This is a genomic window from Arsenophonus endosymbiont of Apis mellifera (assembly GCF_903968575.1).
Classification (GTDB): domain Bacteria; phylum Pseudomonadota; class Gammaproteobacteria; order Enterobacterales; family Enterobacteriaceae; genus Arsenophonus; species Arsenophonus apicola.
Map to the genome: position 1 here is coordinate 57,672 of NZ_CAJCFU010000032.1, position 57,671 is coordinate 115,342.

The 57,671-nt window shown below is 39.7% G+C and carries 57 protein-coding genes (1 of these 57 only partly in view); 54 read left to right on the top strand and 3 right to left on the bottom strand.

The features are described 5' to 3' along the window. Window positions 1–365 precede the first annotated feature (365 nt). The 21 genes from tssB (at window position 366) to H1X92_RS03995 (ending at window position 24,647) form a co-directional block, all read left to right on the top strand. Complete coding sequence (gene tssB / locus H1X92_RS03910) at window positions 366–905, top strand: type VI secretion system contractile sheath small subunit (protein WP_180558947.1); 540 nt, start codon at window positions 366–368, stop codon at window positions 903–905. A gap of 5 nt (window positions 906–910) precedes the next feature. After that, entirely contained in the window at window positions 911–2,392 is a 1,482-nt protein-coding gene (gene tssC / locus H1X92_RS03915) for a type VI secretion system contractile sheath large subunit (protein ID WP_180558948.1), read from the top strand. Between the two features lie 37 nt (window positions 2,393–2,429). Then, the gene (locus H1X92_RS03920; protein WP_180558949.1) at window positions 2,430–2,924 is read left to right on the top strand and encodes an Hcp family type VI secretion system effector; all 495 of its coding nucleotides are present in this window, start codon (window positions 2,430–2,432) and stop codon (window positions 2,922–2,924) included. Window positions 2,925–3,024: 100 nt separating this feature from the next. Continuing rightward, on the top strand, window positions 3,025–5,283 hold the full coding sequence (tssF, locus tag H1X92_RS03925; protein WP_180558950.1) for a type VI secretion system baseplate subunit TssF: 2,259 nt from the start codon (window positions 3,025–3,027) through the stop codon (window positions 5,281–5,283). Then, a complete protein-coding gene (tssG, locus tag H1X92_RS03930; protein WP_180558951.1) occupies window positions 5,274–6,215 on the top strand; it encodes a type VI secretion system baseplate subunit TssG in 942 nt (313 codons plus the stop codon). The genes tssF and tssG overlap by 10 nt, the downstream gene beginning before the upstream one ends. An 11-nt stretch (window positions 6,216–6,226) precedes the next feature. Next, window positions 6,227–8,206, top strand: coding sequence for a type VI secretion system Vgr family protein (locus H1X92_RS03935; RefSeq protein WP_180558952.1), 1,980 nt, complete (start codon window positions 6,227–6,229; stop codon window positions 8,204–8,206). A 31-nt stretch (window positions 8,207–8,237) separates the two neighbouring features. Next, complete coding sequence (locus tag H1X92_RS03940; protein WP_180558953.1) at window positions 8,238–8,822, top strand: DUF6931 family protein; 585 nt, start codon at window positions 8,238–8,240, stop codon at window positions 8,820–8,822. A 12-nt stretch (window positions 8,823–8,834) separates the two neighbouring features. Further along, the gene (locus H1X92_RS03945) at window positions 8,835–9,137 is read left to right on the top strand and encodes a PAAR domain-containing protein (protein ID WP_180558954.1); all 303 of its coding nucleotides are present in this window, start codon (window positions 8,835–8,837) and stop codon (window positions 9,135–9,137) included. Window positions 9,138–9,148: 11 nt separating this feature from the next. After that, entirely contained in the window at window positions 9,149–9,934 is a 786-nt protein-coding gene (gene tssA, locus H1X92_RS03950; RefSeq protein ID WP_180558955.1) for a type VI secretion system protein TssA, read from the top strand. A gap of 309 nt (window positions 9,935–10,243) precedes the next feature. Next, entirely contained in the window at window positions 10,244–10,891 is a 648-nt protein-coding gene (locus tag H1X92_RS03955; RefSeq protein WP_180558956.1) for a type VI secretion lipoprotein TssJ, read from the top strand. Between the two features lie 32 nt (window positions 10,892–10,923). Next, window positions 10,924–11,706, top strand: a complete 783-nt coding sequence (gene tssK, locus H1X92_RS16055) for a type VI secretion system baseplate subunit TssK (RefSeq protein WP_255498976.1) — start codon at window positions 10,924–10,926, stop codon at window positions 11,704–11,706. Between the two features lie 5 nt (window positions 11,707–11,711). Further along, entirely contained in the window at window positions 11,712–12,170 is a 459-nt protein-coding gene (gene tssK / locus H1X92_RS16060) for a type VI secretion system baseplate subunit TssK (RefSeq protein WP_255498977.1), read from the top strand. 26 nt (window positions 12,171–12,196) lie between these two features. Continuing rightward, complete coding sequence (gene tssK, locus H1X92_RS16065) at window positions 12,197–12,361, top strand: type VI secretion system baseplate subunit TssK (protein ID WP_255498979.1); 165 nt, start codon at window positions 12,197–12,199, stop codon at window positions 12,359–12,361. Continuing rightward, entirely contained in the window at window positions 12,362–12,985 is a 624-nt protein-coding gene (locus H1X92_RS03965; protein WP_180558957.1) for a DotU family type IV/VI secretion system protein, read from the top strand. Window positions 12,986–13,002: 17 nt separating this feature from the next. Beyond that, window positions 13,003–16,470 (top strand): type VI secretion protein IcmF/TssM N-terminal domain-containing protein, encoded by a 3,468-nt coding sequence (locus H1X92_RS03970; RefSeq protein ID WP_180558958.1) that lies wholly within the window; start codon window positions 13,003–13,005, stop codon window positions 16,468–16,470. After that, window positions 16,467–18,548, top strand: coding sequence for a type VI secretion system ATPase TssH (tssH, locus tag H1X92_RS03975; protein ID WP_225506894.1), 2,082 nt, complete (start codon window positions 16,467–16,469; stop codon window positions 18,546–18,548). The genes H1X92_RS03970 and tssH overlap by 4 nt, the downstream gene beginning before the upstream one ends. Before the next feature lie 21 nt (window positions 18,549–18,569). Then, window positions 18,570–19,013, top strand: coding sequence for a hypothetical protein (locus H1X92_RS15775; RefSeq protein WP_225506895.1), 444 nt, complete (start codon window positions 18,570–18,572; stop codon window positions 19,011–19,013). Between the two features lie 104 nt (window positions 19,014–19,117). Then, window positions 19,118–20,356 (top strand): hypothetical protein, encoded by a 1,239-nt coding sequence (locus H1X92_RS03980; protein ID WP_180558959.1) that lies wholly within the window; start codon window positions 19,118–19,120, stop codon window positions 20,354–20,356. Window positions 20,357–20,374: 18 nt separating this feature from the next. Further along, window positions 20,375–21,001 (top strand): response regulator, encoded by a 627-nt coding sequence (locus H1X92_RS03985; RefSeq protein ID WP_180558960.1) that lies wholly within the window; start codon window positions 20,375–20,377, stop codon window positions 20,999–21,001. Beyond that, window positions 20,998–24,210, top strand: a complete 3,213-nt coding sequence (locus tag H1X92_RS03990) for a transporter substrate-binding domain-containing protein (RefSeq protein ID WP_180558961.1) — start codon at window positions 20,998–21,000, stop codon at window positions 24,208–24,210. The genes H1X92_RS03985 and H1X92_RS03990 overlap by 4 nt, the downstream gene beginning before the upstream one ends. Then, complete coding sequence (locus H1X92_RS03995) at window positions 24,183–24,647, top strand: Hpt domain-containing protein (protein WP_180558962.1); 465 nt, start codon at window positions 24,183–24,185, stop codon at window positions 24,645–24,647. The genes H1X92_RS03990 and H1X92_RS03995 overlap by 28 nt, the downstream gene beginning before the upstream one ends. A 345-nt stretch (window positions 24,648–24,992) precedes the next feature. Here the strand turns inward: H1X92_RS03995 and H1X92_RS04000 are convergent, their stop codons facing one another. Next, window positions 24,993–25,958, bottom strand: coding sequence for a hypothetical protein (locus H1X92_RS04000; RefSeq protein ID WP_180558963.1), 966 nt, complete (start codon window positions 25,956–25,958; stop codon window positions 24,993–24,995). A 692-nt stretch (window positions 25,959–26,650) separates the two neighbouring features. On the opposite strand from H1X92_RS04000, the gene sctR reads away from it, so the two are divergent. The 5 genes from sctR (at window position 26,651) to H1X92_RS04025 (ending at window position 30,220) form a co-directional block, all read left to right on the top strand. After that, window positions 26,651–27,301: a type III secretion system export apparatus subunit SctR gene (gene sctR, locus H1X92_RS04005; protein ID WP_180558964.1), complete on the top strand. Its 651-nt coding sequence runs from the start codon at window positions 26,651–26,653 to the stop codon at window positions 27,299–27,301. Then, window positions 27,298–27,558, top strand: coding sequence for an EscS/YscS/HrcS family type III secretion system export apparatus protein (locus tag H1X92_RS04010; protein ID WP_026823355.1), 261 nt, complete (start codon window positions 27,298–27,300; stop codon window positions 27,556–27,558). Before sctR ends, H1X92_RS04010 begins: the two co-directional genes overlap by 4 nt. A gap of 9 nt (window positions 27,559–27,567) precedes the next feature. Then, window positions 27,568–28,350, top strand: a complete 783-nt coding sequence (sctT, locus tag H1X92_RS04015) for a type III secretion system export apparatus subunit SctT (RefSeq protein ID WP_180558965.1) — start codon at window positions 27,568–27,570, stop codon at window positions 28,348–28,350. Between the two features lie 5 nt (window positions 28,351–28,355). Beyond that, window positions 28,356–29,405, top strand: coding sequence for an EscU/YscU/HrcU family type III secretion system export apparatus switch protein (locus H1X92_RS04020; protein ID WP_180558966.1), 1,050 nt, complete (start codon window positions 28,356–28,358; stop codon window positions 29,403–29,405). Between the two features lie 170 nt (window positions 29,406–29,575). Next, the gene (locus tag H1X92_RS04025) at window positions 29,576–30,220 is read left to right on the top strand and encodes a two component system response regulator (protein WP_026823358.1); all 645 of its coding nucleotides are present in this window, start codon (window positions 29,576–29,578) and stop codon (window positions 30,218–30,220) included. Window positions 30,221–30,233: 13 nt separating this feature from the next. On the opposite strand, the gene H1X92_RS04030 is transcribed toward H1X92_RS04025, so the two are convergent. Continuing rightward, the gene (locus H1X92_RS04030) at window positions 30,234–33,032 is read right to left on the bottom strand and encodes a two component system sensor kinase (protein WP_180558967.1); all 2,799 of its coding nucleotides are present in this window, start codon (window positions 33,030–33,032) and stop codon (window positions 30,234–30,236) included. Window positions 33,033–33,236: 204 nt separating this feature from the next. Between H1X92_RS04030 and H1X92_RS04035 the strand changes: the two genes are divergently transcribed. The 28 genes from H1X92_RS04035 to H1X92_RS04165 all read left to right on the top strand — a co-directional run bounded on the left by H1X92_RS04035 (window position 33,237) and on the right by H1X92_RS04165 (window position 56,932). Continuing rightward, complete coding sequence (locus H1X92_RS04035; protein WP_180558968.1) at window positions 33,237–33,623, top strand: hypothetical protein; 387 nt, start codon at window positions 33,237–33,239, stop codon at window positions 33,621–33,623. Next, window positions 33,620–35,086 carry an EscC/YscC/HrcC family type III secretion system outer membrane ring protein gene (locus tag H1X92_RS04040; RefSeq protein ID WP_180558969.1) on the top strand — a complete coding sequence of 489 codons (1,467 nt, stop codon included), beginning with the start codon at window positions 33,620–33,622 and terminating at the stop codon, window positions 35,084–35,086. The genes H1X92_RS04035 and H1X92_RS04040 overlap by 4 nt, the downstream gene beginning before the upstream one ends. A gap of 2 nt (window positions 35,087–35,088) precedes the next feature. Then, a complete protein-coding gene (sctD, locus tag H1X92_RS04045) occupies window positions 35,089–36,294 on the top strand; it encodes a type III secretion system inner membrane ring subunit SctD (protein ID WP_180558970.1) in 1,206 nt (401 codons plus the stop codon). 8 nt (window positions 36,295–36,302) lie between these two features. Beyond that, entirely contained in the window at window positions 36,303–36,500 is a 198-nt protein-coding gene (locus H1X92_RS04050; protein ID WP_180558971.1) for a hypothetical protein, read from the top strand. 101 nt (window positions 36,501–36,601) lie between these two features. Further along, on the top strand, window positions 36,602–36,958 hold the full coding sequence (locus H1X92_RS04055; RefSeq protein ID WP_180558972.1) for a hypothetical protein: 357 nt from the start codon (window positions 36,602–36,604) through the stop codon (window positions 36,956–36,958). Window positions 36,959–36,974: 16 nt separating this feature from the next. Then, window positions 36,975–37,541: a secretion protein EspA gene (locus H1X92_RS04060; protein ID WP_180558973.1), complete on the top strand. Its 567-nt coding sequence runs from the start codon at window positions 36,975–36,977 to the stop codon at window positions 37,539–37,541. A 58-nt stretch (window positions 37,542–37,599) separates the two neighbouring features. After that, complete coding sequence (locus H1X92_RS04065) at window positions 37,600–38,139, top strand: hypothetical protein (RefSeq protein ID WP_202881799.1); 540 nt, start codon at window positions 37,600–37,602, stop codon at window positions 38,137–38,139. An 18-nt stretch (window positions 38,140–38,157) separates the two neighbouring features. Continuing rightward, on the top strand, window positions 38,158–38,391 hold the full coding sequence (locus tag H1X92_RS15610; RefSeq protein WP_202881800.1) for a hypothetical protein: 234 nt from the start codon (window positions 38,158–38,160) through the stop codon (window positions 38,389–38,391). Between the two features lie 10 nt (window positions 38,392–38,401). Continuing rightward, window positions 38,402–38,875 (top strand): SycD/LcrH family type III secretion system chaperone, encoded by a 474-nt coding sequence (locus H1X92_RS04070; RefSeq protein ID WP_180558974.1) that lies wholly within the window; start codon window positions 38,402–38,404, stop codon window positions 38,873–38,875. Beyond that, a complete protein-coding gene (sctE, locus tag H1X92_RS04075; RefSeq protein ID WP_180558975.1) occupies window positions 38,868–40,307 on the top strand; it encodes a type III secretion system translocon subunit SctE in 1,440 nt (479 codons plus the stop codon). The genes H1X92_RS04070 and sctE overlap by 8 nt, the downstream gene beginning before the upstream one ends. 356 nt (window positions 40,308–40,663) lie before the next feature. Beyond that, entirely contained in the window at window positions 40,664–41,260 is a 597-nt protein-coding gene (locus H1X92_RS04080) for a pathogenicity island effector protein (protein WP_180558976.1), read from the top strand. 105 nt (window positions 41,261–41,365) lie between these two features. Then, complete coding sequence (locus tag H1X92_RS04085; RefSeq protein WP_180558977.1) at window positions 41,366–41,842, top strand: type III secretion protein; 477 nt, start codon at window positions 41,366–41,368, stop codon at window positions 41,840–41,842. A gap of 30 nt (window positions 41,843–41,872) precedes the next feature. After that, complete coding sequence (locus tag H1X92_RS04090) at window positions 41,873–42,826, top strand: hypothetical protein (protein ID WP_180558978.1); 954 nt, start codon at window positions 41,873–41,875, stop codon at window positions 42,824–42,826. A 665-nt stretch (window positions 42,827–43,491) separates the two neighbouring features. Then, the gene (sctF, locus tag H1X92_RS04095; protein WP_032114489.1) at window positions 43,492–43,707 is read left to right on the top strand and encodes a type III secretion system needle filament subunit SctF; all 216 of its coding nucleotides are present in this window, start codon (window positions 43,492–43,494) and stop codon (window positions 43,705–43,707) included. Then, entirely contained in the window at window positions 43,704–44,009 is a 306-nt protein-coding gene (locus tag H1X92_RS04100; RefSeq protein WP_180558979.1) for an EscG/YscG/SsaH family type III secretion system needle protein co-chaperone, read from the top strand. The genes sctF and H1X92_RS04100 overlap by 4 nt, the downstream gene beginning before the upstream one ends. Further along, on the top strand, window positions 43,999–44,298 hold the full coding sequence (gene sctI, locus H1X92_RS04105) for a type III secretion system inner rod subunit SctI (RefSeq protein WP_180558980.1): 300 nt from the start codon (window positions 43,999–44,001) through the stop codon (window positions 44,296–44,298). Before H1X92_RS04100 ends, sctI begins: the two co-directional genes overlap by 11 nt. Beyond that, complete coding sequence (gene sctJ, locus H1X92_RS04110; RefSeq protein WP_180558981.1) at window positions 44,295–45,029, top strand: type III secretion system inner membrane ring lipoprotein SctJ; 735 nt, start codon at window positions 44,295–44,297, stop codon at window positions 45,027–45,029. Before sctI ends, sctJ begins: the two co-directional genes overlap by 4 nt. Beyond that, window positions 45,029–45,613 carry a type III secretion system domain-containing protein gene (locus H1X92_RS04115; protein WP_180558982.1) on the top strand — a complete coding sequence of 195 codons (585 nt, stop codon included), beginning with the start codon at window positions 45,029–45,031 and terminating at the stop codon, window positions 45,611–45,613. The genes sctJ and H1X92_RS04115 overlap by 1 nt, the downstream gene beginning before the upstream one ends. Further along, window positions 45,610–46,281, top strand: coding sequence for a hypothetical protein (locus tag H1X92_RS04120; protein ID WP_180558983.1), 672 nt, complete (start codon window positions 45,610–45,612; stop codon window positions 46,279–46,281). Before H1X92_RS04115 ends, H1X92_RS04120 begins: the two co-directional genes overlap by 4 nt. Further along, the gene (locus H1X92_RS04125) at window positions 46,271–47,296 is read left to right on the top strand and encodes an HrpJ domain-containing protein (protein ID WP_180558984.1); all 1,026 of its coding nucleotides are present in this window, start codon (window positions 46,271–46,273) and stop codon (window positions 47,294–47,296) included. The genes H1X92_RS04120 and H1X92_RS04125 overlap by 11 nt, the downstream gene beginning before the upstream one ends. A gap of 12 nt (window positions 47,297–47,308) precedes the next feature. Further along, complete coding sequence (locus H1X92_RS04130; protein ID WP_180558985.1) at window positions 47,309–47,707, top strand: CesT family type III secretion system chaperone; 399 nt, start codon at window positions 47,309–47,311, stop codon at window positions 47,705–47,707. Between the two features lie 8 nt (window positions 47,708–47,715). After that, on the top strand, window positions 47,716–51,333 hold the full coding sequence (locus H1X92_RS04135) for a type III secretion system effector BopA family protein (RefSeq protein ID WP_180558986.1): 3,618 nt from the start codon (window positions 47,716–47,718) through the stop codon (window positions 51,331–51,333). A gap of 255 nt (window positions 51,334–51,588) precedes the next feature. Continuing rightward, complete coding sequence (locus tag H1X92_RS04140; protein WP_202881801.1) at window positions 51,589–51,951, top strand: hypothetical protein; 363 nt, start codon at window positions 51,589–51,591, stop codon at window positions 51,949–51,951. Window positions 51,952–51,953: 2 nt separating this feature from the next. Then, window positions 51,954–53,987 carry an EscV/YscV/HrcV family type III secretion system export apparatus protein gene (locus H1X92_RS04145; protein WP_180558987.1) on the top strand — a complete coding sequence of 678 codons (2,034 nt, stop codon included), beginning with the start codon at window positions 51,954–51,956 and terminating at the stop codon, window positions 53,985–53,987. Beyond that, window positions 53,971–55,284, top strand: a complete 1,314-nt coding sequence (locus H1X92_RS04150; protein ID WP_180558988.1) for a FliI/YscN family ATPase — start codon at window positions 53,971–53,973, stop codon at window positions 55,282–55,284. Before H1X92_RS04145 ends, H1X92_RS04150 begins: the two co-directional genes overlap by 17 nt. 5 nt (window positions 55,285–55,289) lie before the next feature. Then, window positions 55,290–55,688 (top strand): hypothetical protein, encoded by a 399-nt coding sequence (locus tag H1X92_RS04155; RefSeq protein ID WP_180558989.1) that lies wholly within the window; start codon window positions 55,290–55,292, stop codon window positions 55,686–55,688. Next, window positions 55,681–56,115, top strand: a complete 435-nt coding sequence (locus H1X92_RS04160; RefSeq protein WP_180558990.1) for a hypothetical protein — start codon at window positions 55,681–55,683, stop codon at window positions 56,113–56,115. The genes H1X92_RS04155 and H1X92_RS04160 overlap by 8 nt, the downstream gene beginning before the upstream one ends. Next, window positions 56,102–56,932 carry a hypothetical protein gene (locus H1X92_RS04165; RefSeq protein WP_180558991.1) on the top strand — a complete coding sequence of 277 codons (831 nt, stop codon included), beginning with the start codon at window positions 56,102–56,104 and terminating at the stop codon, window positions 56,930–56,932. The genes H1X92_RS04160 and H1X92_RS04165 overlap by 14 nt, the downstream gene beginning before the upstream one ends. Window positions 56,933–57,434: 502 nt before the next feature. Here H1X92_RS04165 and H1X92_RS04170 read toward each other — a convergent pair. Beyond that, window positions 57,435–57,671 carry the 3' end of a pentapeptide repeat-containing protein gene (locus H1X92_RS04170; protein ID WP_180558992.1) on the bottom strand. It continues 2,865 nt past the right edge of the window, so the window shows 237 of its 3,102 coding nt (coding positions 2,866–3,102); its start codon lies off the right edge, out of view; it ends in the stop codon at window positions 57,435–57,437.

Consider the following 57,671-nt stretch of genomic DNA (forward strand, 5'->3'; position numbering starts at 1 on the left):
TACTGTCTTTTTAATGCCTAAGATAATTATATTTAATTATTTTTGACTAGTCAGAAATGACTTTTTTTTGTTCATGTGACTAGTACGAAAATAGAAGTGCTATTATTTTAATTTTTATTTAAAAAACAATTTGTTATTTGTTTTTTGCTTTTTTTGTGGTGATCAAAATTATTGTTTGTAATTACAGAATATGCGATCTTCTGAACTAAAGAGTTAATTGATAAATAAAATTAAATGAGAAAGTTTTTGCTAAGAATTATATCTATGAAATAAGAAATAATTAATTTATCACTTTTTTGCTTTTATCTGGTGGTGTATCCATATCCTATCCACCTCCCAATATTTATATTTATGGTAATAGCACAATGAATACACAACATAAACTTAATAGAGTCAGGCCACCTCGCGTTCAGATTACTTATGATGTTGAACTGGGTGGTGATGTGGAAGAAAAAGAATTGCCTTTGGTCATTGGTGTGATTGGTCAATTTTCCGAACAAGCATTACCAATGCGTGAACGAAGTTTTATGCATATTGATAAAGATAATTTTAATGCCGTTATGGAAGGTTTGACACCATCACTTTCCCTGCAAGTAGAAAGTGTTTTACCGGAAACTGAAGGTTATCTGAATGTCGATTTGCAATTTAAATCGATAGCAGACTTTTCGCCAGAAAGTCTAGCGCAGCAAATAGAGCCCTTACGCCAATTATTAGAAATTCGCAGTAAATTAAGTGATTTAAAAGGGCGGGCGCTGAGTAATGAAAAACTGCGCGATCGCTTAGCCGAAATTATGACTGAGCATCAACAAAAGGCTTCTTCAACCGGTCAACCTGAAGTCGAGCAGAAGGCAGATGGTGCAGCGCCAAAGACAGATGCACCGCAAACTGATCAAGGGGAGAAATAAACGCAATGGAACAGCAACCACAAGAACAAGGTACACAACCGCAAACGGCAGTTAGTGGCGATTTACTGGAACAAATTATTGATGCGACGCAAGCAGTAAGGCGAGATGCAGATCGTTCACGAGTAAAGGAGCAGTTAGGCCACTTTCTGTCTGAAGTCACTGCCGGTTCTTTAGTTGTTTCCGGTGATTTGATTGACAGTATCGAAGTTCGTATTGCCGCGATTGATGAAATTTTATCTGCTCAATTGAGTAAGGTTTTACACCATGCTGAATTTCAACGATTAGAGTCTTCTTGGACTGGGCTAAAAGGACTATTGGATAAGAGTGAAACGGATAATACGCGTATTCTGATGCTTAATGCCACCAAGGCTGAGCTAGTCAAAGATTTTAAATCGGCCGCGGATTTTGATCAATCGATGCTGTTTAAGAGTGTGTATGAAAATGTATATGGTACTTTTGGTGGTGAACCTTTCTCAGCCTTTGTCGGTGATTTCGAATTTGATAACACGCCGGAAGATTTGTATCTATTAGAACAGATATCTCATGTTGCCGCTGCCGCGCATGCGCCATTTCTCAGTGCGGCCAATGCTGGCATGATTGGTTTGAATGATTTCAGTGAATTACCCCGTCCCCGTGATCTGTCAAAACTGCTGGAGACATCGGACTATTTGCGATGGAAACGTTTTCGCGATTCTGATGATTCCCGCTATGTGGGATTAACTATACCTCATGTAATTGGTCGATTGCCTTATGGGGCAAAGACCGTTCCAGTTGAGCAATTCTGTTTTGAAGAACAAATTGAAGAAGATAATAACAATAGTTATTTATGGGTCAATGCTGCCTATTCACTAGCTGGATGTATGGTAAAAGCATTTGAGCAATATGGTTGGTGTGCAGCTATTCGGGGCATTGAAGGTGGTGGATTAGTTGAGGCATTACCAACTCATCATTACGTTTCGGTGACCGGTGAGAAAAAATTACAGTGTCCGACCGAAGTTGCTATCTCCGATCGACGTGAAAAAGAGTTAGCCGAAATGGGTTTTATTCCTTTGGTCTATTACAAAGGAACGGATTATGCCGCTTTTTTCTCAGTTCAATCACCGAATAAACCAAGAAAGTATAAAACCGAATTAGCCAATGCCAATTCTAAGTTATCCACGCAATTGCAGTACATCATGACGACGTCGCGTTTTGCGCATTATTTGAAAGTCATTGTGCGCGATAAAGTGGGCAGTTTTATGTCACGTACTGAGTGTCAGACTTATCTACAAAACTGGATCAACCAATATATTGTCGGCTCCGATACTGTTGGTGCTGAAATTAAAGCGAGTCATCCATTGCGTGAAGCCAGGATTGAAGTACTTGAAGTACCTGGTTCACCAGGAACTTACCGCGCAGTGGCTTATTTACGTCCGCATTTCCAATTGGAAGGTTTAAGCATGTCATTGCGTTTAGTCGCTGATTTGCCGCCATCATCTGCTGCATAAGTATTTTTTAATAATAAAGTGAAGGGAGTTATTTGTTATGAGTACAGGTATTTTCTTAAATCTAGGTGATATTAAAGGCGAGAGTACAGATAAGAATCATAAAGATTGGCTTGAATTGCGCAGTGTTAATTTTGGTATTTCTAACAATGCCCAGATCGCTTCGAGTGGGGTAAGAAAACTGAATAAAGGAACGGCAAATTTTAGCTATATACATTGTACTAAAGTCATGGATGTTAGCTCAATAAAATTATTGTCTGCCGTTGCACAGGGTAATTTCCTAAAAAATGTCAAGCTCAGTATTTGTACCATGTTTGAGAACGAACTTCATCCGTATGCGGAATTGGAAATGGATGAATGCATGATCTCAAGTATTTCTGAGAATGCAGAAAAAGAAGGCGGCTATCCCTATGAGAGTTTTACGATTGTATTCTCTAAAATCAAATGGACATTCACACCACTGAATGCTGATGGTAAGAAAGGTAATAAGGTAGGGCCAGAAGGTTGGGATCTACTGCAAAATACTAAACAGTAATTTTCACTGCCACTTGAATTAAACAAGTTGCGGGCTCACAACAGCGGCAACTTGTTATCTAACTAAGAAGCTTTTTTTTCTCATCGGGAGGGGGACATAAATGCAAGCACAAGCCATACCATCGTTCTTATATCGTTTACATTATGATTTCCCGCATGAGGAAGAATTTGAGACAAAATATAATCAGCGACAAGCTGCGATTGATTCGTTGGTCTCTGATTTAAATATGTTATTTTCATCTCGCCCCTTGTCAGGCAGCTTAGATGTTTATGATGAACTTGAACGTTCAATATTAAATTATGGCGTGATTGACGTGGTTGACGTCGATATTCTAAATGATGATCGCATTGAATTACTGAGAAAAAATATTTATCAATCGCTAGTGCTATTTGAACCGCGCTTACAAGACATAACCATAAAATTACAAAACAATTCACCGGAAAATATTGTTTTTTGGGTGCAAGGACTATTTTGGGGCCAGCGCATCGTTTTTTCTGTCACCTGGAGTAGTGTGGCTTATAGCTACTCTGTTTTTGGGAGGAATAACAATTTCATGTTACTACCACAAAAAACCTTAGACTATTATAACCGCGAGTTAAGTTATCTAAGAAAATATGGGGTGGCTTTTGCGCGTCGTTTTCCTAAAATTGCGCGTCGATTAGGGCTAGCTGAAGGCATTTCTGAAGATCCACATGTTGAACGTCTGGTGGAATCTTTTGCTTTTTTAACAGCGCGTATTCATCAGAAGATTGATGAAGATATGCCTGAATTGAATAATGCCATGATGGAGATATTAGCGCCCCAATTTATGCGCCAAGTGCCGTCCGTCTCTTTAGTACAATTTCAGCCTGAGCCTGCCACTTCTGGTATAACGGGCGTTTTATCGGTTCCTCGCCACAGTTTTTTAACTTCTAAGCCAGTCGGTGATGTGCTCTGCCGTTTCCGTACGGTTTATCCAGTAGAAATCTTACCTATCGATTTATGTGAAGCATCACTTAAACAAGATCCCTATGATCGCAATTTTATATTAACGTTACGTTTTATCACCTGGCCAGGTGCCCAGTTTCAAGCGCAATCTATCCGTTTATATTTACATGGCACGCCAGTAATTACGCATAGTTTATATGAGCTTTTATTATCCCAGGTTGATGAATGGCAATGTTATGTTGATCAACAAGCGGTTGTAACAACCGCCGATAGCATTCAAGCAATAGGTTTTGAAGAAGCAGACTGCCTCTGTGCGGATGATATGGCTATCAGCCCTGTTCATCATTTATTACGTGACTATTTTAGCTTAATAGAAAGATTTTTATTTATCGAATTACCGCTACCGAAATGGGAGTTATTGTCTGGTGAGTTTCACTATCGTTTTCGGTTAAAAGATTGTCACACTTTACGTCGCCTTGAGCGCAATTGTGACAAAGTTAATGTAGAAACATTTCGTATGAATTGTAGTCCGATAGTAAATTTATTTCCTCATCAGGCTGAGCCACTGACCTTATCGGATAGCGAAAGTGAATATCTTATTCAGCCTGATGCGCGCCGTCCTTTAAGTATGGAAGTTTACACTATTCGGTCGGTAGAAGTTTTTCAGCGCAGCAAAGAAAAAGAACATAACAGCAGCATAAAAGTAAAGGCGCTATTTGGTATTGAGCATCATGAAGAGCGGGGAGTCCCATCTTTATATTGGCAGACCACTCAAAGAGCCTCAATGCTGCCAAATGATCAAGGTATTAATACCTTCATTGGTTTTGCCGATTTGCGTGGTAAGCGTCATATTCCGGCGGTAGATGTGGTGATGTTAAAAATTATGTGCACTAATCGCGATTTAGCACAGAAATTAAGTAACGGTAATTCAGAGGGTGATTTTGATGCTGAGTTTGCGTTACCCGGCGTAAAAGTTAGCGGATTAATTCGCCCCCGACCGCCATTACGCCCACAATTAGATGCTGCGCAAAATTGGCGGATGGTGGCGCAACTCAACCTTAATCATATGTTGCTTGAACAGGATGATAGTGGGCAACGACTACGAGAAACACTCGAGTTATATAATGTACAGAATGATATGGCAGTATCGCGTTTGATCGCGTTACTGAGTCGTATCACGATTAATCCCCTATCTGTCAGGTTAGATCCGGCTGATCCCTACTCGTTTGCTAAAGGTCTAGAGGTAACGCTGACATTCCAACCGCAAGCCGAAGAGTTTGTTGATTTTTATCTCTTTTGCTGTGTGTTAGAAAGATTTATTGCGCTGTATGCACCAATCAATGGTTTTACCCAAGTTGTTACTTGCTTATCTGGTGTTGCTCATAGTGTCAAGCGTTGGCCCAGGCGTTGCGGAAGAGTGGTATGGCTATGACTTTTTCCCTGCTTGGTGGCAGTTTTTACCAAAATGTACGTCGTCTATTGAGTAAGTGTCTGAGAAAAGGACGTCAGGTGAGTGTACCTGATGATGTGGTACGTTTTGAATCGGTATTGACCTTAGATGCACCAGAGCGAGAAGTGGAAAGTGTTACAGTTGATGAGTCGATGGCAGAAGAGACAACTTATTGTATGGCCGTCAACCATTTTGGTTTATTGGGCACCCATGGCGCTTTGCCGTTACGTTATACCGAATGGTTGATTGATCGGCGTTATCGTTATGGTGATGATTCGGCTAAAGCCTTTCTTGATGTTTTCAATCATCGCCTGTTGAGTTTACGTTTTCAAGTCTGGCAGAAATATCGCTTATATGTCAATGCTGAGTTAAATACTAAGCGGCAGCTACCCGCCGTTATTACTGCGGTAACCGGCCTATCTGCTGAACAAATGGCCTCTTTACCGGCGGCAGACATGAGCGGCTTATTGTCAACATCCGTACGTTCACTAGTCAATTTAGAACGGTTGCTGCAACGTGAATTTCAACTTGCGGTTAAAATTCAGCCATTTTATGGCCGTTGGCGGAAGGTGGCGAGTGAATATCAGGCTATTTTAGGGGGTTGCCGTTTAGGCGAAGCCCCAGTGATAGGACAGTATTTTTACGATATTCAATCCCATTTTTTGATCCAATTTACCTGCTCAAAACCTCAGCAATGGGAAAAGTTACTGTCAAATAGCGATGTTTATAGTCAGTTGAATCAGCGGGTGGGTTTATTCACCGGCGGTATATTAAGCTTTTCTTTAGAACTGTTAGTGGCTTTTAAGGGGTCGAGAATAACATTAGATGGTCAATTTTATTTAGGGAGACATGGTTATCTGGGAAATGAGGCTCGATCAGCAGCGACCAGACTTTATATAACACCGATAAATTAAAACAGAATATTATGTTATTAGCTCAAAATAATCGATATTTACGGTTGCTTGGCGCCATGGGTGATAGTGCCGCTTTAAGTAAAGTTGAAGGCGCAGAGTATTTATCTCGCCCCTATTTATTCACGCTAGAGCTTTATTCAGACAAAAAATTTGCTGATTTGCAAAGTTATGTTGGTCAACCGCAGGGATTAAGGATTGGTGATAAGCGAGATGCCCGTTTTATCCATGGTGTGATAACCAAACTACAGCAAAGTGGTCACAATGAAGCACTTTATCGTTATAAAGTGCAGCTAGAGCCGTGGTTAGTTTTGTTAATGAGTACGCTCAATTCACGTGTGTATCAGGACATTAATGTGCCGGATATGGTATGCGATATATTAAAAAAACGCGGTTTTAGCGATGTACGTTTAAATTTGAGTTATTCATATCCAAAACGTGAATTTTGTATGCAATACCGCGAGTCGGATTTTGATTTTATTACGCGCCAATTAGCCTCGGTGGGTATTTTTTATTACTTCAGTCATGAAAAAGATAAGCATCTATTAGTGTTGGCTGATCATCCTAGCGCCTTTGCGCGCGCGCCTTTAGCAACATTGCCCTATCAAACATTAAGTGGTCAGCCCCAATTTATGGGATTGCGCGCCTGGCGTGCTAGTCGCAAGGTGATCCCGGCTAGTGTAGAAATGAGCGGTTACAATATTAAAAATGCTGTACCGGTGTTTGCTAGCGCTAAAGCTCGTGGTGACTACGCCGCCAATGCTAGGCTCTCAATCTATGATTTTGCTGGGCTTGAACAACAGCAACAATTAAATGCCTGCGCCGCTTTATATATGGAGCAGTGGGAATCGCAAGCGGGTTATCTAGAAGCAATGAATAGCTATCCGGCCTTGCAAGTTGGTCAGAGATTTACCCTACAAGGGGATCCGGCTGTTAATGGTAACTATGCCGTTAGCGGACAACAGTTAGTAGCAGAAAGTAATCTGGATAGTCATGAACGACAATTTTCATCGCGAGTCACTCTTTTGCCGGCAGATAAAGCCTGGCGCCCTTCATTAACCAAAAAACGACCCAGTATTGCGGGAGTATTATCTGCTCAGGTGGTTGGCCCTGCCCAGGAGGAGATCCATGTTGATGAAATGGGCCGAATAAAGCTTCAGTTCCATTGGGACAAAGAACATAAGAAAGATGATAACAGTTCGTGCTGGATCCGCGTTAGTCAATTGGGTAATGGTGTTCGCTTTGGTACGCAATTCCTACCTCGTGTTGGTAGTGAAGTATTAGTCAGTTTTGTGGATGGTGATCCTGATTATCCGATTGTGGTAGGCACGGTGATGAATGGCGCCAAAATGCCTCCTTTTTCCTTACCTAAGCAAAAAAACCAAAGTGGTCTAACCACAAGAAGCAGTCGAAAAGGCAATGTTGAGCAGGGACATCAATTATGTTTTGAGGATAAAAAAGGCGAAGAATTTATTTTAATTCATTCACAAAAAGATTTGCAATGGCAAGCGAATAACGATTTATCCGCAGTTATTGAGCGAGTTGTGCGATGGGAGATCAAAGGAAAACAGGATGTTTTAATTGATAAAGGCAACGATAGCTTAACGTTAAGCAAAGGTAATAAAAATCACACGCTCAATAAAGGAAACTTTGTCACATTACTTAATAGTGGCAATTACAGTTTGAATGCCAAAAGTGGCAAAGTCGCCATCTCGGCAGGCCAAACTTGCACGATTACTGCCAAACAGAAGATTGAGTTGCGTGTGGGAAACAGTTCATTATCAATTACCCCTGCCGGTATCACCGTGAAGGGGCCGGTAATCAATATAAAAAGTGACGGGATGCTAAAAATGACGGCCGCTAGCACCACAGTGGAAGGGACCGGAATGTTAACGCTGAAAAGTAATGGTATGACAAAACTCAGCGGTCTGGTGGTACAGATTAGTGCTTCAACCATGGCGATGTTAAAAGGGTTATTGACCAAAATTGGTTAATAGCACGGTGGGTTAATATTAGGGAGCCATCATGGTAAAGCTAAAACACTGTCAATTATCGCCTTTAGCGGAGCAAATATTGCAGCCATTTGCTCCGCATAATCAAAATTTACAGGCTTTACGTGAAGATGCCGCATGGACCGATATGGTGTTTTATACCGTGTTTATGCTGCCATATCGTCAGGCGCTCGATTTGGCTCTGGCATTTATTGGCCATGTTTATGAACGTGAGTTGGTACAAGAACAGAGAATATTATTACAACATGCCAGAGATTGGCGCTCACGGGGTGGCGATCAACTCCGTCATCAATTATTTGAACAAGCAGAGGCGATAGGGTTTGATAATCCGATTGCCGGGCTGGTACTGTCCATTTTCCTTAGTGAAGGGAGTGTCACTGCGCCTGACTTGGAAGTTGTCACTGCTTCCCCATGGCAGGCAACGCAAGCGTTAGCCAGTGTTCTGTGTCTGATCATCCATTTTTACAGCCATGATAACGTGTTGCAGGATAAATATGTCGAGCAATTTTTTACCCTAGCTCAACGATATTTGATCCAATTGACGCCTGATACTGATCTCGGTCGGAAAAACTATTTGTATCAGGAAACGACTATATAAGGAGAATAATTGATGCCAATGATGCCTGCTGCAAGAACGGGTGATTTGCATGTTTGCCCCATGGTTTCACCCGCAGTACCGCCGATCCCGCATGTTGGTGGCCCTATTATCCCCCCGGGAGTACCGACCGTCTTGATCGGTGGTTTACCGGCCGCCACCATGGGGTCAATGTTAGTCTGTGTTGGACCGCCAGATACTATTGTGATGGGCAGTTTAACGGTATTGATTGGTGGTCGCCCGGCGGCTCGATTAGGTGATCTGTGTGCCCATGGTGGCGTTATTACCACCGGTTACCCCTTGGTCATTATTGCTTAATGGAGAGAAACATGGAGCTGACAGTATTTGACTTTGATCGCTTGATGTTGAGGCTCTCTGATGAATTACCGGCAGGAGAAAATATTGAATACCAGCCGATATTTGAGCAGATAAATCAGGCGCGAGAAAGTGATGATGATCTACAGCTAGAAGATATGTGGTCTTGTGAAGTGCGGCAAACTGATTGGCGTCAAGTGTCGCTGCTTTGTACTGAAGTATTGGAAAAGCATAGTAAAGATTTACAAATAGCCTGCTGGTTAACCCAAGCACAAGCTAAATTGCATGGTTTGGCGGGGATGGCGACGGGTATTGCATTAATTAGCCGTTTATGTGAAACATTTTGGCCGACACTTTGGCCTAAATTGGATGAAGAAGAAGGTGGCTACCGGGCGGATATCCGACTAGCGCGCTTAAATTGGTTAGACAATCGTTTAAGTCACCTATTGCAAGATTGGCCACTGACTGATGACGGTAGGCTGAATGTTAGGCAGTGGACTCGAGTACAACATTATGAACATACTATTGCCGTTAATGCTGAACTTAGAAAACCCCTCCAGGATGATGGCTATTTTGGTATTGCAGATTGTGAAGAGAGTATTCGCCATACGTCGTCATCCCATGTCAATCATCTGCAAGAGCAAATTCAGACGTTACAAACTTCGCTGCTGACGTTACAGACCATATTGAAAAATTTTTGTGGTGAAAATGTCATTGTTATGAGTGATAGCTTACACCAGGTAGAGGAAATGCAGGGTTTATATTTGCTCTATAGCCTGTTTTCTATTTTCCCGGTGTGAAGTGGCGTGATTGAGCGATGGGCTAGCCAATTGCGCATCACTGTCTGTTTTGACTGGCTGATGTGGTTCTTCAACTATCACCTGTGGCAGCCGCTCTTGGTAGAAACGCGACAATAAACCATTGCACAATATTTCCGTAGTAATGAACCGACTAGCCCCGTCCCGTATTTATTAGAACGCGCGGCCAGTTGGGCAAATATGGAAATTGCACAATGGTTAGCCGAAATGTTAGTCGATAACGATTCAACACTAAGGGAAATGATGAGAGTGATTAAAGGAACAGAAAATTAATCTAAGTGGGATGATAACATGAATCGAACCAAAATTTGCCTTCGTTTGCTAGTCATGTTGGTTCTAGTGGGAAATGTTACTGGTTGCAATTCACCTTATTCTAGTGAACAACAACGTCAAATAGCGATCGAGCAAGCGTCAGCCACCTTTGCTAGCGATGCGATTAATATTGATATGATAGCCGATCCGCAATTGAATGCGTTTAATCGAGTACCCAATAGTTGTAGGGTCCTGATTATTCAAGCGGAAAGGCGTGATCAGTTAGAAGGTTTATTAAATAATCCTTCGCTGTTACGCAATCTTTTTGCTCGCGCGGGCGGTAGTGAAAATATCCTTAAATTGGATAGCTATGTCATGATGCCAGGTCAACGGGTAACATTACATCTTGATCGCGTAGAGCAAGCGCGTTATGTGGCATTGATAGCGGGTTATTATCCACTGCCGAATGAAAGGCATGCGCGGATTTTTTCTATTCCTGTCGAATTAAGCTCGCAAGGCTGGTGGAATAAGCGTTGGCAAGCCAATTTTATTCCCATCAATATCGGAATTACGCTAGGTGAGGCGACTATTATTCGCAGTAATAAATCGATTAGACGACCGAGTGACGATGTTGTTTTTCCTTCCCAATCGGCAACGGCAAAAGCGAGTAAATCTATCACGAGATAACCAGTGAACATTGCACAACATAGAGTGCAACGATGAGATATCCAGATGTTGTCAGGGATCATTTAGGGAAAATTATGCTTGATTATAAACCCATATATTGGTTTAGCGGATTGTATTTACAACCGCAGCATTTACAAACACAGCAACTACATGATGAATATTGGCGTGCTCGCTATCAATTATTAACCCAGCCTTGGGCTTGGGGGGTAATAAATATCAGTTTTCATCAAGCGGCATTACGTGATGAAGAGTTACGTATTTATGAAGGGCAGTTTATCTTGCCAAATGGTGTTTATGCTGATTGTAATGTCAATGCCATTGTTGCTCCCCGGTCATTAAGAGATTGCTGGCAAGTAAGAGAAAAACCCATACTGGTTTATATTGGCTTAAGACAGATCAGTCATAATCAAAATAATGTTACTTGTATAGCAAAAGCAAACGAGAGCACTGAACAGACAACGCGCTGGCTCAGTTGGCCGACGGAGCAGCCTATCAGAGATCTGTATGGTAATGGAGCTGAAGTTCAGATACAGCAGATGTCATATAACTTACGCTTTTTCTTACAAGACGAAATAGCGCAATTAACCGGTTATACGTTATTGCCGATAGGTCGATTACGTCAGGGAGCAAATGGGATTGAATGGGATAGTGATTACTTTCCACCAAGCATGACATTGAAAGCGGTGCCATGGTTATGGCTGCGAATTGATAATTTATGTTTAGAACTAACCGGACGTCTTCATCAATTTGAGGAATTTAAACGGCCACCGATGGTGGAAACCGGTGAGTTAAACCAGAGAAAAGATTTTTACTGATAGCAATGCGTACTTTGGCGCGTTATGTCGTTCGTTTGCAGCATTATAAAGAAGCGCAAGATATCCATCCATGGAAAATAGTCGGCTTATTAAAAGAGTTGATAGCGGAACTTACTTGTTTTACTGATCTTTGCTCATTTAATGGCATATGCCAATGGGATAACACCGTTGCGCCTAGCTATGATCATCATGATATTGCGGCAAGCCTGAAGTTATGCGAACGTAAAATTATGAGATTACTCGATAATTTAATGATCAAGCAAGATAACGTTATCTCATTTGCTAAACAGAGTGAAGGCTATTTCTCAGCCAATTGGTTATTGGCGTCGCAACAAAAATATGTCGCTATTTATTTAGTGATGCGCTCAGAACAATTTATCCAGCAGGAATATGAAGTGCCTGATGATAGGTTGATAAAAATGGCAGCTAAAGTCAGATTGACACCATCATTACTCGCTCTTTAGCTGGAGTAAGGCTTCATTATCAAATTATCCCACCGCATGGGTTACCACAAAAAATGAATAGCCGTTATTTCAAGGTAGCAGAGCATAGCCCTGCTTGGGAAGAAATTAAAAACAGCGGCAATATCATACTGCATTGGCTAGAAGCACCGGAAGATTTACAGATAGATTTGATTTTGGCCAGGAGTTATTAGATGTACTTAGTTGATTTTTATATGCCAGTTTTTCACCGAGTACTTTTGATTGTGCAACAAGCCGAACAATATAGCGATGCATTACGAGAAACGGTAAAAATGATGTTAGTGAAGGCACAAAACAATGCATTGATGCAGGGTTATGACAAACAAGATATAGACGATGCACATTTTGCCGTGTTGGTTTGGGTCGATGAAATGATATTGAATGCTGGGGCTGAATGGCTTGAACAATGGCGCCTTTCATCGCTGCAGCAGCTAAGTTATGACTCTACCTTAGGTGGATTAACCTTTTTTGAACGTTTAAAGTCGATGTCAGTCGATCGCTTTCAAGCCAGGCTGGTTTATCTTTGCTGTTTGCTGTGTGGTTTTCGCGGCCGTTATGCAACCGATGGTGAAAAGGCGTTACAACATCTGATTGATCAGGAGATTGATAATTTACCCAATCAACTGCGCCAATTTATGATCAATAAAAATTTGCGTTTGATGCCGGCAATGCTCAGTCATTCAGATAGTCATGCTCAACCTCTGATGAGCCAAGCATGGGAACGCTGTCTTGCTATCAGCATAATATTAGCTTTGTACTTGCTTGCTTCGGTTTGCCTTTTTAATCTTGCTACTTGAGAAATAAGAGAGTAGGAATGAAAAAGTTTTTTTGCATCGTCGGTATATTATTACTGCTGATAGGTCTCTTATGTTTGTGTTTTGCGCTGGTTGCCTGGTGGTCATGGCCAACATTAATGGCACTATGGTTATTTTTAGGCTGTTTATGTGCTCTGCTAATAATCTATGTCAGTGTATTAGTCATCCCCAGAACACAAAGATGGCTAAAACAGCAACTGGTAAAAAAACGCTATGGCAGAAACCGGCTGGAACGTCAGTTATGGCATCACTGGAAGCATGGTGCAGGCATACAAAAACGCTGGCGGTTAATATGGCGAGAATATGCTCCACCCTGGTTTGTGGTATTAGGCACGCAAGAGGCTGGCCAACAAGGATTATTAGCCAATAGTCAAATTCCTTCACTGGCAGGCTTGGATAGTCATTCGGTAAATGAACGGCAATTTAGTTGTCGCTGGTGGTTTTTTCGACGTGCTATGTATCTGGTCATGTCTAGTTATTTTTCAACGGATAAACCATTGTATCGCCAGGCTTGGCAACGCTTAACTTATTGGTTTTCCAAGGTTCGACCGCCAACCGGTATCGTCCTTTGTGTACCCATGAATTTATTGTTGCAGGCTAATAGTAAAGTGCGTTTTCAGACAGCGCGCTTGATGCGTGAACAATTAGCAATTTTACAACAACGCTTGGGTTATCGTTTATCGGTATGGCTGCTAGTAACTCATAGTGAGTGCTTACCTGGATTTGACATATGGAGCCGTCAATTGTCCGAACAGCAGCGGCAGCAGGTGTTGGGCGGCATGATTGACCAAGGGGTAACAGGTAATTATATTGGCGCGGTAGATCGCACGTTGGATTCAGTTATTCAGGCGTTAAAGATCACCTGTCTGTGCCAATTAAATGATTATCGGATTACCCCACCGGCCGAGTTACTGATATTGCCCGCACAGATAAGGCAGTTACAGCCGGCGCTGGAAGAATATTTGCAGGCTCTATTTGAACCTGATCATTATCAGCAACATAGTTTATTATGCGGTTTATTTTTTGCCGCAACAGAAAATAATGATAATGAACCTGGGGCGAAAAGTTTATTTAGTCAGCAACTGCTAGAAAAAATATTGCCTGATCAAAAAAGCAAGAAACAGCCCTTGCTTAACGCTCGTTTTTGGCAGCGTCGCGCTTTGTATTGTTTATTAATTTTTAGCTTACTCTTTGGTGGTGCGCGATCATTATGGGTCGCTTATAAAGATATGCTTCAGTTAGCTTGCGACCCTTCAAACAGTACTTTGGTTTGTCGTTATGAGCGTTATCAGCAGGCAGAGGCATGGCAGGAGCGCGGGATAGATCTATTTTCACCGCTGCGTTATCTGTTGCGGCAATATCTTGCGCAACAATATTTATATCCGTTAACAGATATAAATTATTATCCTAACCCAATCATTAATAATCTGGCTTCCCGTTTCGCTAACAGTAGTTATCAACAAAAGCGCCATCTTATTCTCAATTTGGCTCGTTTTATTAATAGTGAGCAGGCTATGAGTCAAGGTGCCAGCTTAACGCAATTGCGGCAACTTCCGACCTGGTCGGCCAGCGAACTTCTGGGGAGGACGGTTGCTGTATCACAGAACGAGTATATTGCCATACGTTTAGCGCAGTATCGTACCGGCCAAGCGCAGCAAGCATTATCTCAGTGGCGGTCTGTGTTACAGCAACTACTAGAAAAAGATAACCATTGGTCATGGTTGCTGGATGATAATATTGTTAATAATGCTGACAAAGTTACCCTGGCTGATTTTTGGCCGATTGACGGCAGCGATCAACAAAAATTGTCAGTCCAAGTTAAGGCAATTTATACCCAAAATGGCGAAAAAGCATTACAGGCATTACTGGATGAAATAGCCTTAGCCGTTAATGATGCCACCCTTTTTTCCCAGCGGCGAAGTCAGTTTATCAGCAACTATCATCAACAATATCAGTCCGCTTGGTTAACTTTGGCACAGGCGATGCCACAAGCAGAAAGTTACATCCGCGGTAAAAGTAATTGGCAACAATTAATGCTTGATACGGCGCAAAACACGAGTCCTTATCTGCGCTTTTTTAATCGCCTGGCAATAGAAAGTGAACCCATCCCACAGCCAGAGCAACAATCTTGGCTAAGGGATCAATTGTCTTTGTGGCAATTACATAACTACTTACCAGAAAGCAATTTTTTGCAGCAGTTGTCAATGCAAGAGAGTGTTTGGCGTCGATTTATCCAAACTAAGTTTGGTCGGTTACCGCCAATCTCTATTCGTGTTGATCAACACGCGCTATTTCGTTATCAAGCCTGGCGTCAAATGTTACAAAAAACTGTTCAATATGCCTTGTTGGGAGATAATGAAGCAGAACAGCTAGTGAAAATTTCTCTTGGCGTAGAGCATGATCAGCAAAACGGCAATTCACGCTTACTCGCTAATCAATTTGATTTATGGTGGCAGCCACTGCAGGTTAAAAACATGGCGCAACTTGAACCACTATTACGGCATTTATGGCAGGGGGATAAGCGTTTGTTAGTGCGCTTTGCGTTTTTTAGTGCGGCTGAGAAATTACAACAGCAGTGGTACAGCCAGGTCATTTGGCCAATGAGTAATGCCAATGATCATCAGCTATTAACGATAACAGAACAAATGGCGCGCTTGTCTGATTATAGTAAGCGTTTTATCCAGCAACATGCTAATTATGCATTGAATATCAATGGCCAAGGAATATCACGTCGTTCTCTAGCTGGTATTAATTTTCCGCTTAATGAGGCATTTTTGCATTTTATTCATCAGATTGTGCGACCTAATGATTTAGCGCCAGCCAGTGCAGATATTCGTAGACGGTTACAGGAGAAACGTGAATTATTACAAACTCGACAGGATGGGGAAATAGATCCTGAGCACAGTCAATGGGCAATGTTAACCTTTACGAGTCAGCCAGCAAGTGCCAATCGGCAGGCACAAGTTTTACCCATCGGTAGTCGCATTAGTTTAGATTGTCAGCCACAAATTCAGCGAATCAATAGTATCAATTTTAATGATAGCGCTACCATGCGTTGGCATCCGCAATGGTGGCAACGCATAAAAATTGATATCGATTTTCCAGGCTTTCAGTTGACGCAAATTTATAGTGGAGCCGAGAATATGGTGCGATTTATTCGAACCCTATCTCAAGGAGAATTGATCTTTAATGCGAAAGATTTTACCCACCAATATACCGCATTAACATCATTAGGCATTAAACGTATCACGGTACGTTATTTGTTAGAGGGTGCGCCAGAGGCGTTGTCACTATACCAACACTGGTCACAGCAGCAGAAACAACAAAGGGATAAGCAACAACAACTGCAACACTTAGATCAGCAATTACTGAATTTAAATGCGCCAGCGATACCCGTAAAGGGTTCGTTGTCATCGTTACCATTAGAAATTACTACTTTGTGGTATGAAATAAGGAATAATTCGTGAGCAGTAATTTAAAACAGATTATTAATAACCTTTCGCTGCCGGCACGTGAGTGTCTGGATAGTGCAGCCAGTTTAGCGGTTAGTCACACCCACCATGAGATAGAAAGTGAGCATTTACTACTAATGTTATTAGAAAAACAGACCCAATTAGTGGAGCAGCTCTGTTATCACGCTAATGGTGATGCATTGAAGTTATTAGAAGCCTGTCAATCGTCTTTAGCTCAATTGCGTAGTGGATGTCATCGAGCGCCAGTCTTTTCTGTTTTGTTGACGGATTGGTTAGAAAGTGCCTGGATGTATGCAACCATACTCTGGCAGGTGGATAAACTATCACCCTTATTATTATTGGCGAGTTTGTTGGCAGAACGTGAATTGCATCAGGGATTACCACTATATCTCCAGCAGGCACTGCAAATTAATGGTGAGCTATTGGATAAAGCCGTTGAAATGATGATGCAGCAATCTGTTACCTCCTCTAGGTCTCAAGGGCAAGCATCAGCCTTGATGAAATATGCTCACCATTTGACGCAGGCAGCGCGTGACAATAAATTAGATCCGGTACTCGGACGAGAAAAAGAGATCCGTCAACTGATTGATATCTTGTTGCGTCGTCGGCAAAACAATCCCTTACTCACAGGGGAAGCCGGGGTTGGTAAAACTGCATTAGTTGAGGGATTGGCGCAACGTATTGTGGCCGGGAATATTCCGGCCGCGCTAGCAAATGTAGAACTATTTACGCTAGATTTCGGTTTATTACAGGCTGGTGCCAGTATCAAAGGTGAATTCGAAAGTCGCTTGCAACAATTATTAGAGGAAGTAAAAAATTATCCATTACCGATTATTTTATTCATTGATGAAGCACACACCTTGATTGGCGCGGGTGGTCAAGCAGGACAAAATGATGCGGCAAATTTATTAAAGCCGGCATTAGCCAGAGGAGAACTGCGTACCATCGCCGCGACGACACAAGCGGAGTACAAAAAATATTTTGAAAAAGATGCGGCCCTGGCGCGTCGTTTCCAACTAATCAAAGTAGATGAGCCTACGCAGGAAGTCGCTATCGCCATGCTGCGTGCTATGGTGCCGATGATGGAACAACATCATGGTGTAAGAATTTTAGATAGCGCAGTTACGGAAGCAGTCCAGTTAGCAGCGCGTTATATTACCGGTCGCCAATTACCGGATAAGTCAGTTACCTTGCTCGATAGTGCTTGCGCTCGAGTCGCTATTTCTCAATGTGGTGAGCCCGGGCCTATAGAAGATCTACGAGCAATGTTGGCGCAGCGAAATATTGAACGTCAATCGCTGCTACGCGAAGGCTCCCCTGAGCATGAAAATATCAGCCGTCATATTGAGCAGTTACAAAATTCGCTAAATGCACTATTACCCGAATATTATCAGCAACAACAGCTGGTGCAGGCAATCAAAGCCGCAGGTGAAAATGAGAAAGAAATTGCCCCGTTACGGCGTGAATTACATGTACGCCATCAACAACATGCCTATGTATTTGATTGTGTCGATGCAGCTTGTGTGGCGGACATAGTTTCTGGTTGGACAGGCATCCCATTAGGCCGAATGGTGGAAAATGAGCGCGATGTATTGCTCAATCTTGAGCAACGCTTAGCTAGCCGAATTATGGGGCAAGATCATGCTTTAGCGCAAATTGCCCGTCAAATACGCATTGCTAAAGCGCAACTGGCAGATCCACGGAAACCTTGCGGTGTTTTTATGTTAGTCGGCCCTTCAGGGGTAGGAAAGACAGAAACTGCAATCGCATTAGCCCATGAGATGTATGGTGGTGAACGAAGTATGATCACCGTTAATATGTCAGAATATCAAGAAGCCCATTCGGTTGCTGGTTTAAAATGGGCTCCGCCAGGTTATGTAGGCTATGGGCAGGGTGGCGTATTTACTGAATCGGTGCGAAGACGCCCTTATAGTGTGATTTTATTAGATGAAGTAGAGAAAGCACACCCGGATGTACTGGAGCTATTTTTTCAAGTTTTTGATAAAGGTATAATAGAGGACGCGGAAGGACAACGAATCGATTTTTGCAATAGCTTAATTATTTTAACTTAAAATGTGGGTTCTGAATTAATCATGCGGGCGATGCGGCAAGGAGTGAAAGAAGGGGATACGGTTCGATCAGCACAACTGGATGATATTCAGCAGTTTTTACACCCTGAGTTGAAACGTTTTTTTCCTGCTGCGTTTCTGGGGCGTTTACAAGTAATCCCTTACTTACCAGTAGAAGGTGAAATTTTACAAAAAATTATCCAATATAAATTGGCCAAAATTGTTACAAGATTTGAGAAGGCTACTCAGGTGCTACTGAGTTACTCTGATAGCTTGGTAGAATATCTTGCAGATCAGTGCTTGATAGCAGAAAGTGGTGCTCGAGAAATTGATAATTTATTATTGCAGCAGGTATTGCCTTTATTATCTGATAGTCTTCTGTCTGGGGATATGCTTAATAAATCCCAAATTTATTTGGATGTGCACAATAATAGGGTATGCTTCAAGGCTATATCATCAGACAAATAAGCGGTAATAAATATAAATAACCAAAGATAAATAATTTATTGGTATCATCTGTTGGTTGGTGTAATTTCTATCAAAATAATAGGCAATATAATTAGAATAATATAATGAAGACGTTGGAAATATCACTGTATTGGTTAATTTTTATTTTTATTGATCTGGGATTAGCCTTATTAAGTTTACAGACTCATAATATTGGGAGTCTTTATCCATTAATTTGGTTTCCCGCGGGTATTTTAGTTGGTTTTTTATCTATTTCACCGCCGCGTTATTGGCCATTATGGTTAGTAAAAGAATTTCTGGTAGATCTTTGTGCTAGTCAGTTATCAGGTCGTTCGGTAATCATTTCTTTAATATTTGCCACGACCGATAGCCTTTATTTGGCAGCAGCAGCATTTATTTGGCAGTATTTTTATGGTGTTGCTTATATGCCACGTAATGCCTGGCAAATACTTAATTTTACTCTGATAAATGTGGTTGTTGGTAGCATAGGATGTTTTATTACCAACTTAATATTTTATTTATCTGATCTGTCCTTTGATTTATATGATCCATTGGAAAGAATAGTTGTCTATATATTGAATTATTTGCCGCTAAGTTTTCTGGTTATTTATAGTTTTTGCCGTAGTCCTCAATTACCTTGCCGGACAAAACATTGGTTAATGATATTTTTTTGGATGGCCATAATAACGAGTTTGATATTTTATCCGGTGATTTTTATTATATCGCCACCCTATATTGCCTGGTTAATGTTAGCCAGTGTCAGTATGACTATTCTGCTTTCACTGAGTTGTAATTTATTACTACTTAGTGCTTTTTTATCACTATGTTCAGTCGGTTTTGTTTTATTACCGTTACTTAATATGCCAAGTTTTAATGAAGGTGATGAAATAAGACGTCAATCGATAATAGATTTAATGCAGTGGTGTAGCGTATTGTTAGCCTTTCCTGCCCTATTTTTAGCTGGTTTTTTACGCAGTTTATATCATGTGTTATTTCGTTATAAAGCGCGTTTCTTATTAGCTTATAGCATCTTAGAACTAGATGTTATGCATCGTTTTTTATTAAGCCGAGAAGATGAGCATATTACCTGGTATAACCTCAAAACATGGCGTCAATATTATCCTATGCCAGCCTCATGGGCGCTATTCGTTGCCTGGATCCATTTTGATGACAGAAAAGCCGTTGAACAGCTTAAGATGTCAGCGTGCAGCAAACCTAAAGTGTTAAAAATTAGGTTGTCGGATGGTAAAGGTGGTTTTAATGAAGCCCACCTGGCATTGATTTTGCGTCAAGGAGATAGGGGCAAAGAAATGGAAGGTTTATTATATGAAATTTCACGTTAAAAAAGATCTGAGGGACCTATGAGTAAAAAAGTTATTATTGCTGATGATCACCCGGTATTTTTACTGGGATTACGTATGATCCTTGCTAGTATGCCAGAAAATTATCAGATTGTGGGTGAGGCACATCATGTCAGTGGGCTGCTATCTTTGCTGCAAACTAAACCGGTAGATATGTTGATAACGGATTTTATTATGCCGGGAGACAAAAATATGGATGGTTTACGCATGATAAGTCATATTCGCAAAAATTGGCCAACTTTACCTATCGTGGTGATCACGATGGTTAATGAACCAAATATCATCAGCATGCTTTCGCGTTATCATGTCAAAGCAATCCTGAATAAAAGCAGTTTAGCGAGTGAACTTGAGAAAGGACTTTATAATACTGCGGGTCAGGAACAGCCTTATATTAGTTCTGACTTTCTCAGTTCTCCTATTGATCAACTCGCTCGGATATTAACGCCTAAAGAGTTAGAAGTGATACGTTTACTGGCAAAAGGATTAACCGTTAATGATATTGCGACCAAAGTTTTTCGCACTAAGCAAACTATTAGTTCGCAAAAACAGAGTGTAATGAAAAAGCTTAATATTCCAAACGATGCAGCTTTATATAATTATTTGCAACAGGTGGGGCTCAGTGGGTGAGCAGAAGAAAAAAAATAGCCCTCTTATTTGGGGGATGGTATTGGTTTTTTGCTTTACCTGTGTTTGGTCATTCACTGAGTAATGATTCATTTGGAGAGACAATTCCCGCTGAAGGTAAAGAGATTGGTTTTTATTCTAACATAGCGCAACGATTATTTTTGCCTAAGGTAAATTTTGTCGATAATTTTAAAGATAAACCAACAGCGCTTATCGTGGGTTTTGTCCGTTGTACAAGTCAACCTTTAGTCATTTATCGTTGGGATGGTAGGATCGAGGGAATTTATGCAGATTATCTTAGTGTATTAGCAAGATTATTAAAAATACTAATCCAACTGCGTGTCTTTGACAATTACCAGCAGGCAAAAAAAGCATTAGATAAAGGATATATTCAGTTATTAGCCCAGACCTCCGCTTCATTATCAGCAACAGTCCGCAAAGGGAATGAAAGTAAGCCTATATTAATCCAACCGCTGGTGATGCTGATAAAGAAAGAAAAAATCTATTATAAAGCGGATGAATTACGGGTATTAGTTGCCCATGAAGAACCGCGGGAAGTCGTGGATAAAATTCGCCAATCCTATCGTGAAGTTGCAATTGTCAAATCAACCCAAGAAGCATTACAGGAAATATTAGCTGACAAGGCTGATGGTTTTATTGGTGGACAAGCACAAATGGCTTATCAGTTTACCTTTCGTTCGCTACCTAGCTCTTTAGTTTGGCATCCTGTCGATTATGCCAGTACATTGGAAAACAATTTTATTGTCCGTGCAAATGATCCCTGGATGGATGATGTTAATCGCGCATTAAACGAACTGTCTAAAACCATTAAAAATGTTGTCTATGAACGCTGGATCGCCGGTATTGTTCCGGTACTAAATAGTGAAAATATTAATTTTTCCCGTGAGGAGAAGAACTTGCTGTTACGACATCCTGTGATTAATGTGGTGGTAAAACACAATTCTCCACCTTATTCCTATAAGAATGCGAATGGTCAAATTATCGGCATGAATATCGATATTTTACGTCTGGTCGGGGAAAAAACAGGTATACATTTTAATTTGGTCACCGTCGATAATTCAGCCGATATTATCGATAATTTACAGCAGGGTAATGCAGACATGGCGTTGTCATTAGTGAGTAATGAACAACGCAAAAAGTGGTTACTTTTTTCTCATCCATATAGTTCTTTTGAATGGGTGATGATCACGCGCAATTACCGCAATGCACCTAAGAGTCTGCAGCAATTACGTCATCGAAAAATTGTAGTGGTATGTGGTCACATATTATTGACAGAATTTGATCATGAGCCGGATATTGAGTTGATTGAAGTTGAAAGTATGGAGAAGGCCATTGAAATGGTACTAGCTGGCGCGGCAGATGCGGCGTTAGATAATTTTGTCAGTGCCAACTATCTTCAGTCAAGTCGTTATGGTGATTCTATTTTAATCAACTCACTTAACAGAGATTTATTACATGCCAGGTATGCTGTGGTTGCTGATTATGCGCCCTTAGTTAATATTTTAAATAAAGCAATAGATGCGTTATCGCCAAAAGATCTGCGTTATTTACATCAGAAATGGTTATCACCGGTCACTTTTTTCACCTCTTACAGTGTATTACGTCTTTCCTCTTGGATAATTCTTTGGGGTAGTTTGTTATCAATGATCTCAATTACTTCAATTTTTTGGGGTAGTTGGTTAACGCGCCAGATAAGAAAGCGTAAAGCGGCAAAAATCGCATTACAGAACTCATTAGCTTATTGGGAAACCTTATTCAATACGATCCCAGCTCCAATGTTTGTCTGTGATCCTATCATGAATATTACTGCTGCCAATCCATGGTTTTTACATGAGATGGGGGATTTGCCACACCAGAGGATCATTGGTCATTCGCTATTTTCACAAGGTTTTTTTCGACCCGATGATGAAGTAGAAATATTTACTCAATTTCTTAGTTGTTTATCTGGTGCACCCGCCTATTTCTCTGATTGTTCGATTTCTATTCAAGGTCAAACGCGAGAAGTCTATTTATGGTTAGAGCATTACCGTGATGCAGAAGGAATTGTACAGGGTATAATTGGTGGCTGGTTTGATATTACCGAGCGAAAATTATTGGCGCGAGAATTACGCACAGAACGTGATAAAGCGAAACGAGCAAGTAATGAAAAATCGGCTTTTTTAGCGTATATTAGCCATGAGATCCGCACGGCATTATATATCATCATTGGTATATTGGAATTAGAAGTCAGACAATTACCGGAAAATGTTCCTTTGCATACCGCCAGTCGGGCTGCTAACTCTTTACTGGGTGTGATAGGTGATGTTTTGGATTTCACCCGTATTGAATCTGGCACCGTGACATTGAATTTACAGCCGGTTGCTTTGTATGCCTTGTTGGAACAGTGTGCAGAACCTTTTTGTGCCATTGCACAGGATAAAGGATTAGGTTTTACGCTTGAATTAACTATCCCCAAGCAAAATTATTATCTACTTGATGCGACCCGGATTACTCAAGTGATCAATAATTTGCTCAGTAATGCAGTTAAATTCACTGATGAAGGTTTTATCACGTTAAGGGCATGGATACAACGCACAACTGATAGTGCAACGGAAATGCTCTCCTTATATGTGCAAGATACCGGTTGTGGTATTCCAGAACATATGTATAGTGAAATTTTACAGCCTTATGTCCAAGTAGAAGCGGATTCAAGGGGGACAGGGTTAGGATTACCCATATCAATCCAATTAATGGCGCTAATGGATGGCACGCTCACGTTAGAAGCAGCTCCTGGTGGTGGCACATTGGCACATATGAATTTACCGTTAAAACAGAGTGAGCTGCAAGAAGAGGAAGCTTCTCCTACCAGTATTATCCAGCAGGAATCACTCAATATTTTATTAGTAGATGATCTACCAGCCAATCTGCAAGTGCTATCTCTACAATTGGCTTCTTCCCAACATCGGGTAACCCTTGCTGAAGGTGCTGAGCAAGCATTAACGCTGGTGGAAGAAAATTATTTTGATATGGTATTAACGGATTGTCAGATGCCAGTGATGAATGGTTATGAATTAACCAAAGTATTAAGAGCATCATCAGCGCAACGAACTTGCCGGCCCAAGTTATTCTGGGGTGTACTGCAAATGCATTTAGTTCAGAGCTATCACTGTGCCTGGCTGCGGGTATGGATGGTGTACTGGTTAAACCTTTAACACAAGATCATTTATTATCGGAAATTGCTCTATATTATCAGCGAGTTAATTCACAAAATGAACTCAGTTTTGATGGTATCAGTGCCTTGGCTAGCGGTGATAAACAGAAAGAATATCAATTACTCCAAGCAATTTTGGAAGGAATAGAACAAGATCTGGCCACACTACATAATTTAAGATCAACGTCGATTGATGAGGAAGCGCTGTCACTACATGTGCATCGGATGAAAGGGGTATTCGCTTTATTATGCTATCAGCCGGCTTTACGCGTTTGTTGGCGGATTGAAAAGGGAGGATTTTGTGGTGATAGCCAAACCTTAGAAACACTATTTTACTATACCGACACTTTTCGGGCAGCGGTTAATCGGCGTTTAAATGATCATAATGATCTGGTCAAAGCTGATACCATAGCGTTATCTGATAATAGTATGATATAGCAGAACAATAGCTGTAATTGGTTACTCAGGAGGATAGTATTAATCTATTGCATAAGATCACAGTGAATTTAACTAGTGAAAGGGGGAAATATTAACTTTCCCCCTGGTTATTATGCCTGTTAATCTTGGTTAATTTGCCTTTTTTGTGTAGGCTGCGCCATCATGGCTGGAGAATAGCCTAATATACGATAATGTTCTATTTTGCATGTTTTATTATTTTCCAGCAGCTATGTCATCTGGTATTCAGTTGGGATATCAGCCAATTTAAAAATCACCAATAAGTTTTAGATTAACACGGCAGGTTTGTATCCTGACTTATTAGACGTTCACGAGTAATAGCAATAATTAAGAGATAATTCCCCATATTTTTAATTTTTGACACCATAATCGATGCTCAGGTGAAAGTAATTTTAAAGGATCAAATGGATAAGGCTTTGGGGTTGCTTGCAGAAATAGTTGACGCACCATTGCGTGTAGCCAAGCGGCTGTGGCAACATCTTCGAAGCCTTTTATTTTTTGCAAACGTAAAATTAAATTATGCAATTTCCCAATTTTCACTTCATAGCTCAATATCTCTTTTTGCTGTTGCTCATACCACTTGGGAAAAATAAATTTAGTTAATCGAGTGAATATATTTTTAGGTGGGCGGCTGGCTTCGATAATAGCATCTTTAATAATGGCGGTTGCATTTTTATTAGTTAATAATGGTAATGTTCTCTCTAAAGGTGTCGGCAATAGCTCCAGATTGTGAATAATTATTCCTTGTAATTTTCTATTATAAATGTGTAATTTTTGTAAATGGCTTTTTAGTTCATTAATATTTTGCTTTTCTATTATCGCTTCTAATTTAATGTCTTCTACTTTTTTTATCTCTATTGCCTTTTGTAAATATATCTGATGATACATATTAGCAAGTTCTTCTGATAATGAAGCTAAGTTGGTCAAGCTTTGAAAATTGGCATACTGTAACGTAATTTCAGCATCGAGTTTTGCTATTGCTTCGACCGGGTTATTTTTTGGAATGTTTATTTGATTAGTTGGTGGGTTATTGATAATAAATGTTTCAGTTACTTCAGATACTTTTAATTTATTTTTCTTAAAAACAGATTGTTCTAATTTTGATAATCCTTTAAATGTGTTATTTGTATCAATCATGATTACGTTAATATTATTGATATATTTATTGCATTTTTTATAAACATTAATTTTCCCTTTATGTTTTAATGACTTTTCTTTAATTGCTTTAACTGCATTAAGCCTGGAGTCATTGATTGTTAAGGGATTATTGGGTGTTGAAAGAATAAATGACATTATAATTTCCCTAGGTATAATTTATTTTTATTAATAAACAACTTTGCTCCATGATATAGCAAAGTGAATTTAGCAGCTGAATTTATACAGTTATATCCAGTAAACTACTGAGATTTTATAAAATTTTATTTCAAAGATAAAAACAGGAGGAAAATTTTGCTGAAGTAGATTAATTAAATGTTTGCATCAAATATTAATATTATTTACCTCATTTTTATAGTGATAAGGCCATTTTATAGAAAATAATTCTATTGTTATATAACAAGTTCACGATATAGAATAGCGTTCTGATCAAAAAATTAAATGGCTGTATTTAAAGAATATAGGAACAATAAAAAATTGACGACAAGCTTATAAGAGAATTATTTTAAAATAAGTTGCAGTTTCATTTTTTTATGGAAAATAAATTTTATATTTATGTTAAAAATATATTTAAAATATGTTTTTTTGTTATTCAATAAAATATATTTGGACTTTGTTTGACATAACCAGTATGTTGTTTAACAAATTAATGAAAAATATATATCATTCTAAATAACTTGTGGTAAATAATTATCATTTATTGAGGCAAATAGTTTTCCAGAATTTTATAAAACAGTTATTTTTTCTTTAACTGTTCTCAGGTATTTACCGGATATTTTCGCTTCATCGTACCATAGATACTCTATTTCTATAGAGTGAGTGGAGGTATTATGTCGTTATTTAATAATCCGATGCAATTAATTGTAGTGCTTTTTTGTTTATCCATAATGCCTTTGTTTGCAGTAATGGGAACTTCATTTTTAAAAATTTCGATTGTTTTATCAATGTTACGCAATGCGTTAGGTATACAGCAAATTCCGCCTAATATGGCTATTTATGGTTTGGCATTAATATTAACTTTATTTACTATGGCACCAGTTGGTTTTGCCATTCGTGATAATATTAAAGTCCAGCCGATTGATTGGAATTCGGTTAATTCAATGGAACAAATAGATTCCTCGGTTATCGCGCCATATAAAGATTTTTTGAAAAAAAATACCAGCGAAGAACAAATTAAATTTTTTACCCAAATAGGCTATAAAATTTGGCCTAAACAATATCAAACTTCATTATCTCCTAACTCTTTATTAGTCATGGTTCCTGCATTTACCATGAGTCAACTGATTGCTGCATTTAAAATTGGTTTTCTAATTTATCTGCCGTTTGTTGCGATCGATCTTATTGTTTCTAATGTTTTATTAGCAATGGGGATGATGATGGTTTCCCCGATGACAATCGCGCTTCCCTTTAAATTATTAATTTTTATTTTAATGGGTGGCTGGGACAAACTTATCGGTCAATTGATGGTGTCTTTTTCATGAATGAGTCCACCATAATTCATTTTACTTCCGAATTGTTATGGATCGTGCTGCTGCTTTCATTACCGATTGTGATAGTGGCATCAATCACTGGGTTGTTGGTGAGTATATTGCAAGCGCTCACACAAATCCAAGACCAGACATTGCAATTTTTAATTAAATTAGTCGCTGTATGTATTACCTTGGCGGTAAGTTACCACTGGATGGGAAGTGCACTACTTAACTACGCTATTTTATCTTTTGATCAAATAGGTAAATAAGAGGATTAGATGAATAGCCTAATGCAAATGATGCCTTGGTTGGCATTGAGCATGATGCGACCCCTAGGCATGTTACTATTATTGCCGCTATTTAAAGGGGGAGCTATGGGTAGTAGTTTGATTCGTAACAGCTTGGTATTAGTGTTTGCTTTACCTATAGCTCCAATAATCAAGACTATGCCAATCGATTTCACTCATCAAACTGTAACAGAGTTAGTGTTTCTATACAGTGAAGAGTTGCTTATTGGCCTAGTGCTCGGTTTTTGCGCAGCCATCCCTTTTTGGGCTATTGATATGGCAGGATTTATTATCGATACTCTGCGCGGCGCCTCTATGTCAACCATCTTAAATCCTTTAATGGGATTACAATCTTCAATTTTTGGCATGTTATTTACCCAAATATTGAGTGTCCTATTTTTAGTTTCTGGTGGTTTCAATGCGTTACTCACTGCGCTTTATCATTCCTATAATGTGTTACCGCCAAATGCACCGTTATCATTTAATGCTTCAATGTTGTTATTTATTCAGCAACAGTGGCATATGATGTTAGAACTCTGTATGAGTTTTGCTATGCCTGCCATGGTGGTGATGATTTTAGTTGATGTTGCATTAGGATTGATAAATCGTTCGGTAGAGCAGCTTAATGTGTTTTTTCTATCTATGCCAATCAAAAGCGTATTAGTTGTTTTTCTTCTTCTGGTTAGTATGTATTTTGCGTTTAATCACTATTTTATGAAGATCCAGCTATTTGAAAAACAAGTTTCAACTTTATTCCAACTTTGGCGGGGATGATATTAATGGCTGAAAAAACGGAAAAGCCTACACAAAAGCGGATAAATGAGGCACGTAAAAAAGGACAAGTCATTAAAAGTAATGAAATAGTGACGGTATTAAAAATGGCAGTTATTCTCGGTTATTTAATTGTGGAAGGGCATGCTTTATTTAATGCGATAGGCGAATTGGTTATTTTAACTGTCCGCTCACTCTCTTTACCGATCGATGTCGCGGCTAAAACAATTATTGGTTCCTTTATAATGCTGTTGTTGCGTTTTATGGTTGGCTTGCTGGTGGTATTAATTGTAACAATCAGCTTAAGCTGTATTGTTCAAACTGGGCCAATTTGGGCGCACAAAAGTTTGGCATTTAGTTTTAATAAAATGAATATTATTAATAATGCTAAACAGATTTTTTCCATGAAAAATCTATTTGAGTTTGGAAAGAATATTTTAAAGGTTATTGTACTCACTTTGGTTTTTTATTATTTACTAGATTATTATGTTAACCTATTCCAATATCTGCCAACTTGTGGTATTGACTGTGGTGTAATGGTAACTTTTACACTAATTCAATGGTTATGGGGAGGATTCTTAGTTTGTTATATTGTGTTTGCCATAGCAGACTACGGATTTCAATATTATCATGTGATGAAAGAGTTAAAAATGTCGAAGGAGGATACAAAACGAGAGTTTAAAGATACAGAAGGTAATCCTCAAATTAAGCAAAAGCGTCGTGAAATACAACGAGAAATAGCGAGTAATTCAGTGGTTGCGAATGTAAGAAAATCAACAGTGATTGTTCGTAATCCAACCCATATTGTCGTTTGTCTTTATTACCAACCTGGCATTACTCCATTACCTCAAGTTGTTGAAAAATTTCAAGATAATATGGCTTTGCATATTGTGAAACTTGCTGAAAAAGCAGGTATCCCAATGGTTGAGAATATCCCATTAGCGCGCGCGCTGTTTCAACAAGTCGAGACGGGACAAATGATCCCAGAGAGCTTGTTTGAACCGGTCGCTGAGTTATTGCGCTTAGTAATGGATCTCCGTTACGATAGTGATGATTGATTAATTGTTTATAAAAATTTGAAACTTATCACTCTTTTAGTTGTAGGAATGATAAGCATTATAATGAATAATAAGTTGCATTGTTTTACTTGTTAAAGTAGTTTCCTCCATCGCTTGAGGTTATGAATTTAGAGTATCAAGTGTGACAGAAACCAAGATGGGGAAGTTAAATGATTACTGGGGATTTGAAACGAATCAAGATCGTTGTGGTGGATGATCATGACTTGATCTTTGATGGCTTAAAAAGCTGTCTTGCCCCCTACTCCGATCTGGAATTAGTTGGATTTGTTACTGATGGTCTTGGTGTATATGATGCATGTCTAAAATTGCAGCCAGACTTAGTGATAATGGATCTTAGCTTACCTGGCATGAGTGGTGTTGAAGCTATTCGTCAATTAAGAAAACGTTGGCCAAAATTAATGGTGATTGTATTGACAGCTTCTGAAGAAGAGCGAAAAGCTCGGGATGCCCTTGATGCAGGCGCTAATGGTTATGTATTAAAACATGGCTCTAAAAGTACACTGATAGCGGCAATTAAAAGTGTCGGTAGAGGTAAGTTTTTCATCGATCCTAATTTGGATGCAGCAAAAATTGTTGCGTTAAAAGGAGTCGAAAATGGGGATATTCCGGTATTAACCCATCGAGAAAAACAGGTACTTAAACTTATTTTCGAGGGCAAGCGTAATCGTGATATTGCAGAAGCATTAGTGATCGGCTTGAAAACAGTCGAAACTCATCGAATGAATATTATGAGGAAACTCGATGCGCATAATGTAGCAGATTTGATGAAATGGGCGCACAGGATGGGCTTCTAACAGCTTGGCCCTGTTACGGGCCATGATGAATCAGTGATTGATTATATTCTAGTGCGATTAATAACACCTCAAGTTCATCACTAGAAAAATGTCCTTGTGATTCGAGACGTTTTTCTAACTCTGCTGCAGTTTTTGCTATGCTCTCAAAACCGGTAAGGGCTGCGCTACCTTTTATGTTATGTAAAATGTTTCGTAGATCTTCCCAATTACGTGTTTGTAAGCAATGTTGGGTACGTTTGATCATATCAGAAAAGTGCTGAGCTAGCCGTTGATTAAATTCATCTTCAGAAAATTTCATGATCGGTTCTGCATTATCGCAGTTAACTTCAGGTTGCATATCGCGATCGATCTGGATTTCGGCTGCCATCTCAATGCATTGGGCTAATTGCTCGAGAGACACGGGTTTAGTCAAATAGCCGTTCATTAACGATATTGTTTTTTCATGTTCGCTTGGATTAGCGTTTGCGGTAAGTGCCACGATTGGGCATTCAGTATCCAGAATAACATTACTTTTACGCCACAATCGAGTGGTTTGATAACCATCAATGTCTGGTATTCGTATATCCATTAATACCAAGTCAAAAATATGTTTTTTACCCAGTTTAAGCGCAGCTCTACCACTGTCCGCGGTATAAACCATTTGACCAAGTTCAATGAGCATTTGGCTAATAATATCACGGTTAGTAGCAACATCATCGACTAACAGGATTTTCAACTTCCAAGGTATGATCGTTTTGAATAGCATTGATGAAGAGGGCAATGAAATACCGTGTTGGATCTCATACAACTGCTTCCATAATCGCCATGGCAAGTAGGTTAACCCTTCATTTTCTAGTAATGGATTCTTTCCTTCCTTAGCTTGGCCACCCCACAAAGCAATTTGTGCATGTAGTTTATGCGGGGCAACGATAGGTTCTGGCTGTAAACACATGGGTGAACTTGGTTCGAGTAAAGGCATACGAAATATGAAGGTAGCGCCAAAGCCATAATCACTCTTTAGAGTAATATTTCCACCCATTATAACGGCGATTTTCTCAGAAATAGAAAGACCTAGCCCTGTTCCAACTTTATAGTGTGATGACTGCACAAAAGGTTGGAATATACATGCCTGATCCTCTTCTTTTATGCCCGGGCCGGTATCTTTTATATAAAAACAGAGCTGATTTTTTTCTACTTTAATCGTGAGTATGATATGGCCTTGTTCAGTAAATTTGGCAGCATTACCTAAAAGATTGACTAGAATCTGTTGCACTCTTAATGAATCTAAATTTGAAGATTCTGGCACGTCATTATTGACTATGCAGTGTAATTTAACCGGTTTATCTATTAAATGGGGCTGAATAGTTACCATTGCATCATCGACAATTTTTAGGATCGGGTAACGGCGAAGGTTTAATTCAACTTGATCGGCTTCAATGCGAGAAAAATCTAAGATATTGTTAATAATGCTGAGCAACGATTTAGCACAGGTATAGGCGGTATTACGTAAATTAGCTTGTTTTTCGGAAAGCGGCGTAGTTTGCAATAATTCTAATGATCCGGTGATGCCGTTAAGTGGTGTACGGAGTTCATGGCTGATAGTAGTAAGATGCTCACTTTTACGCGCTGTAGCCCGTTCAGCCAATTGTTTGGCTTCAGTCAGTTCAATAGTACGCACTGCAACTTTGTTTTCTAATTCATCATAACTATGTTTGATCGTATCAAGTAGTGCGTTATAAGCGCGAGCAATATCACCAAGTTCATCTTTACGTGATTCAGGTAAACGGCGATTAAAGGTCGGTTGCACATCTTGTTTAATAATATTAACAAAGTGACGAATCGGCTTTGCCAGGTATTGCCATAAAATCCACAACATCACAATGGTCATAATAGCAAATGACAATAATGACCATTTCAATTCATGGACAAAAGGAGTATAGGCAATTTGCTTAATACGCGCTTTAGGAATTAATGTAATTTGCTGCCAATTTGGGCCATCGATTTGTTCTGATATAGCATAATAATGGCCAATATCAATGCCATACAGCGATCCTAACAGATGAGTATAAGTTAGCATTAGCATTTTGATATCGGCCATCTCCTTTTGCGAGATATTTAACTCGTTGTTAAAGGATAGAACGCCTTTGGGAGTAAGGAAAAAGTTGATATCACTGGCATGATAAATATTAGAGACATCTAACATATCATTGATATCAATTACAAAACCCACTTGTTGATGATTAGGTTTTTGTGATGGTGGCGTGTAACTCATCAATACATAACTACGTTTGCTAGCGGCATCGTAAAATGGTTCACTCCAACGAAAACCATCGGTTGTTGGTTGCTTTGCTAATGCTGAAATTTCAGCTATTCGTTTGGTTAAATTATTCCGTTCAATCGTGGATAGTGCATAAATTGCGATACTCTTACCTGGTTCAATAATAAATGTATCAATATATCTTTGTTGACCTGAGGTGCCAAAAGTTTGTAGCGCCCATAGATTGGTCATATTTGTTTCCATGTGATGATGGCCAATATTAATTTGCCGAGCAACTAATTCATGTTGATCTGGAAAATGTAGGCATTCGAACTGAGATTCACTAATACGATGTTCTAATTGTTGAATGTCAGTAATTGCCTGTTTAAATAGATTCCGATTCAAATGAGCCCTTATTTCACTGGTTTGGTGATAGGTCATAAGAATATGTTGTATGGCACCACTATAGATATTGTTATAAGAATTTACTTCGATCAGTATCCATAAACTAATCAGTACCGAAATAAAGGCAAAGGTGAGTTTAGTCACTAAGGACGAACACCAATGTGTATTCATAATTGCTCTCTTATCCTAAAACGTATGCACAAAGACATACATACAATTTGTTAACAATAACGCAAATTGCGGTTAAGAATCTACTCTAATTTCTCTATTTATTGTTAATCTGTTTAGCTAACAATGAGATTAAGGTATTTACCTGATACGACAAAGATATTGTATTACTCATACTTGTTAACAGATAAAAAAGGTGACAAGACGATGATAGAGAGATTTACAGCAACTGGATTGTTTGAAGTTGTTGAAAAAACAGAAAGCAATTGGAACGCAATTTGTGCGGGCAGAAATGCACAATGGTTATCATCTTCTTTTGGTGCCACTGTTGGTGTTCAGATAATGCCTCCTGACAGCAAGATATGGCATCAACAAGCAAGTTTAGTGCTTGTTAGCTGTTCAGAAGGACGGAATATGGGGCTAAATTATCGAGGTTCTTATTGGGTGCTCTGGCAAGCCTACGGTAAAGATATTGATGATAACCTACTTATTGAATCTATTTGTGGTCACCTGGCATTTGCTAAATTTTTGGAAGAGGGTTTGTGTCAACCTGTGACATCACCAGCATTGCGCTATCGGAGTATAAAAAGATGAAAAAGAAACTCTGTTGCTTATTTTTATTAACCACTACGGTTGCGCAGGCGGCATCAATTTCTTCCATTCATTGGCAGGATAGTGAACCCTTCGTTTATGTCAGCCGTGGGACACCGCTAGCATCGGTAATAAGAGATATTGGTAATTCCTATGGCATTCCGGTGGTTATTAGTCCACAGATACATGATACCTTCAGTGGCCGCATTGAGAACAAAACACCGAAGGAGATCCTGGCATTTTTAGCACATCAGTATGGCTTAGTGTGGTATTACGATGGTGATGTATTACATGCTTATAAAGCACAGGAAATGAACAATCAAGTTGTTTCTCTTAGTGCTTTATCCACTGAACGTGCGTTGAACTATATGGGGAAAGCGGGTTTTTTAGATAAAAATAGTTGTGAAGTTAAAGCAATTAATGGATTGAATGCGCTACAAGTATATGGCGTGCCAGACTGTATCAATAAAGTCACTCGCTTTATTAATCAGATTGATCAAGAAGCGAAACAAAACATTCAGACGCAGCGTTTAATACGCATTTTCCCGCTTAAATATGCTTCAGCGACGGACACCGTTTATCAATATCGTAAACAAAACGTAACCGTGCCGGGTATTGTCAGTGTCCTGAAACAGATGAATCAAACGAATGCCAATGGCGTAAATGCGCAACAAGATATAACGTCATTTGCCGCCGATCCAAGGCAGAATGCGGTGGTAGTTAGCAGTAATAAGCACGATATGGGGCTTTATAGCACCTTGATTAAACAGCTTGATATCGCACCAACCATGATTGAAGTTTCTGTATCGATTATTGATGTCGATGCGTCAGATTTTAATCAGTTAGGTATTGACTGGTCGGCTAATGCCAAAATTGGTGGTGGAACGATTTCTTTTAACCAAGGTACATCAGGCAGTGATAATTTTTCCACCGTAATTGGCAATACCGGCAATTTTATGGTGCGTTTGAATGCATTAGAGAAGACCTCTAAGGCGAAAATACTTTCTCGTCCATCGGTGGTAACACTTAATAATGTTCAAGCCGTGTTAGATAAAAATATTACTTTTTATACTAAATTACAGGGCGATAAGGTAGCAAAACTGGAATCGGTTACCGCTGGCTCATTACTGCGTGTGACCCCCAGACTGATTGATAGCAATGGTCGTAAAAAAGTGATGTTATCACTCAATATCGAAGATGGTCAGCAAGCGAAGGCGATTAATGATAGTGAGCCATTACCACAAGTCCAGAATTCAGAGATAGCAACACAGGCAACTCTAAATACGGGTGAAAGTTTATTACTCGGTGGCTTTGTCCAAGATAAAGACCAAACGGTGCAAAATAAGATCCCATTATTAGGGGATTTGCCACTGGTTGGCGGTTTGTTCCGCAGTGAAGATCGTAGTAAACAGAGTGTGATACGTCTGTTTTTAATTAAAGCAGAGCCTATCAATCAAGGAGGCTAATCATGGCAAGCGATTATAAATTGCTATGGTTAAATGGTCCGATGCAAGGGCGAGAATTATTTTTGCCTGAAGGTGATCTGACCATGGGTATCGAGGGTGACATTATTGCACCATTGACGGGTCATTCCTCTTTGTCACTGACGGTACAGCCACAAGGTATTACGCTTAATCAGCCCATGACGGTATTAGTTGAAGGCGGGGAGCAGACTGGCCCCATGACATTTCCGCTAAATCAAGTCATTGTGCTAGCCGGTATCGGTTTCATGGTTGGGCGAGCGGATGAATCATTACAATGGCGCCCATTACCTGAAACCAAACTTGCCCGCAAAGCCAAGTGGAGTTTATTACTGTGGAGCGGATTTTCAATCTTTGTCTTGCTGGCAAGTTTATTTGTACTGTTATTACCTCCGTCGTCCAGTACTCTGTTTGATCCACATATTTGGTTAAAACAGCAACTGTTGGCACCGGAATTAGGTCAAATCCAGTCACAATGGGATAGTAATGGTGGGTTAACATTGAGTGGCTATTGTAAAAATTTTATTGCTTTGTCACGACTAGAAAATGAATTGAAATTACGTGGTATTCGTTTTCGTGACAAAACTATCTGTATTGATCAACTTGTGGCAAATGTGCAGTCAATTCTGGTCGCTAATGGTTATTTGCAAGCGAAAGTGACAACCGGTAAAGCAGCAGGCGATATTCTTATTTCAGGCGCGATCCAGTCTGGTAAGCAATGGGATAATGTTACCCAACAGCTTGGACAATTAAATGGCTTACGTCATTGGCAGGTGAACAATGCAGTTGGTGGTTTTAGTCAGCAATTAATCAATACATTACGTAATAAAGGATTATTAGGTGGCTTGATGGTTGAATCTCGGCAAAACAGCATCATCATCACCGGTTTGAACGACCAGAATAAAGAACAGAAAATACATCAACTTGTTGCTTCACTTTCCGCTTCAACAGGGCAGCAGATGGATGTACGAATTGAAAATATCCCTGTGCGCGAAAATTTAAGTGATTATCTGCCTGGTCAGGTTGTCAGTTATGGGGGTAATAGCAAAGCACCGTTTGTTGAGTTAAGTAACGGTATACGACTTAAATATAATAGCCAGTTGGACAATGGTTATGTTGTAAGTTACATCGATTTTACTGGATTAGATTTAAATCGCGATGGTAATTCTGTTCATATTCCATTTTCTTTTTAGGAGGTCATATGACATGTATCACAAAATTGGAAGAGAATTTAAAGCAGCAACCAGAATATCAGGCAATTTATTTACAGCAATTAAATAATTGTCAAAAAAGTCTAGCACAAAATGATGCCAAATCTTCGCTGTTATTATTGGAGTCTGTAGAAGCAGCAAAACAGGTTATTAATATTTTGGCGCAAAGATATAAAAAGCAAAATTAAATAAATATATATTTTTTACGTTTTTCTATTTTATTTTTATTTTTCTATTTTTTTATAAATTTATTTTTATTATTAAATTTTTTTAACCAGAGGAAATAATTATGTTTAATGATATTCAAGCATTAATATCGGATTTAGATTCTCGTCGTTCATTATTATTTGAGCAAATGAAAGAGTTTGAATCTTTGCAACAAGAAATTAAGCAATTAACTGAAGAATCCAGCCATAATGCAACCGCACAAAATAAGTTAAAGAAATTAGAACAGGCATTTCCGCAAGGTATTGATAAATGCCAAAAGGATATTCTTGCTAAGATTAATTCCCTTGAAGAAAATTTTAAAGTTATAGAGAAAACATTTAAATCAATTAATCATGAGCCTGATGATGACAATAGTTCATTGTCAGGATCAGATACTGCAGTAAATACAAAAAAGAAAACTTTTAAATCTTATATTTAGTTATGAGGGCTAAATTATGACTAATCCAATCTTAAACGCACCAGGTAATTATTCTGTTAATGCTGGATCTGTTAATGGGGTTAAAGATACCTCAGCAATATATGGTGATTCAGTCTTATCCGGCGGTATTGCGGTACTCTATATATTTATGAGTTTGTTATCTGATATTGCTAGTCAAAAATATGCACAAATGCAGCAAAAATCAGATATATCACGTAGTGCCCAGGATATGGCCAATCGGGTTGATGAAATCATAGCTGAGGTCTCCAAAAAAGGTGACAAAGCGACCGGCCAACTGCCCGATGATGTTGTCAACTATATGCGCAATAATGGTATTACTGTTGATGGTATGAACATCGATCAGTATTTGGCAAAAAACGGCAAAGATCTCGATCAAGGTAAATTACAAGCGGTTAAAGCGGCATTGGAAACGGTATCAAACCGCTCTTCCGATTTTGTTTCTCAATCTCAGCTGCAATTGCAAAAAGTGATGCAAAGCTACAATGTGACGGTTAGTTTAATTAATAGTATGCAAACGATGTTGGCGGAAATGAATAAATCGATTGCCCAAAATATCCGTTAATAGGCAGATCTAACCGTTAATAAGTAATGTTAAACAAATTAAATAGTTGGAGGTCGCTATGATCCATTTAACCAGCGGCATTGAAACGGCTTTGTCTATTAATAAAGGGCAAGTGAATAACAATAATCTCAATAATGGCGATTATGTTATATCTGGCGGAATCGCAGTTCTCTATTCATTTATGAATTTACTTTCTGACATGGCGCAATTGAAATATAACCAGATGCAAATCAAGTCAGAAATGGCGCGTGATGCACAAGATATGGCTAATCGGGTAGATGAAATCATCGCCAAAATTGCTAAAGAGGGCGATAAAGCGCTGGAAAAATTGCCGCCTGATGTTATCGACTATATGAGAAATCATGGTGTCACCGTTGATGGCATGACGATTGATGATTTCCTACAACAAAATGATCCTACTGCGGCTTTATTAGCCAAATTGCGTGAAAAAATCGCTGAATCAGGTGCCGATGGCATGCAATCAGCCAGTTGGCAAGATGTGGTTCGTTATATGGATGAACATGGTATTAAGGTTGATGGACAACGTTGTAGTGATTATATCTGGGGATTACCTGAAGTGGGATCCCGTTCCTATTAAAAGATCAGCCGTGAACATATGCAACATATTGCTGATGTATTAGCGGCGGCTGGTGGTTTAGATCAAGGGAAACTCGGATCGGTTAAAGCGGCACTGGAAACCGTATCAAACCGCGCTTCCGATTTTGTTTCTCAATCTCAACTGCAATTGCAAAAAGTGATGCAAGGCTACAATGTGACAGTCAGTTTAATCAATAGTATGCAAACCATGTTGGCAGAAATGAATAAATCGATTGCCCAAAACATTCGGTAGGGAGGAAGCAATGGATAATAAAGATTTTGCCACTTTACTTGACTTTGTACAGCAAGGTGGGGCGGTGAGTGGCTTGGCAGATGTTAATCAAAAGGATCTTGATTTACTTTACCGCTACGCTATGCAACTGATGACTTATGGCGACTATCAGGGCGCCAAGCGAATTTTTTTCCTACTCATGCGACTCAATCAAAGCAATTTTGAATATGTTTATGCTTTAGCGACTTGCTGCCAACAACTAAATGAGCATGAAGAGGCTATTTTTTGTTTTGGACGTGCGGGCATGAATCGTTTACAAGATCCTCGTAGTCCATACTTTGCTGGCATTAGTTATCTGGCGGTTGGCAATCGGCAATATGCAGAAAAGTCTTTTCGTGCTGCGCTAAGGATATGCTGTTGCTTACCGGCTGAACAATGGTCAGAAGTCAGAGAAAATGCCAAGCAAAAGTTAGCTTATTTAATGGGGGAAATGTGTCATGAATAATATGAGTGTTACTTCACCCATGAATACAGCGGATATACAAAATCCTAATGTTTATGATAGCAATCCGGTTGAAAAAGCCAGTCTTCCTGAGTGGTCTATGCCAACCTATGTTGCGTTGAATGTAGAGCGTAATGAAAACAATAGCGTGGTTAGCCAGCAACAAGCACAACAGGCTTTTGCTCGCATATTGAGAGCCTTTCAAGCAGATGACGGTACTAGCTTAAATCAGTTAGAAAAGGCCTCCATTAACGATATGATTTTACTGGCTGCCAACCTCAGTTTAAAGACATTTGGTGATACGGCGAATGTGGCAGCGAAAGCGAGCCAATTGATGACGGATACCCAAGCATATTTACGTGATCAACGGGTGAAAGAGTTTCAAGAGCAATTAGCCAAACAGATTGAGCAATCGGAAAAAGCACAAAGAGGCGGTATTTTTGCTGCTATTTTTGATTGGATTGTTGGCGCGGTAGAGGCTGTGTATGGTGCTCTCAAGCTGATTGAAGGCGCGGCTAGGATCGCAGTTGGTGATGTGGTTGGTGGTTCATTAGAAATTGCCAGTGGTGCATCTTATTTAACTGCTGGCATTGCAGGAATGGTCAAAGCTGCAGCTGAAACGGCGATATTGTTAGGTGCTGATAAAGACAAATGTCAGGAAGTCGCGGATATTGCCGGTAAAGTTCAATTGGGTGCGGAAGTTGTTGCCATGGCGTTAGATATTTTTCAAGCTGGACGTGCGATATCGGCCACCAGAGCGATAGCCAAAACAGCAGGTGAAACCATGAAAGAAGCGGCGCCGAAATTAGCTGAAGCTGTGGTTAAGAATTCTTCACAAGAAATATCCACTATTGCTCAGCAAGTGGGTCAGCAAGTCTCTGAACAGATCGCGGAACAAATTGGTAAACAATTAGTTAGTGGTGTGGAGAAGGGCTTAGAAAAAGTGGCTGAACGCGGCGGACAGATTGCTAAATCATTAAGTAAAGCTTTCAGTCAAGAAGCCATCCAGGCACTGGTAACCCAATCTGTTGAGAAGGTAGCCACCCAGGCAGTAGAAAAAGGGGTGCAAATTACAGCAGAAGAACTCACTAAGCAAGTCACTAAATTAATCCGTAATGAAGTGATCAAACAAGCTATCAAAGCCTGTACGTTTGTTTCTCTCGATTTGGTATATGTGACGGCTAATGCTGGTAAAACGGTGACTAGCGGTATTATTGGCCTAGAAAAAGCCAAGTTACAAAAAGAGATTGAAGCATTAATCCTGCAACAAAATTTTATGGAATTCTGTTTTGATTGGTACGAAAAAGCGAAAGAGCAGCAAGGTAAAACGATCAAAGATCTATTAGATAAGCAGAGTGATACCTTAGCGGGTGTAAGTAAGACGAGGAGTGAAACGGGTATGTTACAAGCGCGCATTGCTAGTGCAACGGTTTAGATGTAGCAAACTTTTATGCTGTGGTTATTTCAATTAACGATTACTAACCATAAGTTAGTAATTAAGCAGCTGGATTTTGATAATTGGCATGGCTTGATAATGCTATTCTAATTCAGATTTAGCCATTATTAGCCTGAAATTGATGATGAAAAAGCAAAATCTAGCGGCTAATTGAAGTTGATCATAAATTAATAATCACTGTTGTTGCGCTACTATCGCTGATAGTGAAATTTAATGATCAATAAAACAATACCATAAAAGCATCCTGGCAAGCAGCGTGAGTAAGCAGGCAGTACAAAACGCGCGAAGAAATGGGGATTTACCCACTATGCAGATAATTTTAGTAGGAGGCAGTTATGAGTGATATTCAATTAATGTCCGCCAATTCAGCTTCAGTCAATAAGTATGATGATTTGGGTAGTAGTGGGCTTTATGACGTTAGTAATATGGATGCTATTGCTCAGATCAATGAATTGATTATTAAGTTAGCTGAAGTATTAAAGAAACTGCGCAATATTTTGCAGGAGTTTAACCAAAAGCAACAAGAATTAGGTTGGAATATACAAACTTCATCCCTCGATAAAAAACGCGAAGGAATCGAAAATGCTTATGATGCGGCAAAATTAACCGGTGCATTTCAAATTGTATCTGGTGCGGTTGGCGTACTAAGCGGTGTTTTTGCCAAACAATTTGGCGAAATAGCCACTCATTTGGGACAAGCTACTAGTAAAGGTTTGGAAGGGAGTGGCCAGTTAGGCTCTGCTGAAATGACAAAAAAAGCAGAATTGGAAAAAGTCGAAGGTGATTTCCAAGCGATGAATGCGCAGAACTATGCAAAAAACACTAAGGACACATGGGATAAAGCTTGTCAATTATCCGAACAGATGCGTTCTATCGTCAAAGATTTAGTTGACTTATACACGCGTATTAGCTCAGCGGTAGTAAATAAGTAAATTTTAACTAATAAATAGCATAGTTAACCGGTTAAGGAAAAAACCACCGCTCAAAATAGGCTATTGAGCGGTTTTAATTAAGTGAGGCTTTGGCCCAAGATGATTATGACAAATACCAACCAGGGGGGGACGCTAGCGCAATTAATCGCCATCATTGAACAGGCATTGACTCAACCGCAAACAGAACAACAAAAACAACCAGACATCTCAAACGAGATATTAAATGCGACTTACCAACAAGCGGTCGATGCCTATCAAGAACTGCAATTGTCGCCGGCATTAACTGCTTTTACTTATTTGGTAATGTATCAGCCTTGCGAAAGAAAATATCTAATCGGCTTGGCTTCTACATTACACGCACTAGAACAATATCCGTATGCATTAGTGTTTTATGGCTATGCCAGTTTACTTGATGCGAGAGATGCGGGAGTGACTTTTCGTATTGCTCAATGCTATCTGGCAATTGAGCAAACTAGAGAGGCTATTGATGCACTACAGACATCAATAGAGCAGAGTTTTATTGCACCAATACAACCTGATATACGTAGACTTGCACAGACATTGTTAGATGAAGTTCTATAGTGACTTTCATGACTAATAGGAGGGTATTTTATGCCATATGATAATACTATTGATCCTAGCACAGCAGCACTAGCTTACCTAGATCTGGCTCAATCGCCAAACAAACCATCAGCTCCGGCAAGGCAGTTCAATATTAACCAGGTACCACTTACACAAGCAAATAATGCGTCTGAGTGGTTAGATCTGGCGGTGCCAAAAGGTGAGGTTCAGGCAAGTAAACCGTTGGATCTAAAACCAGAAATTGAACAGCAAATTAATCAATCTAAGCAATACTATGATGAAGCTAAGCAGCAAGGTGTTGAAATTGCTAAGCGTTCATTTTTTAAAGAACTATTAAATGTGGGGATCGCAGGCGTTGGTTTAGGGCTTTCAATTGCAGCTACCCTATTTACTGCCGGCGCAACAATGCCATTACTGGTTGGTTCAAGTATTACATTTGGTTTGGCGGTTGCTGATGCTGGATGTGCTTACGCCAATTGGCATAGTGAAGCCAAGGGCGGTGAAGGATTGAAGTTAGGAGCTGATGCCATAGCTAATGGTGTCTATCGACTGCTCAATAGGGCAGGTATGACAAATGACAGCGCTGAGAACTGGGCTAAATATACCTCTGCTTTTTTACGTTCAGGCTTAGTTGTCGGTACACTATGTTCGGGCGGTGCGGTCACAACAGCAACATTGGGTGCGTTGAGTAGTACTTTCTCAGCCACTAAATTGGTGAGTAACAGTGTCGATGCATTTACTTCAAGGACGGCGTCTGTGGCTTTGGATAATGCGGTTGAGAAAAAAAATCTGCTACAGGAACAGCATGCACAACAGCAGCAAAAAATAAGCAAATTGAAAAGCATGCACGATGGGCTTGAGCTGCAACACAGAGAACATAGAGAGCAACAATATCAAGCAGATTTGGCCAATTTAGAGCAAAGAAATCGTCAATTGGAGCATGAACTTAAATGGCTAAAGAAAAAAGTTGGTTATGTAAAATAAAATACCTGCAAATGTTATCATTGTTTAGAAAATAATAATTAAGAGTCACTATATTATTTTGTAATATTTAGATTTCATGTTGCTAATTTAGCAGATAATCTGTTAACCATAAAAATTAACCGGTTCCGTTGCAACCCGTTAATTTTTTCAAAACATATCCTTGTTTTTAGTTTAATAAATATATTAATTTTTCCTAATTATATTTAAATGTTAATTTATTTTTATCATCTAACGATAAATCTAATTCGTTATATCCAATTTAGCTATTATATTCAGTTTAGTTATATCTAATTATCAATACTCCCGCTATTAAATGTAATTCTACATAATAACTCGTTTGTTTTTTCTTATTTCAGGTGAATACCGGATATAAAAAATGATTATTAACCACCAAACTATGTAATAGGAAAGAAAGCAATAATACAGAAATAAATCATTAAATAACAATAACACACTCGAAATATTAATCAGGGATAACGCTGTATAGGTCTTTTGGTTTTAACAAAATTTTAAGTACTAATATATCGTTAAATGTTTTGATCAAGTGAAATAGCATTGTTTATATCGTTGGTTAATAAGTATCTACTGCCATTTTTATTGATACCTCAAAAATGAAATGGCTAAAGTCTGGCAAACAATGCTTAATTTGACGTTAGGGTAAAATTATGGATTTCAATGCTATCATCAACCAATTATCGCAACTATCTGCTAATGCTGCTGGTGATATTAAAAGTAAAATTGCCAACGCTGATCCAAGTAATCCTGATCAGATGCTACAGATGCAGTTTGCGGTACAGCAATATTCCAATTTTATCGGTTACGAAAGCGCTTTGATCAAAGTGGTTAAAGACATGATACAAGGGATTATTGCCAAAATATGAAAAGAGAAGATAAACAATTATTGGTAGAGATTGCACTTGCCGCTGCCAACCATGGATTAATAAAACAGGCTTATGCCATTTTAGCTGCCTTTCCTGAATTGATTGCCGACGAAGATGCGCGTGCGCTATGTAGCAGTTTAGTCTACTTTGCGTTAGGTGAAAATAATGCCGCAATACGTTCGTTAACCGGCATGAAAAGTAATCAAGCGGAAGGATTGCGTTGCTTATTCTCTTCGCCTGCTGACATGGTCAATCAATCGCAAATTTTTACTTTATTAGCGGGAGATGAAAATGGACATTAAAGCGGTAGCCCCTATCAATTTAGTGAAGAGTCAAACGACAGAAGCGGTTAATCCAGATAGCCAGTTAGTTGAAAAATTCAATCAATTAATGCAACACGGTCAAGGGCAAACTGCAGCATTAGGAACCGTTCTACCATCAACTGTCGAGCCGACGGCGCAGGCGCTGTCTCCTACCCAAGCCGTTCAAGGACAAGCAATGATAGTGAAAGCTGTTCTTGAAGTGGATATGGCAGCTAAAACGGCAGGCAGTCTTGCCCAATCGATCAATAAATTAGTGACAATGCAATGAAATACTTAAAGTATTTATGTTTAATATTAGTGTTGTTCTTGACTGGATGTAAGGTCGAATTATACCGAAATTTGCCTCAAGATGAAGCTAATCAGATGGTTGCATTATTGATGTTAAATCACATTGATGTTAATTCTGAAATTGATAGTAAAACCGGCAAAGTGACATTGCAAATCGAAAAAGATAAGTTCATCGATGCAGTGGAAATACTTAGGCAAAATGGTTACCCCAAAACGCAATATGTCGGTATTGAGGATCTCTTTCCAGCGGGTCAATTAGTTTCTTCTCCTGCGCAAGAAGAAGCAAAAATGCGTTATCTTAAAGAACAACAACTTGAGCGTACGCTATCAAGTATGGATGGGGTCATTAGTGCACGAGTCTCTATTGCTCAGGCGGATAATAGTGACAGTAATATTGATAATAGCACGCCTGAAAAGTCGGTAGCGGTTTACATTAAATATTCACCAGAAGTCAATATGAGTGGGGTTGAAGCGCAAATTCGCAATTTAATCAAGAATGCGATATCCGGTTTGCAATCCGATAAAATTAGTTTGTTTTTGCAACCGGCAGAATTCCGTTATCAACCCCAGAAAATTCAAACTAATCAGCAATGGCAATATCTACAAAATTACATTGTAGCCAATAAGACGTTAATTTTATTAACTTTTACCGCAATATTTATTGTCGTGTTTGCCGCAGTGATATTTGGACGTCGTAAGGATAAATCTTAATGACTGAATTGGCAGTGAGATTTAATTATTTATTATTCCATCCAGGTGAGATCATGCATGCTAAATGGTGGCAATGGCTTGGGCTTAATGAATGGCAGTCTCGCTACCCAACTAGTAATGAATTAAAACGCCGCTTAGATAAATTGATACTTAATCGATTAGGAGTTCAGCCTACTTTATATCGTCAAGTAGCGGAAAATATGCAGACCTGGCTTTTATTATTAACCCAAAAGCCATTTTTATTTACTGTTGTTGGATTAGTTTGTAATCCCTCTCCTGACTATTTATGGGATAGCGCTTATAGGTCACGTTTAGCGACCTTATTAAGTCAGGAACAGATAAAGCAACTAATTGCTTTATGGCCGACCGAGTGCCACACGGTTGCGGTACCCTGGTTAGTTGACGAGTTCCTTGAGCAGGCACACCTATATGCCTTAAATGTTTTCTCTCATTATTGGCAGGGAGATGATTTTGCACTGCTTTTAGCCAGGTATTTTGCTCCATTAGAGGAGCAAATGCTCTGTTCGCAACAACAAATTGAACAGGCTGTTCGCTGGTTATTTCGTTTGGAGCGTTTCTTATGAATGGTTTTTTAGTGTTAGTTAAAGAGTGTGAGCTCTTAAAGCAAACATTGGAAATCACACCTGAAGAAATTCAGCAAGGTTTGGCTGAATGCAGACGGGAGCAGAAAGCCAAACAACGTATTAAGCAATATGCAGATAAAGTAAGGCAAGAGTGTGATGCGCTTCGGCAGGCAGCACAACAAATTGTTGCTGAAGCAGAGATAGCCGTTAAGCAGCAAGAAAAAGCGTGGCGAACACAATTACAGCAAGAAATAGTGGCAGAAAGTATCAATTGGCTGGTTGAACAGGCAGAGTTGGAAAAACACTTAGTCATCGTCTTACAGGAACGGATCGGTCAACAAGTAAAATTAGTTCTCAAAGCCTGGTGCCAAAAACAAAATATTAGTGAAAATCTTATTAACCAGATCACTGAGCATATTGGTGAAGCAACCACTAAACAAAGTTTGGTCCTGAGTGTTTCACCAGAACAGGCAGATGCCTTGCGTAAAATATTTGCTGAACAAATACAAATTAGGATCCGTTCTGATTTTGCACCATGGCAAGCAGAACTAAGTTCAAGTTGTATGACATTACGCTTTGATTTATATGAACACCTGGAAAGGCTACTAGAAACTTGTGTTCCTACGATGAATAAAACGCATTTGAGAGGAACTTGTGATGCGAATTGATCAAGCGGATTATCTCAATTTTCAATCTCTGCAAGAGAGCAAGCAGGCGACAAGTTTTATCCCAGCAGAGAGTACGGCAATGCAAGCCAGTATTGCCTTAGCGGAAGTCCGAGCTGAAGCGCTGGAAGAAACGTTAGAAGGTTTAAGCTTAGGACTAAGCCAAGTAATGAAAAAAATAGCTGATGCCAATAAAAAGCAAAGTGCATTATTTAATGGCGTAGAAAAACTCTTACAGCAACTAGACGAAAAGCAACGAGGAGCTATAGAGCAAATTGCTAAACAACTTCTTTCCTTTAAAGATGGCGATAAAATTTTACAGCAAATTCCTCAGTTTGCCTTAGACAAAGGACAGCTAATTTTTTTGTTAGCAATATTGCAGGGTATGACAAGTTTAGCCTTATCTGAACGTTCGAAAATCAAACAGTTTTTAATGTCACTGTTAGCCGAAGAAGATATTGAGCTAGCGTTAATTGCGGCTAGTCAAGGTATGGTGATTGATACTTCACGTTTGCAAGCTTTTCGGCAACTCTATCAACATGCTGCCCGTGGAGAAAAAGGGTTAAGTCATTGGTTTAAATTATTACAACAACATGAAGATCGAAGACGGACTATTCAATTATTAATTCGTGCCATATCGGAGCCTCTAGTGAGTCATGAACAGTTAGATATGACTAAATTGGTAACTACGATTGATGATTTACGTCGCTTATGGCTGTTTTTAGCTTTTTCTGAGCACTGTGCTTCTTTGTCGCGCACGCTCAATTTAGCCAATGATACTGTTGCAGAAGTCAGTATTGAATTATTAGAGCAAGGTTGGATCTATCCTGAGGCATTAGCGCAGTTGATAATAAAATTGCCATTAACAATCTTGCAACGTTTAATTTTTTTACGTAAATGGCGTGAAATTATGGTGGTCATGAGTGAAGCTTGTTATCGCGATCCAGAACAAAAAGAGCATATTCAAGAAGTCATGTTACAACTGCTTGAACAGTGGAATGATGAGTATGCTGTTTAAAGGAGAGGAGAAATGCGTAAAGAAGATAGTGTACTTGCTCGTTTTGGTCAATTATTAGGCCTACCTTTAGTATGGGATGAGAGTGATCAGTGCACTTTATTACTTGATAATCAATTGATGATGTCTATCCATGCTAAAGGAACTTATTGGCAATTATATGGTTTTTTGGGACAGATTGATGCGCAAAAAGCACACTTACTATTCATTAATTGTATGCACCACAATATGCAACTGGTTGAAAATAATGATGGTGCGGTAGGTTATGATTCAGTGCAACAAACCTTATTATATGCAGTAAATTGGCCGGTTCCTGCTAGTGGTGAAGAACTATTAGTCTGGTTTGAACGTGCGACAATTTGCTATGAAGCACTTTACCGTGAGTTTAGTCAGTGTCCGGAGCTAATAATATAGGTTGTTATATGACGATTGAATTGGATAGATTTGCAAAAAATTTGTGGACTGATCCTTGTTTGATATCAGGCCAACAGGATCAAGGTAGTTCAAGTTTGGTTCATGCTCAAATGAGTTTTAATGACCGTTTGTTAAGTACATTAGCTAAACTACCTTTTCTGAAAAATGAAAATGCGATTCGGACCTATGTTGCCCGCCTTAATATAACAGTTCAAGAGAAATTAACCGTGTTCTTACGCTCATTAGCGGAAAGGTATGGTTTGGCTACCGCAGTACAAACACTCCCGAGACTAGATTTATCACCAAAGACACCACTGGCTGCCCATAAAATAGAATTTATTCCCCAATCTATGTTGTTAGCGATGAGTCAAGCGCATTCAATGTCTGATCATCAAGCTGAAAATATTAATAATAAAATCTTTTCACTGATCCAGTTTAGTAATGCAATAAAAGAACTAGTCAATCAAGGTGGACCCGCCCAGTTACCAATTCCGACTAGCATACCTAAATTTGGTAATTGGTTTTATTGGGAAGATAAAAATATTCAAAAAGTGCAACAAGCTATTGCTGACTATCATAAACTGGTTGAAAAAAATGAATATCAAAGTGCCTCTGCACGTTTGTTAGCTTTAACTGATCTACGCTATCCGGGTGATGAATTTTCAGATCTTTATAGCAAATTAAAAAGATATCTTGATCTTTATCGGCAAGCCCTAGATGAGATTGAACAATGTTGTCTTACGGTTCCTTCATCGCAACAAGTTCATCTAACTTCATTATTGGAGCAAGTTTTAGTGCAGAAAGAGCACATTGCGGCAGTGGCTGGCCAGTTGGCAATGTTACCTGAATTTTGGCAGCAGACAGTGATAAAGCGGCAGATCATCAATGCCCGTTTTGTCAGTTTACCTGATGAACTTAGGAATTCAGCCTCGGAATCGGTCTTACTACTCAGCCATCAGCTGATTGAAATGTTTGATCAGGTACCCTCAGTAAATGACTGGCAACTACAATTGACTGAATTTTGGGCGAACGCTGAATTACCATTACCTTCATCATCTGAACTGACCACTTTAGTGGCTATTTTAGCCAGCGAACGGCCGGCATTAGCTGGCCAGGTTGCAATTCCTTTTAAAGAAGAAAAAGATAAAATTCAGTCTGGTATTTATCAGCAATTAATTCGAGTACTAACAAGAAGTTTAACCCAGGTAAAAGAAAATAAATCGGTTCTTAAACAACGCCTGGGATTTGATGACAAACAGAGTAAGGTTCGTAGCCAAGCAGCGCTTTTAAGCAGTTGGTTAAATAGGGCCGGAGAAGAGAGCTACTTACATGAACAGTATGTAGCAGCAATGCTAATTGGCATTAGTGGTGAGCGTTGTAGCATGCTAGATAAAACCGTTATTGCTTATGGAGCGGTAAATATCGATAATTTAGAGATAGAGCCAGGATGTGAAGTTGATATTCAGCAATTAGCCAATGAAGAAAAATGGGTTGTTTTGGCGAGAAAAGTGCTCGCTGCACAAGATAAAGCCTATCGATTTGAAGAGTTGTATGATAGAGAAAGTGGCCATTCTGCTATCAATTTCCATTATGATGTGGAACAACGTGTATTGACATCTCGGTTAATGGCATCACCTGAGCGGTATTTGCCTTTTTTAACTAAAAAGATCTCGGCACTAACGGCTTATCATAACGAATTACAATCTCTGACTGATAGCTTAAATATAGGTAAAGTGCGCAGCCGTTTTGTAGAAGAGCTGAAACAAATTAGCGAGCAGAAGCAGCATTTAAGTTTATTACAGGATGCGGTAAGGTTTTGGCAAAGTGTAAAACAGCAATATGAGCAACATGAGCAATATGTTGATCAATTGCAAAAATTACAAGATATTACTTTGCAGCAAGTAAGGCAGCTGAATAAACAAGGTTATCTGGCTTTTTTACCTCAGTTACAGCAACTTGACTTAGCTATGTATGCTCTTAGTGTGCAAAAAGAGAGGTTAACTGAAAAACTATTGCAGCAGGGATCCTCCTTAGATAACAGTCAATTACAAGAAATTGATCAAGGTATAGTTAAGCTAGATGAGGAGTATCAGGCAGCTTTGCTGTTACTCGTTCGTTTTGATAGGCAGGCAAATAAAATTGAGGGCTATCCAGAGCAGGGCGATTACTATAATGTCCAGGCATGGCGACATTGGGTGGTGCAAAATATTACCGGTGAATGGGGAGGATGGTTAGGTGAATTTAGACCTGATTTGAACACCTTGATTTTACAGCACCAACTGGCTAAAAATGGTATGCAAACGTTGAGGGAAGCTTATCAAGAGTTGTTTCAAATACTCAACCCGTCTATATTTTTCAAATCGTTGGATACTAATAAGTATCAGGAGATTTTGGCGGCTTTTAGGGATTTGCATCGCTGGGTAATGGCACATCCGATGGAATCACAAGCGCTAGCCAAGAATATTACCCATGCTTATCAAATTATTACTGGCAATAGCGGTTGGTTTGGTGCTGATCTTGCTACTGCTGTTAATTCGGTTTGGCAAAGTGCGACGGTAGAAAATCAAGTTAAAGATATTTTGCAGGGTACCAGAGAGCTACTTCCCTTACAGCCATCATACTCAATGACACCGGAAATGATCGCACTATTGCATTTTACCCATTTATTACCTTACCTTGCTGGCGGTATAAAAGGCGGCGTTCATAGTGGTTTAATAAGCTCAGTAGCAACACTTTTGGGTGCTGGTTGGGCAACCGGTATGATAGGTGGCTTTGTCCAAACTTGGGTGGAACAGAAAATAGCCTCAACCGTATCAGCCCATCGTAATACCGAAGTAATGGTTAATGCCCTGATGCTTGGCATTCGTGAACAGGGTAGTTTTCAGCAACGTGCGGCTTCGGTCATGAGTTATATGATGAAACGCCAGTTACTACAAGATATCGGTACCTTAGGCCGCGATTGTTTCGAAACCAATAAAGTCGGAACTCTGCGCCGTTGGTGGCAAGATACCACTAATTTTTGGCAGAAAATGGATGTTAAAGCAAAATTATTTAGTGTCGCAGCAATTGTGGGGCCAGCCGCCATTGCAGCTACCGTTGCGACGGCTGCATTAATATTCACTGTAGGAACTGGCGGAGTAGGGTTAGCCGTATTAGGCATAAGTGCATTGTTAGCTGCGATAGTAGGTGGTTACTTTGGCTATAGTGGGTTAAGTTTACTAAAAAATAGCGACTTCCTGGGTTTGCGTCAGGCATATGAATATGCGCAGGATAAAATGACCGAACAGCGTATCCAGGACGCGTTACAGCAATTTATTAACAAACAATATCAGGGCAAAACCGTTGCTGAACATTTAGATGTTCAGGTAGCCGATATTGAAAAAAAGATTTCACTTAAGCAAGTAGCTAAGCAGAATCAAACACAATCTTTTATGCGACAACTAGAAAATTGGGGACGTGAAGAACAGCAGAAAATAGCCATCAATCAGCAAAAACAGCGCGCTGAATTAGTCAATAAGGTGGCCCAACAATTAAACGATTGGCAAGAGATCGATGGTCAGGAGTTAATAAAGTGTTTAAATGATATTGATGAGGTACTTGTCCAATCTGGACTTGTTGCCGCCTAATTTTGTCAAGGGTATCTAAAACTCGTCTAGCCGCCTGAAATGGTTATCGATTGGCGTAATTTAGTATAACTTATTAATTTAATTGAACCTGCTGGCGCATGTTACTCGTTGTATTGCGCCCATAAATATTTTTTCGTTAATTTTAACCCGCTTGGCGCAAAATTCATTTTGCTTGCCATGGGGTCATTTCAGGTATTTACCTGATACGAAGCCAGAGCTTCCTCTTGCATGCTTAATAAATAGTAAAGAGGGAAGATGATGAAATTGCAACTGGCTCGTAATCTTGAACATTTTTTTTCTTTGTTCAATCACAGGAAAGTCGAAATTTCAACGGCAATTGAATGCCACTGGCCACCTTTTGGTCTGCGTATTGAAATTATTGAAGAGCGTATTCTTATGACCAGTTGGTTATTAAAAGAGGGTGATTTTGATCTTCTACATGCATTAAAAATTAATCAACCTGAGCGGTTTTGGGGGATCCCGCAGCGAGTATTTATTATTCGCCACCGAGCTTATGTGAGCGGATGGTGCCCAAAGGAGAGTGATGGTCTTTTTTTATTTCGTTTGTGTCAAAGACAGCGTCAATTTCTTTCTCAGTTACCTAAAGGAGCCGCCTAATAATGTCAATAACTCGTTGGTTATCTCAGATTGCAGGACGTCAAGATATTATCCTTAGCGCCATGTTAATGTTGTCAGTATTCATGATGATTTTACCGCTGCCAACGACTTTAATTGACGTTTTAATCGCGATCAACTTAGGGTTATCGATCATTTTATTTATGATGGCTATCTATATTCGTGATCCGCTTGACTTCTCTGCCTTTCCATCCATGTTGTTGATTACCACACTGTATCGTTTAGCATTGACCATCAGTACTAGCCGCTTGATCTTATTACAACATGATGCTGGTGAGATCGTGTATACCTTTGGTAATTTTGTCGTTGGCGGTAATCTTGGAGTTGGGATCATTATTTTTGCCATTATCACTATTGTACAGTTCATTGTTATTACTAAAGGTTCTGAACGTGTGGCCGAAGTGAGCGCCCGATTTTCTCTCGATGGCATGCCGGGCCGACAGATGAGTATTGATGGTGATATGCGGGCAGGTATTATTGATGCAACTGAAGCCAAACGGCAAAGAGCATTGGTACAAAAGGAAAGTCAACTTTATGGTGCCATGGATGGCGCGATGAAATTTGTCAAAGGCGACGCCATTGCCAGCGTAATAGTTATTTTAGCTAATATTTGTGGTGGGATTGCCATTGGCGTGATCCAACATAATATGTCGGCGACAGAAGCACTGAATACTTATGCCATTTTGTCGGTCGGCGATGGATTGATTGCGCAAATCCCGTCATTGCTTATTTCCATAACTGCAGGATTAATAGTTACTCGAGTGCCCGGCGAAAAAAAAAATAATCTGGCAGGTGATTTAGTACAACAAATACTTAGTCAACCTATGTCATTGCAATTGACCGCTGGTATTTTATTAGTTTTCGCTATCATCCCTGGTTTTCCTTGGTTTGTATTTGGTTCATTGGCCTTGATGCTATTTGGCTGTTCTTATTGGATGAAGCGTAACGTAAAAGTGAAAAAAGGCACAGGTCAGATTTATCCTTCAGCAGAGAATGGAGCGGAGCAGGCATCGCGGGAGATGACGCCTGGCACAATCCCGCTATTAATCATCGTTGGCCAACAAATAATGACTGAGACAATGGCTGACAAATTACAAAATTTACGTTGGCAATTATTTGAAAATTTAGGCTTGCCTTTACCTGAAATACAGTTGCAGGTCGACACAAAAGAGACAAACACATTACAAATACTGTTATATCAAGAACCTGTCTTTAAGACAGAGATAGATCCAGCGGCAATTTTATTAACTCAACCAATAGACTTACCTCAAGTACGTCAGGAACAACTGATTTTTAATCATCAAACGATTTATTGGTTGGCGCACGATCATCCCTCATTGTCACCAACTGTCGGCTATAAAGGAGTAGAAATTGTCACCTATTTGGTAGAAAAAGTAATTTATCACTTTGGTAAGGAGTTTTTAGGGGTACAGGAAACGCGTTATCTAATGGATGCGATGGAGATGCGTTATGCCGAATTAGTGAAGGAGTTACAGCGCTTACTGCCAATTAGTAAAGTGACCGATATTTTACAACGCTTAGTTGAAGAACAGATTTCTATTCGTGATTTAAGAACCATTTTTGAAACGCTGGTTGAATGGGGTTCAAAAGAAAAAGATACGGTAATGTTGACTGAGTATGTTCGGGTATCTCTTCGCCGGCATATTCGCCGACGCTTTACTAGCGAAGAGGGCTGGATCCCAATGTTGTTAGTCGGTGACGGAATTGAAAATAGTATTCGAGAATCTATTCGTCAATCAGCGATAGGATCTTATTGTGCCCTTGAACCAGCCCAAGAGCAGCAGATTATTGCGGCTATAAAACAAAAGTTACCCACTCAGGTTGGCTGTGTCGTATTAACTTCATTGGATGTACGTCGCTATCTACGCAAAATTATCGAACCGGCATTGGCAACAACCGCTGTACTTTCATTCCAAGAAATTGGTGAAGATGCCAATATCAAAGTCCTTGCTCAGGTTGATATTATGGGGGAGAAACTGGATGCGCTCACTGGATAAAGCAAAAATCATTCAAGCGATGGCCTCTCCTCTCTTTCAGCCATTGACGGATATTCTTCCTTATCGATGCCTTGGTAAAGTACAGGAAGTATCCACTAATTTGGTTAAAGTGACGCTGCCAGGCGCTAAACAAGGTGAATTATGTCTAATTGATAATCGGTTAGCTGCAGAGGTCGTTACCATTAAAGCGCAAGAAGCCTGGTTGTCATCGTTTGACACTACCAACGGATTAGTGGCTGGCGCTTATGTTGAACGTTTAGGTCATGGTCATCGCGTGCCGGTAGGTGAGCATTTATTAGGTGGCATTGTGGATGGCTTAGGGCGGCCGTTAGAAAAAATGCCGAACGCGGGTGAATGGCGTAGTAATCATAACGCGGCGCCAGACCCCTTGACACGTCAGTTAATTAGCGAAGTTTTGCCAACCGGTATCAAAGCGATAGATGGTATTTTGACGCTGGGTATGGGCCAAAGGATCGGTATTTTTGCTGCCGCCGGTGGTGGGAAAACTACTCTATTGGGTATGTTAGCTCGGGGCTGTGAAGCTGATGTGGTGGTATTGGCTTTGGTTGGCGAGCGTGGACGTGAAGTGCGAGAATTTCTCGATAATCATTTACCGGCTGCTGCGCGAAAAAAAACCATCTTAGTTGTCGCCACCTCCGATCGTCCGCCGTTAGAGCGAATGAAAGCTTCTTTGACGGCAACCACCATTGCTGAATATTTTCGTGATCAAGGTAAACGGGTATTGTTGATGGTGGATTCATTGACCCGTTTTGCGCGTGCGGCACGGGAAATTGGTTTAGCAGCAGGAGAACCACCGGTTGCCAATGGCTTTCCGCCTAGTGTGTTTGTGCATATGGCCGCTTTATTAGAGCGGGCTGGCCCCGCTAAGGTAGGTAGTATTAGTGCTATTTATACCGTGTTAGTAGAAGGTGATAATATGAATGAACCTGTCGCTGATGAAGTGCGTTCTATTTTAGATGGCCATATTGTTTTATCGCGCCAATTAGCTGCCGCAGGACATTTTCCCGCTATTGATATCAACGCCAGTGTTAGCCGAGTTATGGATAATATTGTTAGTAAAGAGCATAGCTTACATGCACTTCGCTTACGGCAATTGCGAGCACTTTTTCAAGATGTGCAGCTATTGATTCGTGTTGGCGAATATCAATTTGGGCAAGATAAAGATACCGATGAAGCAATTGAAAAAAATCAGCCAATTAATCAATTTCTGCGTCAGGATTGCGATGAATGGGTTTCGTTTTACCAGACGATAGAAAATCTTAGCCAATTGGTTTAGGGTCTATGAAAGAGCAATTCTCTGACATTGAGCGCGTTGTTATTAAAAAATTATTGCAAATACGACAACAGCGAGAAATAAGCTTGCAATCTCAATGGCAACAAATTGAGCGTGAGCAGCAAGCGCTACAATCAACCGTTGCCGAGTTGGAAGGGCAACGGATGAAACTTTGGCACGATTTAGCAACGCCTGCATTGCCAAATGAGACCATTTCCCGTGACCAATTAGCATTATTTAAGCAATCTATGAGGGAAGTTTATCTGGCCGAGCGAGCCCTAAAAGAGCGTATCGATCAGCTGGCTGAAACGATCGCTGAGCTTGAGCGCCAAAAGGAGCAACTAGCTAAACAACGTCTGCTAATGATTAAGAATCAAGAAAAACTGAAAGAGGTGGTGAATGACTAATATGATCGAGCGTAATGTTGTCACCGCGAGTAGGGTGGCTAATATTCAACGCCGCCAGGAGACTGATCCGGAACTAAAACGGCGTTTTGAACGTTTTTTGCAGGTGCAACAGCCTGACAACGCTGCGTCAGCCGCTGGTTGGTCTTCGGTATCAGAGACACTGGCTTATCGCAATAGATCAGATACATTAAATAATGTTTATCTGTTACGTCAAGGTAATAGTTTAAATTATCGCTTACTGAATGGCCCGATGATGGGTATGGTTATCATTGCGCGCTGGCAAAAACACGGTGCGGTACATTTACAGTTAAAACCGGCTAATTCTGTGCAATGTCGTGTTTTGGCTCGGGTAAAGCAAAAATTAACAGCAACATTAGCACAACGAGGTTTTTTACTCTCTTTGGAGATAGAAGATGGTGCACAATGACCAGCGAATGCTTTACCAGTGGTTAAGCACCGGTTTAGCAAAAGATAATTGTCGCATTCAGCTTGCTTATGTTGAAGGAGATGGCCAGTGGTGGTCATGGTTGTCCGATGATTCAGTCGGTATTTGGTGTGACAATCCTAATTGGCAGCAGGCGCTACAAACCTATAGCGGGAGCGCTGATCCAACTCTTGTTACTGAAGATTTGTTTCCTTGTATTAGCGCAGCCTGGTTTGCATTACTTGGTGACACAGTTAATGCAAGATTGAGCCAACAGCCGATTGATTACCACTTGCCTAAGGGTATTTATCCCGTTATTACAGTAGACGAATGTCAGTTTGTGGTGGTCAATATTGGATTGGAAAAATGGCAGGCTGCTTTCGCCGATTGGACACCATGTGACGTTCCATCTGTGCAAGTGACGGTTAAATTGTTAGCCGGTTTTATTGCTGATTGTGAAAGTATTCGTCATAGCTATGGTTATTGGTTAGCTGGTGATGTGGATATTCGGCAAAATGAAGCATTATTATGGTGGCATGAACCATTGGCAATTGTGAAATTAACCGATATTAATCAATTATGGGTAAAAGAGATCCGACCGACGGTAACATTTAACCAAATACCCTATTTAGCTCAAGTGGCCACCATTGATTTGCCACTAGCGCAACTTTATACTTTGATCGCCGCTGAAAATTTGACAGGCAAGGTGACGTTGGAAACTCGGGTTCGATTATTGCATGATGAACAACCCGTTGCATGGGGAGAGCTATTAACCGCTCAAACTGGGACGGCATTTCACTGTCTTGAACTGGAAAAATAGTTTTGCTGTTTTTTCTTGCCTCTTTTTTCTAATGCAATAATATTGAAAATATTTAGCCTAGACAAAATAGGTAGAAAAAACAGTGAGTGTCAACAAGCTATATATGCTCATGCTTATGATGACATGCAAGGGCAATGCATTTGATTTTATCAGACAAATACAGCAGGATTAACGATACGACTACCGCGCCAATAAGGTATAGATAACCAGTGGCCTTATCATGCCAGTCGAATAAAAACATGCAATAGAATGAGATTGATGATATTAACAGGAAAGCGATTATCATCAATAAGTATGACACAATCAGCGATAGGCATTTTTTCATATAACCTCCTATTAGATTAGATGACAATATTATTTACATCTATCTTTCATTGATATGATCCTAACTATAGATGATTATTAACGGATCGTATAAAAAATTTAAATTTTTCATAATATTTAATCTTTTTTGTTACCGTTAGCAATGCTCTTTTTAGGCTATTATCAAGTTTTTTGCGCTTTAGCGCCAAGCGGGTGGTTGAATTTTTTTCAAAACATCATGACAGTGTTCCGTCGCATAATCAATCATCTGATTATATAAGGCGGCCGAACAAGTAAAGGTATTTGTGCAGCCAAGTAATCGATCTTTCCAATCATTAAAGATATTTTCTGTAATCAGGGTGGGATCAAGTTTGTGGGCTTTTTCCATTAAGGCGTAAGCATAATATCTAAGCATGAGGGGCGAATCTAATTCAGT

Excerpts from the sequence above, each read along its gene's own strand:
- tssB (WP_180558947.1), top strand. The coding sequence starts at position 366 with ATGAATACACAACATAAACTTAATAGAGTCAGGCCACCTCGCGTTCAG.
- tssC (WP_180558948.1), top strand. The coding sequence starts at position 911 with ATGGAACAGCAACCACAAGAACAAGGTACACAACCGCAAACGGCAGTT.
- H1X92_RS03920 (WP_180558949.1), top strand. The coding sequence starts at position 2,430 with ATGAGTACAGGTATTTTCTTAAATCTAGGTGATATTAAAGGCGAGAGT.
- tssF (WP_180558950.1), top strand. The coding sequence starts at position 3,025 with ATGCAAGCACAAGCCATACCATCGTTCTTATATCGTTTACATTATGAT.
- tssG (WP_180558951.1), top strand. The coding sequence starts at position 5,274 with ATGGCTATGACTTTTTCCCTGCTTGGTGGCAGTTTTTACCAAAATGTA.
- H1X92_RS03935 (WP_180558952.1), top strand. The coding sequence starts at position 6,227 with ATGTTATTAGCTCAAAATAATCGATATTTACGGTTGCTTGGCGCCATG.
- H1X92_RS03940 (WP_180558953.1), top strand. The coding sequence starts at position 8,238 with ATGGTAAAGCTAAAACACTGTCAATTATCGCCTTTAGCGGAGCAAATA.
- H1X92_RS03945 (WP_180558954.1), top strand. The coding sequence starts at position 8,835 with ATGCCAATGATGCCTGCTGCAAGAACGGGTGATTTGCATGTTTGCCCC.
- tssA (WP_180558955.1), top strand. The coding sequence starts at position 9,149 with ATGGAGCTGACAGTATTTGACTTTGATCGCTTGATGTTGAGGCTCTCT.
- H1X92_RS03955 (WP_180558956.1), top strand. The coding sequence starts at position 10,244 with ATGAATCGAACCAAAATTTGCCTTCGTTTGCTAGTCATGTTGGTTCTA.
- tssK (WP_255498976.1), top strand. The coding sequence starts at position 10,924 with ATGAGATATCCAGATGTTGTCAGGGATCATTTAGGGAAAATTATGCTT.
- tssK (WP_255498977.1), top strand. The coding sequence starts at position 11,712 with ATGCGTACTTTGGCGCGTTATGTCGTTCGTTTGCAGCATTATAAAGAA.
- H1X92_RS03965 (WP_180558957.1), top strand. The coding sequence starts at position 12,362 with ATGTACTTAGTTGATTTTTATATGCCAGTTTTTCACCGAGTACTTTTG.
- H1X92_RS03970 (WP_180558958.1), top strand. The coding sequence starts at position 13,003 with ATGAAAAAGTTTTTTTGCATCGTCGGTATATTATTACTGCTGATAGGT.
- H1X92_RS15775 (WP_225506895.1), top strand. The coding sequence starts at position 18,570 with ATGCGGGCGATGCGGCAAGGAGTGAAAGAAGGGGATACGGTTCGATCA.
- H1X92_RS03980 (WP_180558959.1), top strand. The coding sequence starts at position 19,118 with ATGAAGACGTTGGAAATATCACTGTATTGGTTAATTTTTATTTTTATT.
- H1X92_RS03985 (WP_180558960.1), top strand. The coding sequence starts at position 20,375 with ATGAGTAAAAAAGTTATTATTGCTGATGATCACCCGGTATTTTTACTG.
- H1X92_RS03995 (WP_180558962.1), top strand. The coding sequence starts at position 24,183 with ATGGATGGTGTACTGGTTAAACCTTTAACACAAGATCATTTATTATCG.
- H1X92_RS04000 (WP_180558963.1), bottom strand. The coding sequence starts at position 25,958 with ATGTCATTTATTCTTTCAACACCCAATAATCCCTTAACAATCAATGAC.
- sctR (WP_180558964.1), top strand. The coding sequence starts at position 26,651 with ATGTCGTTATTTAATAATCCGATGCAATTAATTGTAGTGCTTTTTTGT.
- H1X92_RS04010 (WP_026823355.1), top strand. The coding sequence starts at position 27,298 with ATGAATGAGTCCACCATAATTCATTTTACTTCCGAATTGTTATGGATC.
- sctT (WP_180558965.1), top strand. The coding sequence starts at position 27,568 with ATGAATAGCCTAATGCAAATGATGCCTTGGTTGGCATTGAGCATGATG.
- H1X92_RS04020 (WP_180558966.1), top strand. The coding sequence starts at position 28,356 with ATGGCTGAAAAAACGGAAAAGCCTACACAAAAGCGGATAAATGAGGCA.
- H1X92_RS04025 (WP_026823358.1), top strand. The coding sequence starts at position 29,576 with ATGATTACTGGGGATTTGAAACGAATCAAGATCGTTGTGGTGGATGAT.
- H1X92_RS04030 (WP_180558967.1), bottom strand. The coding sequence starts at position 33,032 with ATGAATACACATTGGTGTTCGTCCTTAGTGACTAAACTCACCTTTGCC.
- H1X92_RS04035 (WP_180558968.1), top strand. The coding sequence starts at position 33,237 with ATGATAGAGAGATTTACAGCAACTGGATTGTTTGAAGTTGTTGAAAAA.
- H1X92_RS04040 (WP_180558969.1), top strand. The coding sequence starts at position 33,620 with ATGAAAAAGAAACTCTGTTGCTTATTTTTATTAACCACTACGGTTGCG.
- sctD (WP_180558970.1), top strand. The coding sequence starts at position 35,089 with ATGGCAAGCGATTATAAATTGCTATGGTTAAATGGTCCGATGCAAGGG.
- H1X92_RS04050 (WP_180558971.1), top strand. The coding sequence starts at position 36,303 with ATGACATGTATCACAAAATTGGAAGAGAATTTAAAGCAGCAACCAGAA.
- H1X92_RS04055 (WP_180558972.1), top strand. The coding sequence starts at position 36,602 with ATGTTTAATGATATTCAAGCATTAATATCGGATTTAGATTCTCGTCGT.
- H1X92_RS04060 (WP_180558973.1), top strand. The coding sequence starts at position 36,975 with ATGACTAATCCAATCTTAAACGCACCAGGTAATTATTCTGTTAATGCT.
- H1X92_RS04065 (WP_202881799.1), top strand. The coding sequence starts at position 37,600 with ATGATCCATTTAACCAGCGGCATTGAAACGGCTTTGTCTATTAATAAA.
- H1X92_RS15610 (WP_202881800.1), top strand. The coding sequence starts at position 38,158 with ATGCAACATATTGCTGATGTATTAGCGGCGGCTGGTGGTTTAGATCAA.
- H1X92_RS04070 (WP_180558974.1), top strand. The coding sequence starts at position 38,402 with ATGGATAATAAAGATTTTGCCACTTTACTTGACTTTGTACAGCAAGGT.
- sctE (WP_180558975.1), top strand. The coding sequence starts at position 38,868 with ATGAATAATATGAGTGTTACTTCACCCATGAATACAGCGGATATACAA.
- H1X92_RS04080 (WP_180558976.1), top strand. The coding sequence starts at position 40,664 with ATGAGTGATATTCAATTAATGTCCGCCAATTCAGCTTCAGTCAATAAG.
- H1X92_RS04085 (WP_180558977.1), top strand. The coding sequence starts at position 41,366 with ATGACAAATACCAACCAGGGGGGGACGCTAGCGCAATTAATCGCCATC.
- H1X92_RS04090 (WP_180558978.1), top strand. The coding sequence starts at position 41,873 with ATGCCATATGATAATACTATTGATCCTAGCACAGCAGCACTAGCTTAC.
- sctF (WP_032114489.1), top strand. The coding sequence starts at position 43,492 with ATGGATTTCAATGCTATCATCAACCAATTATCGCAACTATCTGCTAAT.
- H1X92_RS04100 (WP_180558979.1), top strand. The coding sequence starts at position 43,704 with ATGAAAAGAGAAGATAAACAATTATTGGTAGAGATTGCACTTGCCGCT.
- sctI (WP_180558980.1), top strand. The coding sequence starts at position 43,999 with ATGGACATTAAAGCGGTAGCCCCTATCAATTTAGTGAAGAGTCAAACG.
- sctJ (WP_180558981.1), top strand. The coding sequence starts at position 44,295 with ATGAAATACTTAAAGTATTTATGTTTAATATTAGTGTTGTTCTTGACT.
- H1X92_RS04115 (WP_180558982.1), top strand. The coding sequence starts at position 45,029 with ATGACTGAATTGGCAGTGAGATTTAATTATTTATTATTCCATCCAGGT.
- H1X92_RS04120 (WP_180558983.1), top strand. The coding sequence starts at position 45,610 with ATGAATGGTTTTTTAGTGTTAGTTAAAGAGTGTGAGCTCTTAAAGCAA.
- H1X92_RS04125 (WP_180558984.1), top strand. The coding sequence starts at position 46,271 with ATGCGAATTGATCAAGCGGATTATCTCAATTTTCAATCTCTGCAAGAG.
- H1X92_RS04130 (WP_180558985.1), top strand. The coding sequence starts at position 47,309 with ATGCGTAAAGAAGATAGTGTACTTGCTCGTTTTGGTCAATTATTAGGC.
- H1X92_RS04135 (WP_180558986.1), top strand. The coding sequence starts at position 47,716 with ATGACGATTGAATTGGATAGATTTGCAAAAAATTTGTGGACTGATCCT.
- H1X92_RS04140 (WP_202881801.1), top strand. The coding sequence starts at position 51,589 with ATGATGAAATTGCAACTGGCTCGTAATCTTGAACATTTTTTTTCTTTG.
- H1X92_RS04145 (WP_180558987.1), top strand. The coding sequence starts at position 51,954 with ATGTCAATAACTCGTTGGTTATCTCAGATTGCAGGACGTCAAGATATT.
- H1X92_RS04150 (WP_180558988.1), top strand. The coding sequence starts at position 53,971 with ATGCGCTCACTGGATAAAGCAAAAATCATTCAAGCGATGGCCTCTCCT.
- H1X92_RS04155 (WP_180558989.1), top strand. The coding sequence starts at position 55,290 with ATGAAAGAGCAATTCTCTGACATTGAGCGCGTTGTTATTAAAAAATTA.
- H1X92_RS04160 (WP_180558990.1), top strand. The coding sequence starts at position 55,681 with ATGACTAATATGATCGAGCGTAATGTTGTCACCGCGAGTAGGGTGGCT.
- H1X92_RS04165 (WP_180558991.1), top strand. The coding sequence starts at position 56,102 with ATGGTGCACAATGACCAGCGAATGCTTTACCAGTGGTTAAGCACCGGT.